We start from the raw sequence: 55685 nt of genomic DNA, 5'->3' as shown, positions 1-55685 counted from the left end.
GAGTTCAGTTGACTTCGGCGGTTGAGCGGAGTCAGGCCGCGTGAGCGGTGTGGTGGAGTGTCTCGTATTCGATCGGGGTCAGCCGCCCGAGAGCGTTCTGGCGTCGGCGGCGGTGGTAGGTCTTTTCGATCCAGGTCACGATCGCCAGCCGGAGTTCTTGGCGGGTCGGCCAGCGGCACCGGTTGAGGACGTTCTTCTGCAGCAGCGCGAAGAACGATTCCATCGCGGCGTTGTCGGCGCAGGTCCCGACCCGGCCCATCGAACCGCGCGGCCCGGCGTCACGCAGGGCGTGCAGGTAGGCGTGGGACCGGAACTGGCTGCCTCGGTCCGAATGGACGATCGCCTCGGCCCGGCCGCGCAGGGCCAGAGCGTTGCGCAACGCGTTGACCGCCAGGTCAGAGGTCATGCGGGCGTCGATGGAGTAGCCCACGATCCGCCGTGAGCAGGCGTCTTTGACTGCGCAGAGATAGAGCTTGCCCTCGGCGGTCGGATGCTCGGTGATGTCGGTGAGCCAGAGCTGATTCGGTTCGGCCGCGGTGAACTCGCGTCGGACCAGGTCGTCATGGACCGGCGGTCCGGGCCGTCGGCTGCGGCCGCGTTTGCGGGCGTGAGCTGACCAGAGGCGCTGCTGGGTGCAGAGCCGGTTGACCCGGTTGCCGCTCGCGACGATGCCCTGATCAGCGAGTTCGTCGGCGATGAATCGATAGCCGAATTCCGGGTCGTCGTGGTGGATGTCGATGGCGGCATTGATCAAATGGGCGTCGTCCCAGTCCCGGTCGGTGATCGGTCGGGTCTTCCACTGGTAGAAGGCTTGTTTGGAGAAACCCAGCGTCCGGCAGGTCACCGCAACGCCGAACACCATCAGCGGCAAGGTCGAGGACCAGCGGATACGTCTGTGAGGCTTCGGGGCGGCAGATCCGGACGGGTGCTGCCAGGGTCGGGTCCGGCGGCGCGAGGTGACTCACGATATATCTGGCCGAGCGCTGACACCTCTGCTGGCGCGCGTACCGCAGTGTCGTCGTTGCGCCCGCACGGACCAGCTCACCGTCTGGGAGCTGCCGCCCGGCGGACCTGCTCGACCGCGACACCGTCGTCGGGGCCGCCGCCGTCCGGGCCCGACGGCTGCTGACCACGCCCGATCGGCCACGGCGTAGGAACGGCGCCATCCACCTCGACGGTGCGCGCTCTGGCGAATGCACGCGCTGTCCGCTCGCGCCGGCTCGTGAGGCGATCCGGGGCTCGTCGTGTATTTGGCGGGCTGTGGTCGGCGCTTCTGCTCGGGCGGTCGCCTGTCGGTCGGCGTCTCGGCCGGGCGCCCGCCGTCTCTCAGCGGAGAGTGAGGCCGGTGGCTGCGGCCAATGCGATGAGCGTGACCACCAGAACCTGCACGAGGTCGCACAAGGCATCGCCCCGGAGGCTCGGGTGGTCTATGTCGACCACGACCCCCTGGTCCTCGTCCACGCGCGAGCTCTACTGGTCAGCAGCGCCGAAGGGCAGACCGCCTACCTTCAGGCCGACCTGTCCGACCCGGACAACATTCTGCGCAGTGACGAGGTCACCCGGACTCTCGACCTGACCCGGCCGGTGGGGCTGAGCTTGATCGCGGTCCTGCACTTCTTCAAAGACGCCCAGAACCCCTACGGGCTGGTGCGGCAGCTGGTCGACGCGCTGCCGCCGGGGTCGTACCTGGCGATGAGCCACAACAGCTGGGACTACTACGACCCTGACCAGCGCCGGCTGCTGGAGCCGGCGGTCAGCGCCGAGGGCCAGCCCCGCACCCGCGAGGAGTTCGCGCGGTTTTTCGACGGCCTGGAGCTGGTCGAGCCGGGCGTGTCACTAATCCACCGGTGGCGTCGCGAAGACTCGTCGGACTTGCCGATGCCCGAGGACCACGAGACCTCCGCCTACGGCGCCGTCGCCCGTATACCGTAGGCGCCGGTCCCTGCGGTAACACGCGTGTCGGCTGAGCGCGCCCTCTCCGTGGAGACCTCTGCCGCGGACACGTCGACCTGCCACGTGCTGGCCTCAGCAAACGGCGGCCCACTACCAAGACACGCCGGGCGCGACAACCCGTTCTCACTCCCAGTCGCCACTCACCGCCTCACGACGGGGCACCCGCGAGAAATCGCCGAGGTCGCCGGATGGCCGGTGGAGAGGGCCTCGCCTGCTCGCGACGAACCCGGCGGTGGCTGATCCAGCGCGTTCTCCGGTAGGCGAATCAAGGATCTGGGCTGAGGGTCCGCTGTGGGGCCGCGCCGTGTGTCAGCGGCGCGGCCCCGCTTCGCGTCGGCTCGCGGGTTTCGGGCGCGCACGCCGATACGATGCGGTGATTCTCCTGCGATACGACCGTTTCGGGGCGTCGTCCGGTCGCGTTAGGCACACGGCCCGTCTCTCGGCAAGGTTCACGACCCGCGCGGTGGTCGACGTCAAGGCCTCGACGCCGGCGCGCCGCAGATCGCTGATCCGAGGTGTCCGGGCTAGGTCGTGGGCGCGAGCCGGCGGTGCCGGGTGAGGCTATGCAGCTGTCGGGTGGTGGCTGCGGACAGGTCGCTGAGCAGGACGGCGGGAAAGCCCGAGTGACGAAGCGCGGTCACGGCGTCGGGTTCGTCGTCGATGAATGCGCCCAGCCCGTCCCGGTCATGGACGAAGGCGCAGTGCGCGGCTTTGATCGTGGCGGCGGGACCGAGCGTGGGGAACTGACTGTGGACGTAGCCGGTCTTGCCGTTGCTGGGCGACCGGGAGTACAGATACCCGGCGGGTAGGCCGCGGGCGGCCAGCCAGTCACGTGTGGCGCGGGCAGCCCAGTACGGGCGGGTGGTGGAGTACTGCGCGCGCGCACCGATCGCGGTCAGTGCGTGGACCAGCTCGGCGCCGGCTTCGATGAGCCCGGCCTCGGGGATGTGGGCGAAGAACGCCGTCCACCGTTTCCGCGCGCCGGTCTCGCTGCCGGGAGACAGCTCGTGTTCGAACGGGCGCAGGTCCGCCAGTACTCCTTCGACGTCGACCAGCACCGCCGGTGACCGGTAGTCGCCGGGGTTGGCGGGCGAGCAGGCTCGGGCTCTCGACACGCGCCGTGCGCCGCCTCTCTCGGCGGTCCTGGAGGTCAGCTGCAGCGGCGCCAGTAGCCGTTCACGTAGGTGCCGTCTTTGCGGTACTAGCCGTTGACGTAACACTGCCCGGGACGAGGGTCTGGGAGATGACGCCGACGAGGGGGTCATGTGCAGCCTCTGCCCCATCACGCCGACACGCTCGGGATTTTCGGTCTTTGACAGGCCGCGAGCTCACCCGAGGCTGCGCCGTAGCGCGGAGACGGCGGTCTTCACGTAGGCGGTGAGCGGACGGTCGCGCCCGTCTAGGTGCCACTGCTCCAGCGCGCCGAAGTAGATGCCGAAGAAGTAGCTCCGTGCGGTGACGCGGGCCTGGATGGGATCCACGCCCTGGGCGTGAAGCAGGGTGACCAGGCGTTCGCTGATCGCGTCGCCGGAGGCGTATACCGCGGCGCGGACTGTCGGTTCTTCCAGGACGTAGCGCATGCCGCGCCAGGCGCTGCCGCTGGAGTGGGTCGCGATGCGCGCGATGATCCGCCCGATCGAGCCGGGCAGGTCATCGGGATCGACTTCCTCCTCAAGCAAGTCGACGCCGGCGACGGCGTAGGTGTCGGTTGCGAACAGGCCCTCCTTCGTGCCGAAGTACCGGTAAAAGGTGCTCGGCGAGACGCCGGCAGCAGCGGCGATTTCCTCGATGGTGACCTGCGCGTAGCCGCGTTCGTCGAACAGGTCGAGCGCCGTGACGATGACCCGTTCGATCGTGGCCAGCCGGTTCTGCTCGCGGAGGGTGAGCGGCATCCGTACAGATTACGTCCGCCCACATTTTGGTAGTGACAGTCAAGTTGACAGTTACTTTCATAGTCTCGATGATCGGGGAACGAAATCGCCGAACGCCGAGGAGTTCGTGGCTGATGACGCCTACCACCGTCCCTGCTATCGAGGCCGTGGGCCTCCTCAAGACCTTCGGACGCACGCGGGCCCTGGATGGGCTCGACCTGACCGTGGAGCAGGGGGAGGTGCATGGTTTCCTCGGCCCGAACGGAGCGGGGAAGTCCACGACGATCAGGGCGCTGCTGGGCCAGCTACGGCTGACCGGCGGCGCGGCCCGGGTGTTCGGTCTGGACTGCTGGCGCGAGGCCGCCGCTGCCCACCGGCGCGTCGCGTACGTCCCCGGCGACGTGGCGCTGTGGCCAGGACTCACCGGCGGTGAATGCATTGACATCCTGGCGCGAGCGCAGGGACGCCCGAACGAGAAGCGGCGAACCGAGCTGATCGCCCGGTTCCAGCTGGATCCGACGAAGCGGACCCGGACCTACTCCAAAGGCAACCGGCAGAAGGTCGCGCTGTGCGCAGCACTGTCGACCGATGCCGACCTCCTGCTCCTCGACGAACCGACCTCGGGCCTGGATCCGCTGATGGAGGCGGTCTTTCAGCAGTGCATCCGGGAGGCGACGGAGGAGGGCCGCACGGTACTGCTCTCCAGTCACATCCTGGCCGAGGTCGAGGCGTTGTGTGACCGGGTGAGCATCGTGCGCAACGGCCAGGTGATTACCCGCGGCAGCCTGGAGGAGCTGCGCGCCCACACCCTCACCCAGGTCACGGCCGTCACGGACAACCCGATCCCGGGCCTGGACAACGTCGCGGGTGTGACCGCCCTGGTGACCGAGGATGCCCGGGAGGTCGTCCGGACCTCGTTCAAGACCGTCGCGGAAGCTCTCGGAGAATCCCTGGCGCTGGTCGCGGCCTGTCATCCCACGTCGCTGACGGTGGAACCGCCGAGCCTCGATGAGCTCTTCCTGGCCTGGCACGGGGCCGTGTCATGACCGGGTACCGAAGCTGTGTGTGGTTGCTCCTCCGCACGGGCTGGGCGTCACTACTGGTTGTCCCGGCGGTGCTCGTGGTGCTGGTGGCGGCGGTCGCGGTGCAGATGGTGAATCGGTACCCCACGCCGGCCAGCCGTGAGGTCTACGCCGCCGCCTACGCGGGAGTCAGCGGAATCTCCGCCTTTCAGGGTCGGGGGTATGAGCTGACGGACCTGGGCGGAATGCTCGCCAACGAGATGGGCTTCCTCTCCCTCGTCCTTTTTCCGGTCGCCGGGCTCCTGCTGGCCATCCGCCACACCCGGGCGGTGGAGGACACCGGCCACCTCGACATCCTGACCGCCGGCCGCACCGGCCGGCTGGCGCCGCTGACGGCGGGCGCGACCGTAGTCGCGATCTCGGCGACGCTCATGGCGACCGGTGCCAGTGCGGTTCTCCTCGGGCTGGGCTATCCGGCTCGGGGTTCGCTGCTGTACCCGGCCGCGCTGGCCCTCTTGCTGCTGACGTTCGCCGCGATCGGGTTGGTCGCCGCTCAACTCGCGCAGACCGCACCCCAAGCCTACGGCCTCGCGCTGGCCGTCTTCCTACTCACCTACCTCCTCCGCGCCGTAATCGATGTCCGCCACGCCAGCGCAACCTGGAGCAGCCCCGGGTCGTGGCTGGCCGAGACGCGGCCGTTCGCTGATCGGCTGATCAGCTGGCCCTGGGTCGCCTACCTCCTTGTGATCGTGGCCTTCACCGGTCTGGCGCTGCGGATCTCCCAGCGGCGCGACCTGGGAGCCGGGGTCCTCACCCCACGCCCCGGCCCGGCGCGCGCGCCGCACTGGACGGCGTCACCGGCAGGGCTCATCCTCCGGTTGACCCGGGGCAGCGCGCTGGCCTGGCTGATCGGCTCCGGCATCTTCGCGTTCGCCTTCGGCTCTCTCGGAAACGACATGCAGATCCTGATGAGCCGAACCCGGCCCGAGAACGCCGGCGTGGCCCTCGACACGCTGGTCGCCCTCTACGCACAGATCAACGCCCTGTTTGCCGGTGCCGTCGCGGTGCAGACAGTCACGGCCTGGTCGAGGGAAGAACGACTCGGCCGGCTGGGATGGATTCTCTCCACGGCAGTCGGCCGCCGGCAGGCCTGGCTTTCCGCGACCGCGATCACCGGGGGTTGGTCGTTGCTGACTCTGGCCTCGACCGGCCTGCTGATCGGTCTCGGTCTGGCCCTCGGCCTCCGAGAGGGCTCCGCCTTCACCGACGGACTGACCGCCACGCTCGCCTACGCCCCCGCGGTGTTATTCGTCGCGGCGGCGGCCCTGTTGCTCGCCGCGGCCGTTCCGGCCGCGACGGCTGCCAGCTGGACGCTGGTCGGGTGGGGCTTGGTGGTCACGTTCCTGGGCGATCCCCTCGACCTCGGTCAAGGTCTGCGTAACCTGTCGCCGTTCGAATGGAGCGGCCAGGTCCCGCTGGATCCTTGGCGGCAGGCGCAGGCGGTGACCACCACGGTGTGCGCCGGGATCGGTGTGCTGCTGTCGGTGGCGCTGTTCAGGCGTCGGGGACTCATGAAGGGCTAGCCCCTAACCAAGGGCCCTGGGTTCGGTCACCGGGCTACCCACCCGCTGGCCTGTTTGCTCCCTCGCAACGACGCGCAATCAGTCACCGAACGCGGTGAAGTCCGCTCGCGCGCCGGCCGGCTCCCGGGCCAGATCCTCGGCGCGCCGGCGGGCCAGGAACTGCCCGACTTGGACGGCGACCGCGATCAGCAGCCCGGTGGGCAGGACGTCGTCGGTCTCCGTGCCGGCGAAACCTGACAGCATCCCGGATACCTCGTCGCCGTCCCGGATGGGCGCGCAAAGCAATTCCCGCAATGCCGGTCGAGGTATGCCCAGGCGAGCGCCGGCTCACCGTGGCCGCCCGGTGCGGCGCTGACCATCGCGGCAAGACCCGATACGCCGAGGCAGGGTGAGGTTCAGTCGAGACTTGACGACCACCGAAACGGGGACTTCCGACTCTGACCGGTTCCTTGTGAGCCGCGATACTAGGCAGATGGCGCATTCGCTTGCAGACCCTCCGTCGCGCAGACTCGTGGCGCTCAGCCGCGAGGAGTGCCTGACGCTGCTGGGCAGCGTCCCGGTGGGACAGGTCGTGTTCACGCATCACGCTCTGCCTGAGGTGCTTCCGGTCAACTTCCGCCTCGACGGGGACGCGGTGATGATTCGGGTCGCGATCGGCTCCGTGCTCGCACACGCCGCAGAGGGAGCGGTGCTGGCCTTCCACGCCGACCGCATCGACGCGGCGACCCGGACAGGCTGGAGCGTCACCGTGGTCGGGAGGGCGACCGAGATCACGGATGCCGCCGAGCGGCAACGGGTCGCAGATTTGCCGCTGGAGACCTGGGTCGGCGACGGCCGCGATCACTTCGTCTGCATCCCTGCCGAACGGATCACCGGCCGCCGCCTTGTCTGACTAGACAGGGTCGCTAGAACGGCGCGGTCCAGACCAGACGCGCGCCGCCACCCGCCGCCGCGTCGAGCGCGCACGTGCCGCGCAGTCGCCGGGCTCGCGCGGCCATGTTCACCGCGCCGTGGCCAGGAACATCATCAGGGTTGGGGCCGATGCCGTCGTCGGTGATCACGAGCGTGACCCGCCGGGAGTCGGGCTCCACCGCGACGGTCACTTCCGCGCTGCTTGCCCGGGCGTGCCGCGCGACGTTGGTCAGCGCCTCGCCGAGCACCGCAAGCAGGTCGGGGCGGATGCCGTCGGGCACGGCTGAGTCGAGAGGGCCGTCGAGGCGCAGCCGGGGCTCGAAGCCGAGCGTGGCTGCGGCATCGGTGACGATGCGCAGCACCTCGCCACGCAGGCCGCTGGGCCGGTCGACCGGCTCCTGCAGCGAGAAGATCGTCTTGCGGACGTCGCGGATCGTCTCGTCCAGGTCGTCGACGAATGCGGTGATTTTATCCGCGACGTCGGGGCGCCCGACCATCGCGGTGACGCCCTGCAACCCAAGCCCGACGGCGAAGAGCCGCTGGATGATCAAGTCGTGCAGATCGCGGGCGATCCGGTCACGGTCCTCGAAGACGGCCAGCCGCTGCCGGTCGGCAGTGGCCCGGCCGAACTCGACGGCGAGCGCGGCCTGCCCGGCGAACGAGTGGACCATCCGAATGCCGGCGTCGTCGAACGGCTTGCCGCCGGCAGCACGGGTCACGACGATCAGGCCGAGCATGCGACCGCTGGCCAGAAGGGGGACCAGAACGCCGGGACCGTCGACCGGGCGGGGCTGATCGATCGGGCTGAACGGGTCAGGGCCCGCGTCCAGTACGTACGGCACATGGGTGTCGTCCAAGGCCGCGGCAATGGGCTCGCGCAGCCGGTAGCGCCGGTGTACCAGCTCCGGTGCGCCGCCGCGTACGACGAAGTCGCCAGAGGTGTCGTCGCGAAGCAGCAGCAGTGCGGCGTCGGCGTGGGCAATCTGGGTCGCCTTCGCCGCGATCAGTTCGGCGGCTTCGGTGACGTCTGCGCCGCGCAGCAGCGCGGCGGTCACCTCGATGGATGCGGCGAGCCACTGCTCGCGGCGACGGGTGTCTTCGAACAGGCGGGCGTTCTCGATCGCGATCGCGGCCGCAGCGGCCAGCGCGACGACGACGTCTTCGTCTTCTTCGCTGAAGTCACCTCCGCCACGTTTCTCGGTGAGATACAGATTTCCGAATACTGTGCCGCGGACGCGGATCGGAACACCGAGGAATGAGGTCATCGGCGGGTGGTTGGGCGGGAATCCGTAGGAGCCCGGATGCTGCGCCAAGTCGTGCACCGGATCGGCTTCGGGTTGTTGATCAGCAGACCCAAGATGCCCTTCCCGTGCGGTGAGTCACCGGTCGCGAGCCTAGTTTCGGTGTCGACCCCGACGGTGATGAACGCGCTGAGGGTCTGGTCGGTGCCGATCACGCCGAGCGCTGCGTATCGCGCGTCGGCCAGCTCCGCGGAGAGCTCGGCGATGCGGCGCAGCGTGTCGGGCAGGCTCAGGTCACTGGCGATCGACACCACGGCGTCGAGCAGCCGGTGCAGCCGGGACTGGGTGTCGAGCAGGTCCTCGGCCCGGACGATCAGCTCGCGCAGCAGGGCGTCCAGACGCAGCCGATCCAGGGAGGGAGCCGGTCGATCGTGTCCGTCGACGACTGCCTCTGACGGGTCCTCGGTGCTCACCGCGGGCTCCTCCGGGCTGGGATCGGCGCGCCGCGATCAGTGTAGACATGCACGCCGACGCGACCTTCGGGACTTCGGCCTCTGTCGCGCGCTGAGAACGCTCACGACGATCGGACACGGCGCCGACCATCGGCGATCGATGTGCGCAAGACGCGGCGGAACGGAGCGTAGACGATGCAGCACCGAACAGTGCGGGATGTCATGACCACTCGGGTCGTCACCGTGGAACTCGACGCGACCGCGAAGGCGGTCGCCGAGACGCTGGACCGCCACCGGGTCAGCGGTGTACCGGTCACGGACGCCGCCGGCCGTGTTGTCGGCGTGGTAACAGCCACGGATCTGCTGCATCAGCTCATCCATCACGACGGCGACGACGAGGGGCCGCGGCTGCTGCGCCGTCACCGTGTCGACCGCGACACAGCGCATGGCGTCCGGGCAGCGGACCTGATGTCGGCGCCGGCGGACACCATCGCGCCGGAGGCGTCTGTCGTGCAGGCCGCGGCGCAGCTCGAGCGCCGGGGCGTCAAGCGGTTGCCGGTGGTGGACGCGGCGGGGGAGCTGGTGGGCATCGTGAGCCGCGCGGACCTGGTCACGGTCTTCACCCGGCCGGACCGGCAGATCCGCGACGAGGTCGTGGGTGACATCGTGGGGAGCGCGCTGATGCTGCCGCCGGAACAGGTTTCCGTGGATGTCGCCGAGGGGGTCGTGACCCTTCGCGGCCGGCTGCTGCGTCGCAGCGAGGCCGTCCTCGCCGCCGCGCTGACCCAGCGGGTGGACGGCGTCGTGCGGGTGATCGATGAGCTGACCTACCGCGACGACGACACACACTACGTCTACGCGTGACCGGATTTCGCTTCCACTGGCACTGGACGCACGACCAGCGGGCCCGGCCGTCACGGCCGGGCCCGCTGGACTGGACGTCGGTTGTTCAGGCGAGCCAAGGGAGCTTCTGGACCAGGGGGGTGCATCGCCACCAGGAACCCAGGCCGTAGTAGTTGCCGGCGCCCAGCAGGGCCAGCACGACGACGATGAGCGCGCCGAGAATGTGGTCGTCGGTGATCGGGTTTGTTTCCAGCGGGAGCGCGGCCGCCCACATCAACACGTACAGCAGCGCGCCGCTGATGCCGGCGATGCGCATGCCGATGCCGAGTAACATCGCCGCGCCGATGCCGAGCAGGCCGAGCATGAAGGCCCAGTTGGCGAATGCGGTACCGGCCAGGTCGTGGTAGATGCCGGAGAAGGGACCCTCGGCTCCGCTGAGGAAGCCTTTGGTCGGGGACCCGCCGTCGATCCAGCCCTTACCGGCCGGAGTGGCGTAGCCCAGGCCGAACACCTTGTCGACGAAGGCCCAGAGGAAGGTCCAGCCGACGACGATGCGCGTTGCCCCCAGTGCGATCCTGGCGGCATGCGCCGTTAGCGAAGGCTGCTCGCCGATCCGCTCCGGGGCGCCCGGGGACCTGTCATCGAGCCCTACGGAGCTCTCGGAGCGCGGTGCCTGACGAGTCGGCTCCGGGCCCTGGGCCGTGGCCATCTGCATCACCTCATTCGATGGGGGATTCGCTCGCTGCACTTTCAGCGTGGGCGTCAACGTCGCGGGGGAGTAGGGCCGGAAGTCCTTAGTGCTCAGTGACTTCTACGCGGTGGGAGCCGGTCGGGTCATCCGGCGCAGAGCAGCGTCGTGCGCCCGCCGACCACCGGATCAGTTCTGGGATAGGCCGTCGGAGTCATCGATACCGACGACGTCACCGCCGCGCATGGGTGATCGACGTCGCCTCGCCGCAGCAGACTGCTCCGGACGGAACTGGCGGTGCGTGCGCGCCCCGGTCAGAGGAACGGGCCGGACGGGTAACCGATCTGCGCGCGCATCGCCCGGTAGGAGGTGTCGTCTTCGGCATATGCGAGGGCATTCACCACGTCGACAACGCCGTCGACGCGCCGCGAGAGTTCGAGCGCGATCTCGGCGGCGCTGCGCCGCTGGACCGGTCCCGCGAGCGTAACGATGCCGTCGGCGACGACGACGGTGACGCCGGGCGGCGACAGCAGCACACGCCCGACCACCTCATGAGCCACCTCTTCCTGGATGGCCGCGTCGGAGCGGACGAACAGCCGGATGAGGTCGCCGCGGCTGACGATGCCGACGAGTTCGCCGGTGTCGTTGACGACCGGCATCCGCTTGACCTTGTACTTCTCCATCCGCTGTGCGGCCTCGACTACCGAGTTGTCCGGCCCGATGGTGACCGCAGGACTGGTCATCAGATCCCCCGCGAGGAGGCCCTCGGCTTTGGCGCGGTCGGTCCGGTGCCGCCGCAGGAAGCGCGGCCATTCGTCGGTGTCGTCCTGATACGTGATCTTGTGCAGCAAATCAGTCTCGGACACGACCCCGACGACGTTGGTCTCGTCGTCGAGAACCGGCACCGCGGTGATGCCTGTGCCGTCGAGTCGCTCGGCGATGCTCTTGACCGAGGAACCGACGTGGACGCTGTGAACGTTGGCGGTCATGACCTCTTTGACCGTGCGGTGGGTCATCGGGTGCTCCTTCCGCTCTCTGCTGTGCTGGCTCCGATCGTCCGCGCGCGAGCAGAGAGCGAATAGGGCACATGGTCCCGAGTGATCGCCGCAGTCCGGCGACGAACGCCTGGGACGTTCGCCTCTGGCCCGCCGGCCGGGTCCTCGCGACGCTTGAGCGCACAAGGAGGCCAACGATGACTCTTTCCGCTGAGGCGCCCACCCGTGACGTCGCCGACCTCGAGGTGGCCGACATCGAGGTGGCCGACCTCGAGGTGGCCGACCTCGAGGTGGGGGTGCAGCTCGTCGGGCAGTTCGCGCCCCGATGTGGCGACCTACGCCCGGCAGAAGCTCAGGGCCGCAGTGAAATACCGCAAGGATCGGATCCTGCGGGCATCGGTGCACATCGTCCGTCATCCCGGTCCTGCGGTGGCCAGGCCCGTGGCGACCTCCGCGACGGTGAACAGCGATGGGCGACTCGTGCGGGTTCACACTCTCGCGCGTTCGGCGAGGAAAGGCCTGGACGAGCTGTTCCACAAGTTGCGCGCGGGGATCGAGCGGCTCGATCGGCACCACGCCCACCACGCCCACCGCGCCGCCGGTCAGTGGCACATGGTCGGCGGGCGTGCCGCCGAGGACCGGGCGATTCATCACCGCGGCACGTACGCCCCGATGTGCTGCAGTGTGGATGAGGCGGTGTTCGACCTCGACGCGCTGGGCCGCGAGTTCCACCTGTTCCACGACGTGGAAGCGGAGCAGGACTCGGTCGTTTACCGGATCGGTGACAACGGCTACCGGCTGGCGCGCGTGCAGGCCGGCCGGCCTGGTCACGCCGTCCGCGTATGCGGTCTCGGTTGCGATCGACCCGGCGCCCGAGCTGACCGTGGCAGCGCCGCGCAACGACTGGCGTGCAGCAACCAGCGGTTCGTGTTCTTCGTCGACCGGGCGACCGGTTGCGGTGCCGTACTGCACACGCATGCCGACGGTGACTACGGTCTGATCGCACTCGACTGAGCGCAGGCGCGTCGAAAACGCTGTCCCGGTGCCGTGCGACGGCGCCGGGACAGCGTCGTTGTGCGAGCTCAGGACTCAAGGCTCCGTGGGCTGGGACCTCGGACTCTGCCCGCGCGATCACCCGCGATCGACCATTGCATCGAGGGCCCACCGCAGCGGAATCGGTGCGGCGGACCACCTGCGGGAGACGCAGCGGTCTCCGGGCCGCGGCGAGAACGGAGCCCACGATGAGGCACCGGACGGTCAGCGACATCATGACCACCAAGGTTCACACGGTGGATGTGACGGCACCGGCGAAGACCGTAGCGAAGGTCCTGGACGCCAATGGCATGACGGGATTGCCCGTTCTGAACCAGATCGGCGAAGTCGTCGGAGTCGTCACCCTGACCGACCTGCTCCACAAGATCACCTACCAGGACGAGCAGGACGACTGGCCGCGTCTGCTGCGCCGGCATCACGTCGACCGGGCCAAGGCCCGGGCCGCGACGGCCGGAGAGCTCATGACCGCGCCCGCGATCACCATCGGGCCGGACGCTTCGATCGTCGAAGCCGCGGCCCGGTTGGAACGGCACGCAATCAGGCGGCTACCGGTCGTCGACAGCATCGGTGACCTGGTCGGCGTCCTCAGCCGCGGCGATGTCATCAAGGTGCTCACCCGCCCGGACGCGGCGATCTACGTGGAGGTGCTCAGCGACGTCGTCGAGCGCGTCCTGCTTCTGACCCCTGAAGCAGTCGAGGTGCAGGTCACCGACGGAGTGGTCACGCTGCGAGGCCGTCTCGCGCGGCGGAGCGAGGCGGTACTGGTGGCCGCTCTGGTCCGCCGGATCGACGGTGTCATCCGGGTCATCGACGAGCTGACCTTCGACGACGACGACACCCAGTTCGTCTACCTGTGAGGAGCGGATCAGCGCCATGACAGACCACGTGGGCCAAGCAGCCGTCGCCGAGACGCACTGCGGCACGGTCTTCTTCACCGGCGACCGCGCCTCTAAGCGCAAGAAGCCACTCGACCTCGGCTTCATGGACTTCCGCAGCCCGGAGTCCCGCCGGCATGCCTGCCACCGCGAGGTGGAACTCAACCGGCGGTTCGCGCCCGACGTCTATCTCGGTGTCGCGGAAGTACGCGGTCCGGACGGACAGCCGTGCGACTGGCTGGTGATCATGCGCCGGATGCCCGCCGACCGGCGTCTGTCCGCACTGCTGGCGGCCGGAGACGACATCGGCGACCCGCTGCGCGCGCTGGCCCGGATGCCCGCCGCCCACCACGCCACCGCGCGGCGGTCACCGATCATCGACCTGGCTGGTTCGGCCGCTGCCCTCCGGCAGCGCTGGATGGACAACCTCGCCGGCTTGGCGCGCTTCCGCGACCGGATCGCTGACGCGACGGTGCTGGACGAGATCGCCGAGCGGGCACTGCACTACGTCGATGGCCGAGGTGACCTCTTCGCCGCCCGGATCGCGGCCGGCCGGGTGCGCGACGGCCACGGCGACCTGCTCGCCGACGACATCTTCTGCCTGAACGACGGCCCCCGAGCTTTGGACTGCCTGGAGTTCGACGACGATCTGCGGGCGCTCGATGGAATCGACGACGCCGCCTGCCTGGCGATGGATCTGGAACGCCTCGGTGCCCCGGCGGACGCCGCCCGGTTCCTGAACTGGTTCGCTGAGTTCGTCGGTGGACCGCGGATCACCTCCCTCGAGGAGCATTACGTGGCCTATCGCGCGGTCATGCGGGCCAAAGTTGCGGCACTGCGATGGGAGCAGGGCGACGCCCCTAGCGCCGGGGAGGTCCGCCGGCTACTCGGTATCGGTCTGACGCATCTGCGTGCGGGTGAGCCCCGGCTGGTACTAGTCGGTGGGCTGCCCGGCGTCGGTAAATCGCCGGTGGCCGGTGGCCGGTGGCCGGTGGCCTGGCCGACGCGCTCGGTGCTGTGCTGCTGCGCTCGGACCGGGTACGGCAGGAGCTTCCCGGCGCGGGGCCGGGCTCGGGCGGTCCGGTGCCGTGGCGGACCGGGCGCTATTCACCCGGCCGGGTGGCCGCGGTCTACGACGCCCTGCGCGGCCGTGCCGTCGACGCGCTGCGCCACGGCGAGTCCGTGGTGCTGGACACGAGCTGGGCGGACGCCGGTCAGCGTGACGCCGCCCGCGTGATCGCTTCGCGGGCGGGCGCGACGCTCGTCGAGCTGCACTGCGCCGCGCCGGCCGAGGTCGCGGCTGAGCGCCTCGCCCAGCGGACCGACGATCCGTCGGAGGCCACGCCGCAAATCGCCGCCCTGCTGGCACAGCAGTTCGCGTGCTGGCCGGAGGCGTCCACGGTCGACACCTCGCGGTCAGTCGCCGAAGCGGTCGCCGCGGCGCTGCACCGAATTGAACAGCGCGGGCCGCGCCCGGCCGGTGAACGGACGGGGACCTTGGGCTCTGCCGAACCGGCCGTGCCGGCGGTTGAGTGAAGGCGGCCGCGGTGGACCGGCTGAATGCCGCTGACGTCGGCGACGGCCGGCGCCCACAGTGTGGTCGCTGCGGTCGCCAGTAAGGGTGCCATGTCACGGGTGTCATGTCACGGGTGCCATGTCATGGCGCTCGTCGCCGTGATCACTTGGTGGATCGGGCATCGCGTCCCGTCCGGGCCCTGCGCAGATCAGGACCAAAGTCACCAGCTGTCGGTCCGCCGACCCTGACTTCCGGGAGCTTTCGGCGCCCAGGCTAGTGCCTGGGTGCTGTGGCGGCGCCCGGCCGGGACCCGACGACATGCCGCGAAGGAGAAGCCATGACCGACGCATCGGACTCGTCCGGACCTCCGCAGGACCGGCCGGTGAGCGCCGTCCTCGATCAGGCCGCCGCCGCGGCCCTGCGCGCGCCGTCGATCCTCAACACTCAGCCGTGGCGCTGGATAGTCCACGAACGATCGATGGAATTGCGGGCCGCTGCGGAGCGGCACCTCGCTGCGCTGGATCCGCAGAGCCGGATGTTGGTCACCAGTTGCGGGGCGGCGCTCGACCATGCCCTGATCAGCTTGCGCGCTCAGGGCTATTCGGCGCGGGTCGAACTGCTCCCCGAACCGGACGATCCGGAGCTGCTCGCGATGATCTTCCCGATCGGTCCCCAACCGATCCGGCCGGAAGATATTCGCCATTTTCAATCCACGCTCCGGCGCCACACCGATCGGCGGCCTTTCGCCGCCGACCCGGTCCCGTTGGCGGCACTCGTCGGTCTCACCGAGGCGGCGCTCACTCACGGTGTCTACGTTCACGTCGTTCGCACCGACCAAGTGCCACTCCTGGCTTCGGCAGCGCTCACCGCGGCCCGCACCGAGCAGGCCGATCCAGCCGCGCAAGCGGAACTGGCCCGGTGGTCGCACCGGCTACTGGGCGCCACCGACGGCGTGCCGGGCGACGTCACGGTGCCGTATGCAGCCCGCCCGGTGCCGCTGCGGCCACTCTCCGAGGACGCCCGGGGCGCGCTCAGTCCGGGCCCGGGCGATGACAGCGGAGCCCGCTACCTGATCCTGTGGGGCGACCAGGACGGGCGGCGCGCGTGGCTGCGCGCCGGAAGGGCATTGTCCGCAGTGTGGCTGGTCGCCGCCGAGCTCGGGCTGGCTGTCTCCCCGATGACCGACCTGGTGGAGGTGGCCGGCACCCGGCTGACGCTGCGCAGGATGCTGTCGTGGCAGGGACACCCCTACGTGGTGCTGCGCGTCGGTGTGGCCGCAGCGGACAGCGCGATCCCGGCGACCGCCCGGCACTCGCACGACGAGGACATCGACATCGTGGGGAGAACCTCGTGAGCGCACTGCTGGACACCGACCAGTTTGCGGTGCTCGTCGGATTGGCGATCCGGGCACCCTCCCTGCACAACACCCAACCCTGGTTGTTCGGTCGGGACGGTGACTGCGTCGAGATTTACGCCGACCCGACCCGGACGCTGCCGGTCACCGACCCCTCCGGATGGGGGATGCGCCTCGCGCTGGGGGCTGCGGCGTACAACGTGCGCCTCGGGTACGCCCTGCTCGGCTGCACAGCAGTTACGCAGCCGTTTCCTGACTCCGATGCTGATGACCTCGTCGTTCGGGTCCGTCCGGCGGCGGCTCGCCCGGCTACCCCGGTGGAACGGGAGCTGGCGGCCGCGGTTGCGCGGCGCCACACGAACCGCCGGCCGTACCTCGACAACCCGGTGCCGGCACCGGTGCTGGCGCTGCTGGTCGAGGCGGCCACCGCCGAGTCCTGCCGGCTGACGGTGCTCGACCCGCGCGGGGTCGGTGAGGTGTCCGAGCTGGTTCAGCGCGCCGACGACGAGCTCGAGCGTCGTCCGGGATACGCCGATGAGCGCGGCCAGTGGCTACGGGACCGCTCAGGCGGGAGGGACGGGGTCCGCTGGGACCAGCTGACGGGTCGCCCGCATCCGGACGAGCGGCTGCGACGCCGGAACTTCGGCGCTCCGGTCGACAGTCAGGACCGGCGGTATGAGAGCGACCCCTGTCTGGCCGTGCTGAGCAGCGTGGCGGGCAGCCGCTACGACGATCTCCGCGCTGGGCAGGCGCTGCAGCACCTCCTGTTGCGGGCGACCGCCGCGGGCTTGACCTCGTCGCTGTATTCCCAGCCCATCGAGTCCAGCGCCGCGAGGGCCCGGCTCAGCGCGTTCTGTGGTGGCGGTGTGCCCCAGATGGTGCTTCGCGTCGGCTACGGCGTGGCGCACGCCCCTACCGCCCGACGACCGGTCGAAGAGGTCATGTTGCCCGGCCGCGCACGGTAAGCGGTTCGCATGCTGGGTCATTTCGGGACTTCCGACTCTGCTCACGGCCAGAGCGAAGCCGGATCCTCGTGGGGTGTAACAGTACCGAGCCGAGGGGACCGGCACGATGTCCGACCGCACGTCCACGACCGAGGAAACCCTGCGCAGCGCCGTCGCGGCCGCGCGGCTGGCGCCGTCGATTTTCAACACCCAGCCCTGGCGCTGGCAGATACGCGATAACACGCTGGAGCTGCGCGCTGACCGCTCCCGGCAGCTCGCGGCCACCGATCCGGACGGTCGGATGCTCATGATCAGCTGCGGCGTCGCGCTACATCACGTTCGCGTTGCCCTGGCGGCAGAGGGACATCAGGCCCTCGTCGACACTCTGCCGGACGCTGAGGACCCAGACCTCGTCGCCCGTATCACCCTTGCCGGCGCCGCGGCTCCTGCCGGCGCACGGTTGCGGGAGGCGATTGCGCGCCGCCACACCGACCGCCGTCCCTTCGCCGACACACCGGTGTCCGAAGCATTCGTCGACCAGCTACGTACCTCGTCGGAAACCTACGGTGTTTACGTCGCCGAGCTGGCCCGCGATTCGATGGTGCGGTTCCAGGTGACGGCCGCCCGCGCCGGCGAACTGGACGAAGGGGATCCAGCCCGCCAGGCAGAGCTGCTCGAGTGGACGCATCGTCCGACGGGAAGCGGCGACGGAGTGCCGCCGGCGACTGCTGTGCCGGCCACGCCCCGGAAGATTCCGCTGCGCACATTCTTCCCCGACGGTGCGGAGGGACTGCTGCCCGGGCCGGGCCACGACGGCGGTGCCCGTTACCTCGTTCTCTGGACCACCGACGACGAGCCTTCCGATTGGTTGGCCACCGGCCAGGCGATGAGCCTCGCGCTGCTGGAGACGACCGCGTCTGGACTGGCTGCCTCGCCGATGACCGATGTGATCGAGGTACCCGCGTCCCGGATGCTGCTGCACCGGCTGCTGGACAACCTCGGGCACGCTCAAGTGGCCCTCCGCGTCGGAGTTCCCGTGGCCGGCGAAGCGGCGCCTGAGACACCACGCCGGGCGGTGGCCGAAATGATTACTGAAAAGTGAGTCCGACGTCCGGTGAGGAGGGCATCATCCCTGCGCACCGACGCCTTTCCGAGGAACTTCAGGCGCTGCGCCGCGCCTCCGGTCCGACTTGTCGCCGGATGGCTCAGCAGCTCGGCTGGTCGTCGTCGAGAGTCAGCCGAGCCGAGACCGGGCACAGCCTGCTAACGCCTCATGACACGTCTGCCTGGCTCAGAGTCGGCGCGACCGACGAGCCGCAGCTCAGTCGCGTCATGATCCTCGCTGACGAGGTCTGGCAGGAACGCGCGGCGGTTCGCAACCGCGCGGTGCACGAGCGCCACCAGAACTGAACGAGGCGCGGAACGAACGGGAACAACGCAACCCAGGGCAACCCTCCGTCGCTGCGATCCGTGCTGCCGGGCGGGATGCCGGGATCGAGCTCCCGCGGCCCATGGGGTGCACCAGCGAGTGAGACGGTAGCTTTTCGTTGCGGTCGGAACAGCGCTGACCATGCCCGAAATTCGAGTGCCTTGCCCGGGAGAGCGATCGATGATCAGGGTGTACCTCCTCGACGATCACGAGGTCGTGCGTCGCGGCCTCATCGCGCTTCTGGAGTCCAGCGGCGACATCGAGGTCATTGGGGAGTCCGGCTCGGCGCCCGAGGCGGCGCGGCGGATCCCGGCCCTGCGTCCGGACGTTGCCGTGCTCGACGCCTGTCTGCCCGACGGCAACGGTATACGACGTCTGCCGGGACATCCGATCCGCTGACCCGTCGATCAGAGCGCTGATCCTGACGTCGTACCAGGACGACGAGCCCTGTTCAGCGCGATCATGGCCGGTGCGGCCGGCTACGTGCTCAAACAGATCCGCGGCACCGACCTGGTCGACGGGATCCGCCGGGTCGCGGCCGGGCAGAGCCTGCTCGACCCAGCAGTCACCCAGCAGGTTCTCACCCGCATCCGGGAAGGCAGCGATCATTCGCCACCGGAGCTGGCGCAGTTGACCGGTCAGGAACGCCGGATCCTTGAGTTGATCGCGCAGGGGATGACCAACCGCCAGATCGGCGAGGAAATGTTCTTGGCTGAGAAGACCGTCAAGAACTACGTGTCCCACCTACTCAGCAAGCTCGGCCTGGAACGCCGCACCCAGGCCGCGATCCTCGCCACCAAGCTGCTGGGTCCGCCGGTGTCAGGAGAACAGTCCGGCACGTAGACCGCGAACTGCCCGACAGGGACGTTCGACCCTGCTCATCGACGTTGACGCCGCAGATGCTGAAACCTCACAACATGAGGAGGCGTCGATGACCACCGCAGTGGACCACGTTCTCAATCGAGCCGTCGATCCGGTGGTGGCGAGACTGCTGCGCTCGCGGTTCCAAGGCCTGGGCGGGCCCATGGCATTGCTGATCCTTCGGGGCCGCAAGTCCGGACGGATGATTGAAGTACCGGTCAGCTATCGACCGGAGGGCGACACTCTCCTCATCCGGAGTAATCGACGGCGTGCCTGGTGGCGCAATCTCGAGGGCGGCGCCGATTTGGGCGTTGTCGTCGGTGGGCACGAGCGCCCTGCCTACGGGCGCGTCAGCCGCCCGTCGCGTAGTTCGGCCGACTCGGACGAGGTGGTCATCGAACTCCGTCCTTGAGCGGCTCCGGATCCTAAACCAGTGGAGTGCCGCTGGAGCTCGTCGAGCCGGCGCCGACTCAGGTCGCGTAGCGATACCGGGCCAGCGTCGGGCGACCCCATAGCCACGTCACGACGATCGCGGTCAGCACGAGGAGCGGCCGGGTCGTAGCGCGAGCCTTTCGTCGGGAACAGGGCAGTGGAGACGTTGATCATCGTGTGGAAGACGCAGGCGATGAAGACGCTGCGTCCGGTGTTGTTGTGCAGCCACACGATCAGGACGCGCAGCGCGACGGGGGCGACACACTGCCAAGCGATCCACAGCACAGAGTGACCCGCCTGGACGTACGGGATGATGTGCCAGGCCGCCCACACCGATCCGATGACAAGCCCCGTGGCAACCGCCGAATAACGCTCCTGCAGGGCATCCGTCGCGTAGCCGGTCCATCCCTCCTCTTCACAGGCGGCAGCGACGAAGAAGGCGGCGACCATCACCGGAAGGAGTAGCAGGTCGACGCCCCGCGGGGTTCATGTGTGCCGTCGAGGAGCATGACCCCATACGAGAGCAGCATCACCCCCGGCATGAGCAGCAACGCGGGCAGGTACCACCGTTTGTGGTCGATGCCGGCCGCGGTGACCGTGCGCCGCGCCAGCTGGCCGGTAGCGCCCCGTTGGTGGCTTCCGCGAAGAAGAAGCGCAGCGGCGAGGGCGGGACAGACGAACATGAGCGCGCTGGCCGGCAGGTGCAGCGGTACCTTCTCGGGGATCTCGTCACCGATCGCGCCGAGCACCCAGAAGGGCGGGGAGAGCGCGAAGACGAAGACAAAGAATAGCCAGACTCGGACGGATACCGCCGGGCGCGAGGAACCGGTTCCGGTCATCGCCCGCGATCCTACCGACGGGTAAGAAGCGGCGGGGTGACCATCTCGTTGCATCGAAGTGCGGACTCAGCGGCAGCGGCGATCACCGATAGCGGTGGCGCAGAGAGCTGACGCCTCCGGCAGTGACCAAGGGCCCTGGTCGGTAACGCGCGTAGCTCACAGACTGAATGTGTTCCGGCTACGCAGGCTCGCGGGTTGCGAAGGAGAGATGTCCGATGTCCGCAGCATCATCCCGTTATCCGCGTGACCACACCGGGTCAGTTGTACTCGACCTCCCGGAATGCCGCCGGTATCTGCGTTGCGCCCAGCTGGGCCGGGTCGGCTTCATCCGCGCGGGCGCGATAGAAATTTTGCCGGTCAACTACGTGGTCGCCGATCCAGGGGTGGCGTTCAAGACCGGGCACGGATCGAAGCTGGGCGCGGCCATGGACTGCGCACCGATCACCTTCGAGGTCGACGGCACCGGATTGCCGTCGACGGGTGTCGCCGCGTGGAGCGTGGTGGTCAAAGGCGTGGCGGGTCTCGTCACCGACGACGAACTGCTCGAACGGCTAGGCCGGGAAGAGTCCCTGCCGCTGGTGCCCTCGGCTGCCCGATCGGGCCGGTGGGTGATGATTCGTCCGGATGAAATCAGCGGCCGAGCGATCACCGTCGACCCGGTTGCACGGGGGGACGATTGATGAGCGTTCTCGTCGTCGAATCTGGTTTCGGTAACACCACGCGGATCGCCGAGAACGTCGCCGCCGGGCTGCGAGCACCCGGTGGGTTGATTGGCCAACGCCGCGCCCGCGCCGGCCGCCATGAGTGGGAGGAACTGGTGGATGCTGGCCCCGGCAGCCAGGAAGCGGACGGCGCGGCGCATGAACATGCGGTTCCCCCGCACGACGATCCCCGGGAGAACTGCGGCTGGTGTCACATCTATCCTATTTGCGGCGCTCGCGGCAGTCGTGCACCGGTTTCTCGGACTGTAGGGAGCGCCGAAGTTGGAGTGTCCAGCACGTGTCGGGATGGGTCGGCCCGTGAACGGTCGAGAGGCTTTCCCCAGCTGCGCCGGAGGTGCCTACGCGCGGCCTCCTGATCGCCGGGTCAGGACGCGGGAGACGATGCGGGAGGGCCGGTGGATGACCACCTCGGTGCCGGTCGCGGTGAGGGCGGCCAGAATGCCTGCGGCAGTGGCGCTGAAGAAGCTGCGAATCATCGACGACCGCCTGGCCGATGGTTACGGGAGTCCTCCATCGCTGAACGAACTTGCCCAGCTTTGCGGTCTTTCGAGTCGGCACCTCACGCGTGGATTCCGCGTCAGCCGGGGCTGTTCGCTCGGCCACTACGCCGCACGGTTATGCATGGAGAAGGCGATGGGCCTGCTGTCGAAAGACGAGAAGGTCTACAAGGTCGCGGCAGCTCTCGGCTACACGACCGCGTCAGGCTTCTCCGACGCGTTCCGCAAACAGTGCGGGTGCACCCCCGGCGAGTTCCGGCGCGCAGCGCTGTGAGTGAGCCAGTCCGCGTAAGTGCTCGTCGCGGTGTCCAGGCCTAGGTGCCGACGAGATCAGCAGCCTGCGGGGCTACTTCGATCTCGGCGCCACGCTGACGGCCCAGCGTCTGGGCGACGCGGCCGCGGTGGGTCCGCGGCTCCTGGTACGGGTATCCGCCCCAGGCCCTATCCGCTGAGTCGCAGGGCGTTGAAGTACAGCCGGGTGAACTGCTGCACCCCGGTGTCGAAATCCAGATCCGGTTCCCCGTAGACGAACCACTGCTCGGCGAATCGCCACGTCATCGCACCCAGTGCCGCGGCGGCGATCTCCACGTCGAGGTCGGCGTCCACCAGACCGTGGCGCTGCAGCTGCGCGATCCCCTCAACGACGTCACGGCCGGAAGGTTCGAGCAGCTCCGCCCAGAAACGCCGGATCTCCGGATCGGCGCGAGCCGCCTGGTCGATGACGCTGAGCATCCGCGCTTCCCGGCGGAACGCCTCGAAGTGCACCCGGATCCCCGCGCTGAGCCGCGCTCGAGGCGTACTGGCCGATTCCCGGTCCTGGATCGTGGCCATGCCCGCCGTCAGCGCCTCCGCGACGGACGCCGCGACCTCGCGGAACACAGCGTCCTTCGAGTCGAAGTAGTGATAGAAGGACCCGTACGAGAGCCCCGCGAGCTCGGAGATCTGCGCGACGCGCGCCTCCGCCACACCCCTCGCCTCGAAGACCGCTCGCGCCGCACTGACCAGCTTCGCCCGCGTTTCGACGCTCCGACGGCTCCGTTCGGCGGTGGGTGCCTGCGGGCTGTCGATCACCATCTCCACGCACTCCAGTTCAGCGACTTGGGCGACATCGTCGTTGTAGCGGCCCAAGTATCCCAGGGCTGGCGACCGCCCGGCACGCGTCGACGCGACCTAGCTCATTGACAAACCTGTCAATTTTGACATAGATGTCAATGGAACGATTTTCCAGCGCGAGCCGACAGCCGAAACGCGGTTAGGGCGTGGTCGCCGGAGCAGCGAGATCACCCCAGCGAGTGAGGGAGCGCGAATCGATGGATCGTCCAATGACGGGCGTACGGATCGTCGAACTCGCCCAGTTCACCTTCGTGCCCGCCTCCGGCGCGGTGCTCGCCGACTGGGGCGCCGACGTCATCAAGATCGAACACGCCGAGACCGGCGACGCCCAACGTGGGCTGGTCAGCATCCTCGGCATGGACCAGGACCGCGAATCCAGCAGTTTTTTCCCGATCATGGAAGGCCCCAACCGCGGTAAGCGCAGCATCGGGCTCAACCTCGAGACCCCCGGCGGCCGCGCGGTCTTCGAGGATCTGGTGCGGTCCGCGGACGTCTTCGTGACCAATTTCCGGGAACCGACCCGGAAAAAGCTACGCGTCGACGTCGACGACGTCCGGTCAATCAACCCACAGGTCATCTACATGCGTGGCACCGGCATGGGTCCCAAGGGCGACGAGGGGCCGAGCGGCGGCTACGACCAGACCGCGTTCTGGGCCCGGTCCGGCCACGCCGAAGCGGTCACCCCGGCCGAGCACGACCGGCTGCTCTCGATGCCGACCGGCGCCTACGGCGACAACATCGGCGGTATGACGATCGCCGGCGGCATCGCTGCGGCGCTCTTCCGCCGGGCCTCGACCGGCGAGACGTCGGTCATCGACGTGTCGCTGCTCGGCGTCGGCATGTGGACCGCGTCTTTCGGAATAAACGCCGCCCTGCTGACCGGTGGCCCGTTACCGCACCACCGGCCCTCCCAGCACGGTTCCCCGCGCAACCCACTCTCCGGCAGTCCTTACCGGACGTCCGACGGACGCTGGATCAACCTCGGCATGCTGCAACCGGGCCGCTACTGGCCGGAGATCTGCGAACGGCTCGGCCGCGCCGAACTGATCACCGACGAGCGGTTCGCGACCGGCGACCAGATCATCGCCAATGCAGCCGTGGCCGCCGGGTACGTCGCCGAGATGATCGGCGCGCTGACGCTCGCGGAGTTCCGCAAGCGCATGGAGGGCGCACGTGGCCAGTGGGCCGTCGTCCAGAACTTCTTCGAGGCGGGCAACGACCCGCAGGCCCGCGCCAACGGTTACGTCGCGAAAGTCGTCGACGCCGACGGGGCCGACAGGGAACTCGTCGTCGCCCCGGTCCAGTTCGACGAGACCCCACCGGTGATCACCCGCGCGCCGCAGTTCGCCGAGCACACCGACGAGATCCTGCGAGAACTCGGCCGTGACGACAACGAGCTCTTGCAGCTCAAGATCGACGGGGCCGTCACGTGAACCCCGTCCTCCCCGAGGTCACCCCTTGGAACGAGTACTACTGGACCTCCGGCCGCGACGGTGTCCTCCGCGTCAAGCGATGCACGGCGTGCGACGCGCTCCTGCACCCGCCCGGCCCGGCCTGCCCGCACTGCCGGAGCACCGCCCTGGAGATCGTCCCGGTCTCCGGCTTGGCCCGCCTGATCGGGTTCAGCGTCAACACCCGTTTCGGGCTGCCGGGCATTCCCCGCCGTACACGGTGGCGCACGTCGCCCTCGAAGACGACGACCGCGTGAAGCTCTTCACCCGGATCGTCGACGCCGATCCGGCCGCGCTGCGGCTGGGTCAGCAGGTGAAAGTCGTGTTCGAGCAGGTCTGGGACGTCTGGTTCCCGCTGTTCACACCGACCGACGGCACCGATCTCACCCCGCTGCCTGCTGACGAGATCCCACCCGACGACTATCCGGCCCGCGTCCGCCGGTCCCCCGGCGTCACGCGGCACAAGTACGAGCAGGACTCCGCGATCACCGGTGTCGGCGCCTCCCGGATCGGCCGGCGACTGCTGCGTGATCCGCTGTCGCTGACCGTCGACGCGTGCCTGGCCGCCATCGAGGACGCCGGGCTCACCCCCGAGGACATCGACGGCCTGTCCACGTATCCGGGCTCGGCGGCCGTCGGCATGGGCGAAGGCGGGGTCTCCGCGCTCGAAGGCGTGCTCCGGATCCGCCCGACCTGGTACAACGGCGGCGGTGACACGTTCGGACCGGGTGGATCGGTGATCGCTGCGATGGTGGCGGTCTCCGCCGGCCTCGCCGACCACGTGCTCTGCTTCCGGACGCTCTGGCAGTCCACCTACGACACACTGGTCCGCCAGGGCCGCTTCCGGCCGGTCGGCAGCCGGATCGGCGGTATGACCGAACACGTCACGCCGTACGGGTTGACCACCGCCGCCCACGTTCTCGGCATGACCGCGCAGCGGCACATGCACACGTACGGCACCACCAGGGAAACCCTCGGCTGGATCGCACTCAACCAGCGCCGCAATGCCGGGCTGAACCCGACCGCGATCTATCGCGACCCGCTGACCATGGACGACTACCTGAGCGCGACGCCGATCACCACCCCGTTCGGCCTCTACGACTGTGACGTGCCGTGCGACGCGGCCATCGCCGTCATCGTGTCCCGGGCCGAGTTTGCCGGCGATCTGCGGCACCGGCCGATCCGCTTCGAAGCGGCCGGAACCCAGATGATCGAACGGGTCGAGTGGGATCAGTCGACCCTCACCCACGAGCCTCAGGTCCTCGGACCGGCCGCGCATCTCTGGTCACGGTCGTCGCTGCGGCCCGCGGACGTCGACGTCGCCTTGCTCTACGACGGGTTCACGTTCAACTGCCTGTCCTGGCTGGAAGGCCTCGGCTTCTGCGGCATCGGCGAGGCCAGGGACTTCCTCGACGGCGGCAAGAACATCGCGCTGGACGGTGTCCTGCCGCTCAACCCGCACGGCGGGCAGCTTTCCCACGGCCGCACCCATGGCATGGGCTTGGTACACGAGGCGGTCACGCAGCTCCGGGGTGATGCCGGCGACCGGCAGGTGTCCGGTGCGCAGGTCGCCGTCGTCACCAGCGGCGGCCTCACCCCGGCCGGGGCGCTTCTACTCACCGTCGACAGCTGAGCGAGTCCCTCTCGGATGAAAGGACCTCACATGACGACCTCCGATCTACTCGCCGGCGATCCACGCATGCTTATCGACGGAGAACTCCTGGCCACTGCCGGTGGAGCGACGTTCGACGTGATCCACCCGGCCACCGAAGAGGTCGCCGGCCAGGCCACCGACGGAACCACCGACGACATGGCCCGCGCGGTGGCCGCCGCCCGCCGCGCCTTCGACAGCACCGGCTGGTCGCGGGACGTCGAGTTCCGTTACCACTGCCTCACTCAGCTGCACACCGCCCTGGAACGCAACAAGGAGCGGCTCCGCCGGATCGTGGTGACCGAGGTCGGTGTCCCGGTCGGTATCACCCAGAGCCAGATCGACGCGCCGGTCGAGGAGGTCGCGCACTGGGCGGAGTTCGGGAAGTCCTTCGAGTACCTGCGGGACACCGGGGTCCACGACTCGATGGGCGGCCCGTCCCGGCGGATGATCCACTACGACCCGATCGGTGTCGTCGGCGCGATCACACCCTGGAACGCGCCGTTCTACCTGAACGTCGCCGAGACCACACCAGCGCTGATGGCCGGCAACACCGTGATCCTCAAACCCGCGCAGCTCACCCCGTGGTCCGGTAGCGAGCTCGGCCGCATCGTCGCCGAGGAGACCGACTTCCCGGCCGGGGTGTTCAACGTCGTTACGTCCGACGCCAACGAGGTCGGTGCGGCGCTCTCGGCCGACCCGCGAGTCGACATGATCACCTTCACCGGGTCCACGGCCACCGGCCGGGCGGTCCTCGCCGCCGGCGCGTCGACGGTCAAACGCACGATGCTCGAACTCGGCGGCAAGTCCGCACACATCGTGCTCGACGACGCCGACCTCACCAAAGCCCTCCCGATGGCCGCGACACTGGCCTGCATCGCGTCCGGGCAGAGCTGCGTGTTGCCTAGCCGGATCCTGTTGCCGCGCTCCCGTTACGACGAGGGTCTCGCGATCCTCAAGGCCACCATGGATGCCTTCCCGGTCGGCGACCCCTGGGATCCGACTGTCATGCAAGGACCCCAGATCAGCGCCGGTCAGCGGGACAAGGTCCTCGGCTTGATCGCCTCCGGCATCGCCTCCGGTGCGCGGCTGATCACCGGCGGCGGCACTCCCGAGAAACTCAACAGGGGCTACTACGTGCAGGCCACTCTGCTCGCCGACGTCGACCCCGACAGCCGGATCGCCCAGGAAGAGGTCTTCGGACCGGTGCTGTGCGTGCTCCCGTTCGACACCGAGGACGAGGCGATCGCGATCGCCAACAACTCGATCTACGGCCTGTCCGGCGAGGTCAGCAGCGCCGACGAAGACCGTGCCCTCCGGGTCGCTCAGCGGTTGCGGACCGGCAGCGTCGGCATCAACGGCGGCATGTATTTCGGCCTGACCAGTCCCTTCGGCGGCACCAAGCAGAGCGGCCTCGGCCGCCGCAACGGCACCCACGGGTTCGAGGAATACCTCGAGATCAAAACCGTCGGCCTGCCTCTCTGACCAGCCGCCGCGAAACTCCCTCATCGAGGTCGATCGATCATGGCTACACATCCGGGCGTTACTCTCGCGCTCACTCCGAACAGCCGGTGGGCCTTACCCTTCGCGGAGGTCGTCGAGGCGACCGGGGCGGCTGGGTTCTCCGCGCTAGGTGTGCCCCGCGCGCAAGCGGACCGTGCGATGGCGGACGCCTTCGCACGATCCGGGCTCGAGTGCCACGAAATAGTGGCGCTCGTGATGACCGCGGACAGCGAGGCGACCGTTGCGTTCGCCGAGCGCCTCGCGACGGCGGCGGAAACCATGGGAGCCCGCTGGGTCAACACGGTCTTCCCACCCGGACCGGCGGTGGACATCGGCACGCTACGGCGCTGCGCGGCAATCTTCGCCGAGGTCGGCGCCGGGATGGCCGTCGAGTTCAGTCCCCTCGGCACGGTGACGTCCATCGCCATGGCGCGAGAGCTGGTGGCGACTATCGGTCATGACCGGGCAGCGGTCCAAATCGACAACTGGCACTTCTCGTTCGGCGACAGCACCTGGGCGGATCTGGCCGACCTTCCCTTAGATCAGATCGCCTACGTCCAATTCACCGACGCCGCAGCACCTCGCTCCGACGATCTGATGACCGAGACCCTGACCCGGCGGCTGCTTCCTGGCGATGGGAGCTTGGAACTCGAGCGATTCGCAACGACGCTGCTCGATCGCGGCTGGCAGGGCTTCGTCAGCGTGGAGGTGCTCAACGACGAGCTCGCCGCGCCGTCGGTGCCGGCATTCGTCGATCGCGCCTATGCCTCATCCGCGCGCTACTGGCGGTGACTCACCTACAGAGAAGTCGCAGCAGACGTTCTGCAAAATCCGTCGGCCCACCCTCCGAGGAGTGCAAGCCGCGGCGTCGCCAGTCGCACAAGAAGCGACACGACAACTGCTGGGACTCCTACTCCTTCTGCAGCCGACATTCGAGACATGCGTCGGGCCGGGCGGCACCTGCTTCCCGGCCCGACGCCTGTCCGAGCGGCTTCGCCGCGCGACTGCTGGTCAACGGTGAGCAGATCGTGGACGTTCCCCGAAACTTCCGGCACGGGCCCGGCGTTCGGCACCTACTAGCCACCAGATACGCAAAGGTTACAAATCAAACGCCCTCTGAGGCGAGCCGAGGATTAACCCTTTTGCGGCCAGTACGCCGTTCAGCAGCCACTCTTCGGGGGCCGACCGACACGGCACCTTTAGTGAACGCCGTTGGGCATTCACAGGCCGCAGCCACCGCGCCGTCTGGCGACAGCACCAGTGAGACCGCATGACTTGGGGCATTCAACGCACGTAGCGCCATCGTCGGGGCGAAGAAAGGTGAGTGCATGCACCATGACGCGAAGTCCATCGCACACCACGCGACGCTGTCTCTGCCGAAGATGTCGTTCACGATCAGCGCGGTGATGTCGCAATGTCCCCACGCCGGGTTCTCGGGCTGCCATCCGGCGCGTTCGAGGTCGTTGGGCGAGCAGGTATCGGCGGCCCAGCTGGCGCGAAGGGCACTATCGAGGGTCAACAGATTCCAGGGGACCACGCCATGCAGCGTCTCAGGTTCCACCGACAGTTCCACTTTCCTCTTACTCACATAGCCGCGGATAACGCGCTCGCCGGCGGAGGCCGACAACGGCCTGCTCGCCGTTGGAGCCGGTGGTTGATCGGTGGTTGCTCGGATGTAATGCAGCGTCGTGTGCCGAGGTGGTTTGCGGTGGCGTGATGGTCGTCGATCGGCTGCTTGGGGTCGCGGGCCCCGACTTCGTAGCCGGTGTCATCAGGTAGTTCGTGGTAGCGCGGGGCGAGTCGTGGTGGTACAAATAGTCTAAGCGACTCACTAAGCCTCCCTTTCGGACTCATAATCCGCGGGTTCTGGGTTCGATCCCCAGGCGGCCCACCCGCTGACCTGCATTTATGTACGATCCAACTACTTTTGGTCGCCCTAGATTGGGCCCTGGTTGCTCGGATGTCGAAGGCGTGTCGTTTCGGCTGGCAGGGTAGGCAGTCCGTTACTGCGAGTCAGCTCGTGGCTGAAGGCGCAGCGTGACCTAGTAAGAGCTCCGTGTGTGGTGGAGAACGCTGGGGGGAGCGGATCGCCGCGTTTGGCGCGCACCGGCGATGTTGCCCCAGCCCGTCGGCATGGGGAGCAGTGTCGCTGCCGGCTAGGGCAAACGTCCGTGGGCGGCTCCAGAGCTGGCTCGGCGCCCCGCGGGCAGCACCCGGTCTAAGAAGGAGGCGCCTACCGCCGCCGGTCCTGCCTGACTGGAGAAGCCCGCCGCAAGATCACGCCGGGGTCGACGCACACGGCAGATCAGTTGCCGAGCAGTCGGGAGCGCGGTGCCGGCGAACGAGAGTTGGCCTCGGACCCCCTCGTCGACTTAGGTCGACCTCGTCGACGTACACCACGTCCGTGGCAGGAACTGCGCCGCGGCAGTCAATCCCGTACACGCTGCCGAGGTCAAGCGGCCGGTTCTGGATCCGAGCCCAAACGTAGAGCACGGCGGCTTCGACTAACTGCTGCTTTACCTCGTGGTGGCGGAACTTGACGATGCAGCTTCGCGCAGTGGCTTCGAATCTCTCTTGAAGGTCGAAGTCCACGCAGCGTGCGATATCTTCGACGATCTCTGGAGATTTTACATAGTCGTGCTGTCCCTCGATGGGATCGATCGTGTGATCCCGGATCAGAGACGCATACGGTCCGTGGTGGAAGTCGTTGGCGAACTTCATGCGGTAGAGATACGCGCCGTGCCTGGAGTGCAGCGGTGTCGGGATCCCCCCTTCGAGTTGCTGGCGGAAGGCCATCCACGAGGCGTTCGTGACGTCGCCATCGCACAGGTCATGCAGATCGGACCAGAGCCGGTCGAGCGCAGCGCCTAACGGCAATATTCCCTCGTGGAGGAATGCGTGCGGACGCAGTGTGCGGGTGCCGTGAAAGTAGTAGGCACCGTCGAAGCGGACCTCACCGATCTCGACGCCGAGATCAGCCAATAGCACTCTGGGAATCGCTACCCACGGATCCTCGTCGCCAGTCCAAACGGTCCGGTCAGGATTACGCGCGAGCAATGCTGCCCGGAAATCCGCGTCGTCGACGCCGCTCGCGTGAGCAAGCGACCGCAAGGCCGTTTCTGCGTCCTCGCAATCAAGGAGCATCATCGAGACTCCGATCTGAAGGCAATCGACGGCGTCGCCGGCTCTGCCGGGATCGGTTAGAGGCCAGCGCGGCATCGCAGTGGATGGGGCCGTCGTGCCCTCGCCCCTCCTTGCAGAAATGCAACCGACGGCGAGCACCGGCCAGGGTGGACTGCAGCCTACTGACGGCCGAGCCGCGGAGACGACACCAGGTCAGCGAAAATCGGCGGCGTTGGTGAGGCTAGTGCGCAAGGATGGAACTGATTCGGGGGCGGATCAGGGGCGTGCCTGGGTGACTGAGGCAGCCCCGGGCCAGTGCGTTCGTGCGTGCGTGGCCGGTGCAGCTGGTTTGCTGAGTTTGCTTGAGGGGCGGGACGCATTGTGCGCGGTATCAGGGTCCGATTGCGGCGCTTTCGGGGTTTTGTCGACGCGGTGCTGCGGCCGGAGGGGCATGTGGTCGCGGTCGGTGAACCGCGGGCCGGTCGGACCGATCTGATCAGCGGTCTGCGCCGGGTCCTCGATCCGCGCAGCACCAGCGCCCGGCCCGACCCGTTGGACGTGCATCGGCCGCTTCCGGCGCCGGACGCCGACGACGGTGATGAGCTCACCGAGGTCGAGGTCACGCTCATCGAGCTCGACGACGCCGTCGCGCAGGAGCTCGACGATCGGCTGGAGCTGATCGATCCGGCCACCGGGCTACCAGCCGACGAGACGCGAGCCGATGACGCGGTCATGGGTCTGCGACTGTGCTATCGACTTCGGTTCGACCCGGCGAGCGAGACCGCCGAGCACTGGGTGGAGTACCCGAAGACCGGTCTGCGGGCACCCCGCGCCGCTGCAGCTGCGTCCCGACGGAGTGTTCCGGCGCTTGATCTCCGAACTGGACGACAATGATTTGCTGGCGGCGCTGGCGACGCTGAACAGCGAGGCGGTCGCGGCGGCCGATCGGCTGACTGCCAGCAACAGCATCCGCAAGACCCTCGAAGATGTCCTCAGCGCCGGCGCGGCACAGCTGCTGGAGATGACCGATGGTGCTCCTGCCGATGTTTTCGGCTTCGCTGCCGACGATGGGTCTGTCTCGGCGATCCTGCGGGCACTGCAGCCGACCGTCGCCCTCGACGCCGCTGGTGCTCTGCCCCTGTCCGCGCACGGCTCGACCGCCGCTGGCGTGCTTGCCGCCGCCGAAGCGGTGGTATCAGCAGCGGCGCCAGGCGCGATCGTGCTCGCCGACGACTTCGGAGATGACCTGGACGCGGCGTCGGCCGAGTACCTCGCCTGCCTGCTGCGGCGCAACAGCGGCCAGGTCTGGTTGTCCACGCGGCGTCCGGACGTGGTCAGGGCGTTCCCTGCTGAGGAGATGATCCGACTCACTCGCAGCCATGGCCACCGGCAGGCCCATCAGTTGGCGCCCACGACTGACCGTAAAGAACGCGCCGCTCGTCGGCACCTGCACCCGCTGTTGCTGCCGGCGATGACCGCACGCACCGTGGCGCTGTTGGAAGGCCCGCACGACCTGGACGGCTACACCGCCGTCGCCGACCGGCGCCTGCGCAGCGGAGGCGTAGCACCGCCCGCCGCGGCCGGTGTCCGGATGGTTGCCCCCGCCAATGGCACCGGAGGCAAAGACGAACTGCCGAAGCTGGCCCGCCTCGCTCGCGCGCTCGGGTTCCACGTCCGGGTGGTACTCGACAACGACAAGCCCGGGACGGACGCGGACCTCGTCTCGGAGCTCACCGGCATCGCCGAGCAGGTGATCCGGCTGCCAGAACGCAGCTCGATCGAGCGGGCGCTCACCCACGGCATCAGCCCCGTCCGTCTGCGCACCACGCTGCGTCAACTCGTCGCCGACCACGGCCTGACCGACATCGCCGTCGACACGATCGCCGAGGAGAGCCTCAAGGAAAAGACCATCAAGGCCCTCAAGCAGAAGGGCGGCCTGCACCAGCCCTTCGTTGAGGCTCTGTCCCACGGCCCGACACCGCCGCTGGCCGGTACGGTCCTCGACACGCTCTGTCAGCCGGTCGCCGACACGGTGCTGGTCGAGATCGAGTTGCCGTGACCTACCAGCCCGACGAGACACAACAAGCGGTCATCGACGCTCAAGATCCCGTACTGCTCGTGTGTGGGGGCGCAGGTACCGGCAAGACCACGACGGCCGCAGCAGCCGTACGCACGCACCTGCAACGCGTTGACGACCTACGCGTCGTGGCCGGATTCCAACCGCGTGCCAGGCAGTCGGTGGCTCGCGCATTGTTCCTGTCCTTCTCCCGGTCATCCGTGGCGCAGATTCTCGACCGCACCGCCGGCGTCCTCGGCCCCTATCAGGGCCGGGTGGAGATCACTACCTTTCACGCTTTCGCGTGGCGGCTTCTCACCCGCTGGGGCGCCGCGGTCGGACTGGCCCAGCCCGCGATGCTCAGCGCGACCGAAGCCAAGCTGTTCGACGTCGCTGATGCATTGCTCTACCGGGACCTGCTGCCCCGCGCGCTGGAACTGTGCGAGGTGCCCGCTGTGGGTCGGCACCTGCAGGCGCGTTGGTCGATCATCGTCTGTGATGAGTTTCAAGACACCGACGACCGGCAGTACGAGCTGTTGACCCGCATCCGCAGGGATGCCCGGTTGCTGCTGCTGGGTGATCCCCATCAGTGCATCTACAGCGACCTGCCTGACGCCGTCGGTGTCGGACCGGAACGGCTCGACACCGTGCTCACCTTGCCCGGGGCGCGACGTATCGACCTGCCGGATGTGTCGCACCGTGACCCCAGCAACATTCTTCCCGCTGCCGCGACCGCGATTCGCCGCCGCCAATTCGGCCACCCGGCCGTCGCCGCCGCCCTGGATACCGGCCGGCTACACATCCGGGCCGGGCTGCCGACCGAGCAGGAGGCGGAGATCGTCGCGGACGTGGTGCAGAAACTGCGCGCCGACGGTCACACCGTCGGGGTGTTCAGCCACCACGTCGACGCGACCACCGGCCTGTCCGACGAGCTCACCCAGCTCGACATCACCCATGAGGTGATCGGGCTGCCCGAGTGCCTCGGCGCGGGTCTCGATGCCCAACACGCGATGATTCAGTTCGCTGGCGGCGCGGTCAGCTGGACAAGTGTGCTGCAGCGGTTGGCGGTCTTCGTGACCAGCGCAGTCCGGGGCAAGCAGGTCCCCGAGCTGGCTCGGATGCTGCTCGGCCAGACTCCCCAGCCGGCCGCCGTTAACGGGCGACTGCGAGAACTGCAGCAAGCTCTCCTTGGCGCCGTGCCCGTCGAAGCCACGGCCACGGCCGCGGCCGCGCACGATCGGCTCGGACTGCACAGGGGTGTCCGTCACTGGCGAAACGCCGCCCAACTACTGCAGCCCCAGGTGGCTCGCCACGTCCGTCGTCACCGCGACCCGAGCGACGTACTCGAAGCGCTCGACACGGCGATCACCGCCTATCGCACGGACCTCCTCACCTCGGCAACCGGCGAGCCGGACGCGCCGGTGCAGCTCATGGGCCTCTACCAGACCAAGGGTCGTGAGGCAGACGCCACCGTCGTCGTCCTGCGCAGCAACGACTTCTACGGACCGGAACGCCGCGAGCCGTTCGAAACCGGATCCCGACTGCTGTACGTCGTACTCACCCGCGCCCGCCACAAGACCACGGTGCTGTTGTTCGGTGACGCACCCCAAGCGCTCGTGGCGCCGCTCGCTGCGCTGACGTCGGACAATGAGCGGGGGACCGTACGGTAGCTCTTAGGTCAGCCCTGCGAGGTGTCGCCGGGGTCTGGACCATCCGTGTCGAACCAGTCCGCACTCAGTTCGACACCTGAAGCGTCGCTCGGCTCCCCGACGACCGGCGGCAGAGAATCGCTGACCTCCTGATACATCTCGACTGCAGCCGTTGTCGCGCGTTGCTGAAGAGCAAGAAAGCCTTGCAGGTCACTCTCGTCGGTCTCTTCGTCGCCCATCACCGACAGAACCGACATCCAGCCGGTGCCGCCGAGGGGATGATCTCGCGCGTAGTGGATCTGGACGGTGGAGTGCACCGCCCGGTTCCGCACCGCGGTTGCGCTCTCGATCAGGGCGAGCCGTTCGGCGTGCTGAACGAGTTGTTCTGCGGTGAGGAGTTTCGTCAGCGCGATCCGAAGTGCACCGGCCATGAGTGGCCGCTTCGGTGGCGAGGGCTCCAGCAGTCGGTAGAGCTGACCCAGGACGGCTTCGGTCTCTGCGTGCTGGATGATCACCAGGCCGCGCAGCCGTTGCATCTCCGCGGCTTCTTCATCGCCGTGCGGCGGGCCATAGTCGTACTCGCCGGGTGGCAACGGATAGAGCAGGTCGTGGATGGCGGGCCAACTGATCGTCCTCACCCCGTAAGGCGGATCCTCGTGCTCGGCCATGACCAGAGTATGACCCCACCCAGAAGTGCATCACCGGGTTCGCGCGCTGACGCATCAAGGTTGGGACACACAATCGGATTAAGTCTCGGAACTCTTCGACCTAGTTATGCGATGGAACGATCAGGATGCGGCTGCGGCAGTGCTGGCACTGTTCCGACGGCGGGGGCCGCTGGCGCCAGAAGCCGGTGCAGTCGTGCCGGCCGTGCTGGCGAGATTCCATTCCACCGGGGCGTCGTCGGCTCTGTTCCCCGCAGTAGGGCGAAGAAGAAGCTGCTCGCAGAGCTGGTCCGCTGGCGGAAAGAGGCTGGGCTGACCCAGGAGGAGGCGGCTGCGGTCAAGTTCTACGACAAGAGCCCAGCGACGCTGTCCAACCTGGAGGCCGGCAAGACCAGGATCCGTTCCGGCGACGTTCACAACCTGCTCAACGGCTACCGCCAGACTGGTCGCGCGCCTGAGCTGACGCCCGAAGTGATCGACGATCTGGTCCAACTCGCTCACGAGATTGCCAAGGCGCCCCGCGGGTGGTTTGAGCCGCTACTCGGTCCGGGCACTGCGCCGGTGTTTCGCGAACTGCTGGCATACGAGGCCGAAGCAGCCGTGATGCAGTCCTGGCAGCCGACGCTGGTGCCAGGGCTGTTGCAGACAGAGGCATACGCGCGAGCGCTCATGAAGGCCTCGCCTCTGCTTCACGAGCCGGAGGAAATCGAGCGGCAGGTCAAGATCCGGATCGAGCGGCAGAGCGTACTCGACCGCAAACGAGGCGCTCCCCAGCTTCGTGTCGTGCTGTGGGAAGCGGCGCTTCGTCCGGTGATCGGCGGTCCCGCGGTGATGCGAGACCAGCTCGAGCGACTGCGTGAGGCGTCCGAGCGATACAACGTGACGGTCCAGCTGCTGCCGTTCAGCGCAGGGGCTCACCCCGTGCTCAACGGCGGCGAGTTCCAGGTGTTCACATTCGCCGACCCGACCGATCAGGTCGTTTACAGCGAGAACCACACTGAGGCTGTGCACCGCGAGATGCGGGACGAGGTCGAGCAGTTCACTCGCCTCATCGAAGACGTGCGGTCGCTGGCCGAATCGGTGTCAGCGACGCGCGACAGGATCGCGGAATTCGCCGCCGTTCTGTAAGCAGTACAGCTCAACCCCGCAGATGGGAGACCGTATGACCAGGATCGATTGGGACCAACAGCTGTTCAAGAAGTCGACGCGGAGCGGCGGCGGCACGGACTCGAACTGCCTGGAGATTGCCACCTGCGCGGGTCGCGTCGGCATCCGGGACACGAAGGACCCGGTCCGCGCCGTGACGCTGGACGTTCCGGCTGGCGTCTGGACAACCTTTGTGACAGCCGCGAAGAGCGGCGAGTTCGCGCACTGAGGCTTGTTCGAGCATTCGGTAGACGGCGCAGAGGCCGGCACCCATCGGTGGGGGGTGCCGGCCTCTGGGCTCTACTCGCGGATCCGTGGCCAGGCGTTCATGCCACAACCGAGGTCAGGGTAGGGATGTGGCGCGTTGGCCTGGTAGCGCCGCGGAAGTCCATGGCTAGGGTTCAGTATGGATCACGACGCTTGCAGCTGAGCTGAACACTCGGACTTTGCGTGTGTTGCTTTCGCCTAGGTGATCGCTACCCGATCCCCCACGGACTGGTTGGGGCGCTGGATGGCGTCGTCATCGGTCATCCCTTGCTAGGCGTCGCCCAAGCGGGATGACACGAGCTTGGCCATCCCGCCAATGGTGGTAAAGCCGGGGTCGAAGAGGTCGTGTTCGTCGACGGGTACGTTGAACGTTTCCTCGATGAAGACGGAGAGCGCGACCAGCGTGACGGAGTCGACGTATCCAGCGTCGAACAGGTGCGTGGTTCTCGTCAGAGACGCGTCGTCAATGGCTACTGCGCCGGCGTTCCGAACGAAGTTCTCAATGGCTAGGGCGATGCTGTCGGGGTCCATTAAGTAGGCCTCTACTCGTTGCGTGGGTGTGGCTGGTGAACGCCTGCGCGAACCGTGCGCCGCAGGTCGGTGGGATCGTCGATCTCGAACGCTCGACAGAAGGCACCCTCGAGGGACTGCTGATCGAGACCTGCGCCGAGCAGGCACGGAAGGATTCCGCGCTCGACGGTAGGATCGCCGATCTGCGCGCGGATCTTGGGCCGTCGGACGATCGCGTCAGGCAGTGTGCCGCGCGCCAGGGCAGCGATGATGACGTGCTTCGCGTCCGTCTCGGGCAGCTCAAGGAGGGCGTGAAAGGCCCAGCCGTATGGCTGGATGACGTCGAGGCCGTGGGCGTGGAAGATGCCGACTTCGCGATCTCCTGTTTGGACGCCACGGACGAGGGTCTGGCGGAGTCTGGCTTGCGGGATTTGGGGCAGCGGGTAGTAGGTGCTGCCGCCGTAGTGGATGGGGCTGTAGTCGGCGAGGAGTTCGTTCATGAGGTCGCCGGTCAGCACGACAGGTCGGGGACCGACCTGGTGGTCCTGTGCGATGGCGCGGGCTAGCTGGTCGTTGACGATCCCGGCGTGGACGTTGAAGTCGCGCCAGTCCTGGCCTCGGATGAGGGCAGAGTTGACGGATTCGAGGATCGCGTCATCGTCGACGTCGACGAGCCGTGTGCGGAATCCGAGGTGCTGCGCGACCGTGCTGGCGGCTTCGACATCGGCGCTGGTGGGCTCGCCGGCGGCGTGGAAATAGGTGTATGCGGTGATCGGGCCCGGAAGGTATTGAGCCGCGTAGGCGGCGATCAGTGAGCTGTCGGCTCCGCCGGACAGACAGACAACGATTGGTGCGTCTGGACGGGTCGTTGCCAGGTGGGTCATGCCGAGCCGCAGGGTGGCCTCGATCGAGGAGAGGGTCGCTGCTGCGGTTCGAGTACTGCGACCGATGTTCCACGCGGGGTCGTACCTATGGATGCGGGATGTTCGTCGCTCGAGGTCGATGGTGACGCGCTCGCCGGCGGGGACGGCGTAGGTGTCGCGGAAAGGGATCCCGGCCTCAACCAGATCGATGAGGTAGCTGGCCGCGATCAGACCGCGCGTGGGGTGAAAGCCGAAGTACAGCTTGTTCAGGCCGAGTGGGTCGCGGGTCAGGACGATCTTGTTCCCGTTCTGCTGGGCGGTGGCGAACCGACCGAGAAGTTGGTCGGGGCCGTTCGGCAGAGTTCCGGCTGGTGAGCCGGAGAGTTGGCTGGGCCAGCACATGTTGGGGACCGTCAGCTGGTTCTCAAACATCAGTGGCTTCCTCGGCGATGATGTCGATGGCTCGATCCAGTTCTGGCTGAGCAATGTTGAGTGCGAGGCGGAACCAGCCGGGTTCGTGGAAGATGCTGGACGGCATGGTCAGCACGCCGCGGTCTGCGAGACGGGCGACGAAGGTGCGGTCATCGGGGATGGGACAGCGCGCGTAGAGGAACCTGGTGGCAGCGGCATCAACCACTTCGACGCCTCGTTGCGCTAACGCGCAGCGGGCGTGGCGTTGGAGCTCGCCGAGGCCGGTGACGTCCGGGTGAGTGTCGCTGAGGGCAGCGGCGAGGTGCTGCATGAGCGCGGTGGGGGCGCAGTGTCCGCTCGCGCGCATGTAATGCTCGAGTAACTGGCTGACCGGCGCTTGGGATCTGAAGTGCGGTGATACGGCGAGGTAGCCGGTGCGCTGGCCTTGCATGTCCCAGCCTTTGGTGACTGAGCGAACGGTGACGGTGTTCGCGTAGTGGCTCGCCGGAGCGGGGCAGGGGGAGCGCGCCCAGGCCTGCTGGCAGTGGGCCTCGTCGGCGATCAGGAGCGGGAGGTTTCCGTGTTGTGCGCCGACGCGGTGCAGGAGAGCAGCCAGTTGGGCTAGTTCGTGGTTGTTGTGAACGACGCCGGTGGGGCTTACCGGTTGGCTGATCACGAGGCCGCGCGTGCGAGGGGTCCATGCCGCTTCGATGGCGGCAAGGTCGAGCCGCTTGTCGATCGTGCCGGGAGCCAGATCGCAGCCGATGCCGGCGTGTGCCAGGTACAGCGGGTAGTCCATCCAACAGGGCGTCGGTACGACGATCCGGTCCGAATGGGGAAACAGCGCGCCGAACACGACCGCCAAGGCTGCTGAGGCGCCCGGGGTCATGATGATGTCGCCTCGTTGGTAAGGCAGTTGATGCTGACGCGAGAGCGCAGCGGCGATACGTCGGCGGACGGGGGTGAAGCCGCCGAAAGGGCTGTAGCGCAGATCGACGGGCCCAGATCGTGCGGCGAGGTCAGCGAGCGTGCGGTACGGCCGGGGATCGCTCAGGAACCGCGGGTTAGGAAATGAGAGATCGATAGCGCGGTGGCCGAAGCGCCGCAGCGTGGCGGCGTGCAGCCGGGTGAACTCTTCGAGCGGCGCGAGGAGGCCGGCCCACGGTGGCACGATCATCGCCGAGCTCCCGCCGCGGTGTCGTGGACGACCAGACTGGTAGCGGCTCGGTCGAGCTTGCCATGGAGGGTCTGAGGTATCTGGGCGACGACGGTGAACTGGTGCGGACGCATGTGCGGAGGAAGCTCGGACTGGCAGAACGCTTTCATCTGGGGCAATGAGAAGTCCGCACTGCTCGGTTGCACTGCGGCGTGGAGAAGCGGCCCATCGGGATTATCGGGGCGGGGCGTGACGACGATGACCACGGCGGCGACCAGGCCGCTGGCCATGATTTCGGCCTCGATTTCGGTCGGGGTCACCCGTACGCCGAGGACTTTGACCTGTTCGTCGTGGCGGCCGGTGAGGTAGAGGTCGCCGTCAGCGTCGGTGTAGCCGAGGTCGCCGGAGTACACTACGATTTCGGCCCAGGCCGCGTCCTCGCCGGGGCGGGGGCGGAACACGGCGGCGGTGGCTGCGGGGTCGCGCCAGTACCCCAACGCGACGGTCGGGCCGCGGTGAATGACCTCGCCGGGGACGCCTGGAGGACAGGGGCGGCCGGTGTCGTCGACGGCGAGGACTTGGCTGTTGGGTATGGCGCGGCCGACGGAATCCGGCTTGGTGTCGATGAGCGCCGGGTCGAGGAACGTCGAGCGGAACGCCTCGGTCAACCCGTACATCGAGTAGACGGCGACGTGAGGCTGCGCTGCACGAAGGGCCGCGGACACGGAGGGATGGAGCGGTCCCCCGGAATTGGTGAGATAACGCAGGCTCGGGTAGCGCTGCTGGGTGAACGGGGAGTGCGGGTTCGTAAGGCTGGCCCACAGGGTGGGCACGCCGGCCATGCCCGTGACCTCGGTGGTTGCGAGGGTACGGCAGATGTCCGGTGGGAAGGTGGAGCGCTGGATCACGATCGTGCCGCCTGCGGCGAAGGTGGCCAGCAGCTGGTTGAGGCCGTAGTCGAAGGACCAGGGCAGGAGCGCCAGGATCCGGTCGCTGCTGGTCAGCCGGAGATAGTCGGCGACGATGGTCGCGCCGGCGACCAGGTTGTCGTGGCTGAGCATGACGGCTTTGGGGGAGCCGGTCGAGCCGGAGGTGTAGGCGAGGGCGGCCAGGTCGCGTCCGATGACCGGCGTTGTAGAACGCGACTCTGGTCCCAGGAGATCGGCGGGCTCCAGGATGCGCTCGGCCGGGATGCTTGTATCTCGGAGCAGGGGGCGGAGCCGGCCGTCGGTGATGACCAATCCGGCTTCGGCGTGTGCGATGAGGTGGGCCACCTGCCGGGGCCGCAGCTGGTCGTGGACCACGACAGGTACGAGGCCCGCCAGGTGCGCACCGAAGTACACGGCGATCGCCGCGGAGCTGCGCGGGAGCAGCAGGGCGACGCGGGCGCCGGGCGGCAGCTGCCGGGCGAGGGCGCCAGCGTGTGCGTGGGCACGCTCGGTGAGTTGCTGGTAGGACGCGGCCTCGGTGTTGTCTCTGACCGCTACCGCGTCGGGAAAGTGTCGAGCGGCGTTCAGCAGGAGGTCGGGCACGGTGTAGGGCATGAGGTGCCTCCCGGCTACCGAAGTAGCACGTCGCTGGTGGTCGCGGTTTCGTGAAGTGGCCAGCCGGCCCAGCGGTCGGCGATGCCTTCCTCGACGCCGGCTGCGGCGAGCAGCTCCGGGTGGAAGCGGTAGAAGTTGTCGTACGGCGTCGCGGTCGCGCCGAACTGCTCGCCAGCGGTCGCGATGACGTGCGGATTGCTGGTCTCCCAGGTCACCGTGCCGATGCCACGGCGCTGGGCGAACGCGAGAACTGCCTGGATGAGAGGCTCAGTGGCGTCCTCGATGCTGAGGTGGAAGTCGGCGATCGCGACGGCACCGGGGCGGTGGAGCACGACGGCTACCGCTGCGAGGAGCCGACCGGTGTAGAGCGCCAGGTAGGTGACGGCCGCCAGGGGATAGCTGTCGTGGCGCCAGCGGTGGTAGACGCTGTCGCGGGCGACGGTGAACCCGGCTGCTCGGGCGGATGCGATGCAGAGGCCGGTGATGTCCTCGGGGTAAGTGCTGTGTTCCTCGGTGCGGTAGGTGATGGGCAACGGCTTACTGCCGGTGGCTGCGACAGGAATGGAAAGGTCGTGGACGCGGGCCCGGCACCAGCCCGTGAACGCCGCGACGATTTCGGGGTTGGGACGGTAGACCCCGACGACTGGTTCGCGGTCGAGCATGGTGCGCAGCAGCAGTGCCGCGGCACCGGGGCGGGCGTGGGGGAGCTTTCTCCAGCTGGAGAGGTAGACCCCGGGAACGTGTTGGCCTTCCAGAACGAACGAGGTGTGGAAGTTGTAGGCGATCGCCTCGATACGCCCGGCGTGCTCCACCGCGTGAAAGTCGGGGCGTTCACCGCGATACGGGTTGTCGGTGAATTGGTAGCGGTAGAACGCCGGGTCGGAGGCATAGTCCTTGCCCTGGCGCAGCACCATCTCGACCCGCATGGGGCTGCGCGGGTCGCGATGGCCGGTGATCTCCACCCGATCGTGATGAGGTTGAGCGGGAACCTGCCAGATCAGCGCTCGGGTCGCTGTCCTGCTGGCGGCTCGCACCTGGTCGGCGAAGCCGCCGAGGGTGGTGCTGGCGTGCAGCCGAGGTAGGTGCAGGATCCGATGGCGGTAGGGCCCGTGCACGCGGAGTCCGGCCTGTCCGACCCAGAGGATCCCGCGGTAGTCCAGGTCAGCGAGGATGTCCACGCAGTCAAGGGCGAGTTCTTGGGTGAATCGCCCGAAGGGCACGGTGAAGTAGGTGGCGGCCTGCCCCAAGCGGTCGGCGAACAAGGCGTGCGAGCCCTGAATTTCCTCGCGTAATGCGCCACGCGAAAGTGCCGCGAGATTGTCGTGCCGGTAGGTGTGGTTGGCGACGGTGACCAAGGGATCGTCGGTGAGCTGGGCGATCTGCTGCCAGGACAGGTAGCCGCGGCGGGTCAGCCAGTCGCGGGCAGGAGCATCGAGACGCGCAAGCAGCGGCTCGATCAGTGCTGAGCGCACCAGCTGCGGGTCGAGGCCGTCGCTCTTGGTGAGGTGGTAGAAGGAGGCTTCTCGGCCGGGCGGTGCGGGCAGCTGCGTGTGGACGTGGTCGGCGAGGTCTTCGGCGGGTAGGAACTTTTCGAGTGCGTACACGGCGTCGCGGGTGCCGGTGCCGTGCTCGGCGAGCTGGCCGCACGGCGAGAGGGTCAGCGGCAGGCCGCGGCGCTGCATCTCGGTGATGCCGGTTAGCGCGGAGATCGGGACGTCGTCGAAGCAGACGACGAAGTTGAGGTCACCCAGGCCATCGCATCCGCGCACTTGGTTCGGCGAGACGACCTGGCCGTGCTCCTGCATCCAGTCCAGTTGCTGGCCGAAGACCTCGGGCGACACCGTGTGGAGCCGGTGTAGCGGGTTGGCCGGATCGATGCTGCCGATGCGGTGGTAGTTCACCGCCACGACGATGGCCGCGTCGGTCATCGGGGCGCACCGTCCTATGCCGGCTGATGGCTGGCCGAGCGGAACCGGCTGTTGCTGGCCAGGACTTCGGCGAGCAGGTGCGGTTGGTAGCCGGCCCCGCGTGCTGCGGCGACGATCGCGGCGAGGTCTTTGGGCAGGCATTTGCCGTCGAACCCCGGAGCGGTGGCGAACACTGCGGTGTGCGAGGGCTCGACGCGTTCGTCGAGGAGCCAGCCTTCGCGCACGGTGTGCCAATCGGCGCCCACGGCGTCGCAGATGCGCCGGAATTCGTTGACGAAGGTGATCTTGGTGGCGAAGAACGCATTCTCCATGTACTTGACGACTTCGGCGTCGATGGCGGCGCACGGGAAGTACGTCTTCGTCGGGCCCAGGATCGGCAGCAGCGCGTCGACGAACCAGCCGCGCACGGCGGGGTGGCCGCCCAGGATGATGAAGGGCACCGAGTCCGGCTGCGCGTACACCGGGTTGTAGTACGTGCTCTCGCCGACGTACTCGGGGCTGAAGCAGATGTCCTTGCCGGTATCGGTGATCAGCTGGTCGGTGGTGCCGGGCGTCACGGTGGACTTGATCAGGATCCGGGCGGTGGGCAGTTGTTTGATGGCCTCAACCACCCGGGAGGTGTCGCAGGTGCCGTCGGGGCCCGGTGGGGTGTTGACGCAGATGATCGCGAAGTCGCAGGTGGAGAGTTCGTCGTGCGGGTAAGGCGTGGCGTCGGCCTGGTCGTAGGTGATGAGCTCGGCGTGGGCGCCGAACAGGTCACGCATGCTGGAGCCGACGTGTCCCATGCCGATGATTCCGATCTTCACGAGTTCACGCTCCGGGTGTTCGAGGAGAGGGCGGCGAAGGCCTGCAGACGGCAGGCGACCGCCGTGGTGGTGAGCTGGACGGCATTGGGGCACGCCACCGCGGAAGCCTGGAAAACGCGCGCCCGGTCCATCGGTGCGTAGCGGTAGCGCAGGGTGTCGATCTCCACGTCGCCTTCGGCGGTCAGCGCGGTGGTCATGCGAAGGGCCTCTACGGGTTCCTCGCACAGCGCTACGAGGCCGTAACCGCCGTGCCGCTCGACGTCGGCGGATTGATTGGCTTCGACCCAGCGGACGCCGGTGGCATCGAAGGCGCGCCGAGCGACCTCGCGGAGCTGCTGATGCTGGTGATGGATGGCACCGAGGTTGTCCAGTTGCGCGAGGCACCAGGCGGCGCCGAGCGCGTTGATCTTGAGGTTGATCCCGAAGTGATGTCCGAAGGGACCGGTCGGATCGAGGCGGTGTCCGGTGAATTGCGTCTGCTGGCCGCAGTTGCGCAGCGCCAGGAGCTTTTCCGCCACGCGGCCGTTCTGGGTCAGGCAGACGCCGCCTTCGCCGGCCCGCAGCGGCTTGCGGCTGTGGAGGCTGAGGCAGACGACGTCGACGACGTCGGCAAGCCCCTGGCGGAGGCGAAGAAACGGTGCTTGTGCGGCATCGACCACGATCGGAATGCCCGCCGCTCGGAGGTCAGTCAGGACGCTCAGGTCTTCGTCCCAGTAACCCCACATGGGAACCGCGATTGCTGCGGACAGGCCGTCGCGGCTCGCACGGCGGGCCGCGGAGGCGGCCAGGCCGAAGGAGGTGGGTGACGCGCAGTCTAGGAAGACCGGGGTCGCGCCGACGGCCGCGACGGCCAGTCCAGTGATCGCTGGGCCGAGGGACGAGACTCCGACGCGATCGCCGGGGCGAACCCCGAGGGCTCGCAGGGCGCTGATGAGCGCGGTGGTTCCGCTGGAGACGCACAGCGCGTACGGAGCTCCGACCAGCTCGGCGAGGCGCTGCTCCAGTACCCGCACGACCTCGGCGTTGCCGCTGCCGCCGTCGTCGATGGCCTGCTCGAGGTAGCTCCTCGTCAAGCTGTCCACGGCAGACCCTCCGCGTCCAGGAGGGCGCCGAAGGCGTCGTAGACGGGAAGGAGATCCTCGAGAGTCGCCAGTCGTGGGGCTTGCCCGCCGCCGACCGTGCTCCGGAACGCGTCCAGCTCGGGGCCGTAGCCGGCCGAGGCGTAGCCGACCGTGGTGGGTGAGCTGCGCCAGAGCACGCGCGCGCCGGGGTACTCGGAGACGTGCGGGTCGGCGCCGTTGGGCAGGTGGACCAGTTCCGCGAGGTTGCGCAGTTGCAGGATGTCGCCGTGGGAGGTGATGACCTCGACGTGGTGAGAGAACGCAGCGGCACAGGATCCGAACTGGACTTCCAGGCGCGTCGGGGAGTCCTGGCCTTCGGCGACCATCGCGCACAGCCGACCCCGGCGGACCTCGACCATCTGACCGGAGACAGTTGCTTTGTCGGGGAGGAGCAGTTGCCCGAGGTCGATGGCGTGGATGCCCTGAGCGGCGAACAGGCTGGCTTCCAGGGACAGATCGGATCCGAACGGCTCGATCGGCTTGCGGGCGATGTGCTCGACCCGGGCGTAGCTCACCGTGCCGTAGTGACCGCACTCCAGAGCAGCGAGGAGCCGCAGGACTCCCTCGGCCCATCGGTAGTTCATTCCGACGCAGCACACGACGCTGGCAGCCCGGGACTGCTCCACCAGCTCGTGCAGCCTGGCCGGGTGGGGCGCGGGAGGCTTCTCCACGAAGGTGTGCAGGTGATGCGAGAGCGCCCAGCTGGTGTGAGCGGCCTGTTCGGTGACGGGTAAGGCGAGGATCGCCGCGTCGAAGGTACGCGGATCCAGATTCTCGACCGATCCGTAGACCTGGGGAATCATCCAGAGCTCGGCAAGCTGGCGGGCTCGATCGAGATTCTGGTCGACGAGAGCAGCGATACTGATTCCAGCGGAGCAGGCCGCGGGGAGCAGCGTCTCCCCGCCGTGATTTCCGCAGCCCACAACTACTGTGCGCATTGCACTCCGTTCCCGCGCAAGTGTGACGAAGAAAGGGATGACGTGACAGCGGGCCAGACGCGAATGGCACGGCTCCGCCGGGAAACGAATTACAGGTGCCGATTTAAGTCACAAATCACAGCGAAAGCACTAGCATCAGATAAATAATGCGTCAGAGAAATGTGAGCTGTTCTGGCGTAGTAGTGGCTCGGGGGTCCGGAGACGCGGTGGCCGTACGGATGCCGAGCGGATCACTGGGATTGCGGCGGCGCCGGTTACTCCACCAGCCGCCTACCGCGTCGGCCTGCGCGCGGTACCCAGCGACGTCGTAGACGTGACCCAGGCGGGCGATCTCCTCGTTGAGGATGACCGCGAAGCCTTCGATCGCGGCGATCTCTGCGTCGGTGAGGGGCCGGATGCTCTGGTATCCACCGAGTAGTTCAATGGCGTGCGTGCGCTGGAAACGCACTGAACCGGTCTCTCCGACAACCCGGAAAAATCCAGTGGCGAGCAGCTTCGCGAGGTCGAACACCGGTGGGGCGAACATGAGTTTGTCGAAGTCGATGAAGCCGAATGCTGCTCCGCCGCTTCCGGTGACCACATTATCGAAATGCAAATCGCCGTGGATCGGCTGCATCCGCAGGGCCGACGAATCCGCATCGACGAACCGCGGCAAAATACGGTCACGCCACAGATGCCGGGCTACGAACCATGCCGGCAGTTCCTGATCAGCGGCGGGTATCGGACCGCGTTCAAAACTCAACCGTCGGTCCGCGAACTCGGTGCCGCCGCGGGCCATCTCGTCGTGAAGCCGGGCGATCGCCTGTCCCAGACCATGAGGATCGCGGCGGTTCGCCGAGCCTGCGCCGATCCAGGTGCAGACGTGCACGGTGCCGCGACGGCCTGTGGTGGACTCGAGCGACGCGACTGCGAGAGTTTCGGGGCGCTCCAGACTATCGATGGCGTTCACCAGCCCGGCGATGCGGCCGATCAGTTCGGCAGGCTTGGGCGTCAACCGGACCGCGACCTCGGGCGCATCGGGCCGGGTGGGATGCCCACGCCAGACGTTGGCCTGGGTGCCGCCACCGATGGCACTGAACCGGTAGGGCGCGCTGGACCATCCTTGACCTGCCACGGTCGCCAGCGCCTCGCGCAGCAGCTGGTCCTGGTCGTCGGCCGGCACGCCTACCTCCTACCGCGGAGTCTTCGCTGGGGCCTGCTGATCGCGCGCCAGGTGGCTACGCAGCGCGGGCCAGAACGCCAGTCCCTCGATCGACCACGAGGCACATGCTCCCAGAACCCGTCGGCCCGCCGCGATCCCGTACGGGTGCTCGCGAAAGGGGACCAGCGCGGGAATCATCGGATATGCCGCTAACGCTGTCACCACCGCCAGATGGTACGCAGCAGTCCGCCCCCGCCTCATCCGACACGCGGCCGATGTGAGGGCTGTCGCAACGGCCAGGGTACTCAGCCCCCACCCGACCGGAATCGCCAGATGCTGCGCGTGGAGCAGCCGCACTTCTCCGTCAGGCAGTCGCAGGATGCCCTGCTGGCGGCACCACTCGGCGGTGGCATCGAAGTTCAGCAGCCCCCGCAGCCACGCCGTCTGCTGAAGGACCAGATCAGCGGCTGACCTGGGTACTTCGGCGACGTCCCGGCTGGCAAGCAACCCAATGGGTTCGGCCGCGAGTCGGCAGATCCAACCCAGCAGCAACCCGTCGGCGTACGCGAAGTCGGGAAATCCGCCGATATGGTCGAGGAAGTCCAGACGGGCGAATTCTCCGTGCCCGAACGTCGAGTAGGGCGACGTCCGGGACCAGACCGTGCGGCCCGAATGCCCCCGCGCATTGCGGGCGGCGTAGTGCGACCGGGTCCACCACGTTTGCAGCTGCGCGTTGCCGATCGCGACCAGTCCGGTGGGTCCGCGCGAGGGAACGATGTAATCGACCAGTTGCTGGAAGAGCCGGGTATCCGGCTCGGCGGTGGTCCTTTGGCGCAGCTCAGTGAACGTGCGGGGATCCGGACGGGAGTCGGCGTTGTAGACCCCGACCCACACGCTGTCAGCCGAGGCCGGCGTGAGGCGTTCCCGCGCGTGTTCGACGGCCATGTTGAGCTGCGCCGCGCGGTACTGCGCGGGCTGTTCACAGTGCAGAACCTCGAACCGGTCAGGAATTTGTCCGAGCTGTGCCAGCTCGGCGCCGACCAAGTCGCGGGTCGCAAGCTGCCCTGCGTCCGCGGATTCCTTCGCCGTCGTGACCAGGAAAATCCGGTCGACGACTTCCAGCTGTGCGATCCCATGCCAGAACCGCACCGTGTCGGCCGCGAGATCCTGCTCCAAGTAGAGAGGTACGACGCAAACCACGTGGCACCTACCCGCGGCCGAAGCCGCCGACTGGGACGGCGACGCAGTTGGTCGTCTTGCATTACGGCGTATCTGCCGCCATTCCACGCCCCGACGTATGAGCAGCGCTCCGGCGAGCAATCCGGCGGCGAGCGACGCTACCGACAAGCGCGTAGATGTAGCCGGCTCCATGCACGACCTCCTGGCAGGTAAGCACCGCCACTACGTACAGCGGCGGAGCAGCGATTCGAGGACGCCGCCGAGCGGCGTTAGCCCAGACGAGGTTGATCACGATCGTTCTCAGGACCGCACGCGGACGGTCCTGGCGGTAGCCGCGGTGAGCCCACAGCAGCGCCCGTGCCCGGCCGCTGCGCCAGCAGCGCAGCTGGTACTGCCGGAAGTCGCTCGGATGGTCGTGATGGATCGCCATTCCCGGCGAGAGCACGGCACGTTCGGCTAGGTTCATGCGTCGCCCGAGCTCGACGTCGCTGTAGGCGGGCAGCAATTCGTCGAACCCGCCAGCGCTGAGCAGCGCCTCACGGCGGTAGGCGCTGTTTCCGCCATTGACATAAGGCGCGCCGAGGACGTCGGTAGTGGCGCTCGAGTCGGTGTACCAGGGCCCGAATGTCTCGTAGTAGTAGACCGCGTCGCGCAATTGTGAGTAGAGGTTCCGCGGCGCGGTGCCGATGACTCTCCCGCCGAACGCCACGGACGTGGGGTGCTCACGACTGAGCCGAAGCAGCTCGGTGAGCCACATCTCGGCTGGCACACAATCATCGTCAAGGAACGCCAGCAACTGCCCTCGAGCCGCCCGCACTCCTACCGTCCGGGCTCGGGCGATGCCGACTCGCTCCGGTAATACGATGGCAGTGATCCGGCGGTCCGCCGGGTCCAGCCACCGGTACGGCGGGCAGCCGTCCAGCACGAGAATGATCTCGTAGGCCGTGTGGCCTACGGCTTGGAGCTGTCGCTCGACGGCGCGGACCAGCCGCTCACAGCCGTATTCACGGCCGGTGGCGATTACCAGGCTGATCTCGGTGTCGGCCGGCTCATCGCGCCGGGTCGAGGAGCCGCTCATGACAGCAGGCCGCAGGCGAGAAGACAGTCCCGGAGTGTCTGCGCCGAACTGAACACGTGACCGTGCAGGCCGACAGCGACGCCCGCCGATACCCACGAGGGCGTGTCGTCGACATAGAGAGCGCGTTCGAGTGCGAAGCCCGCTGTGGCGGCGGCGTACCGATAGCACGACGGGTCGGGTTTGACCTGGCGGATCGTCGCCGAACACAGCACCTCGTCGGCGAGCCCGTTCAGACCGTGGAAGGCCAGATCGTCCCACAGACGAGTGCTCGCGTTCGAGAGCAGTATGACGCGGAAGCCTTGATTCTTCAGCGCCTTGAGCTGATCAACGACGGCGGCGTCGACGTCGCCGTGGTAGTCCAGCCACTCCTGAACGGGCTGATCACCGACCTTCGTGGCCACAATCTGCCGCCACTCGTCCAGGCTGATCGCGCCTGCAGTGGCCCGGCGGGCCGGCTCGGACTTCAGTAGTTGCGGAAGCAGCGTGCCGGCCTCAAGGCCGTGCCGCGCCTCGATCGCGGTGGCTACGGCGGGATCGAAGCCGATGATCACTCCGCCCACATCGCACAGGATCGTATCGATCAGTGCACTAGCGATGGTTTCGGACATGACTGCGCACCGTCCCTCCATTCAGCGGAAGGTGACTGCTCCTCACCACCATGACCGAGCAGGCTGCGTCGTAGCTGGGATCGCTGTCGCATCGGCTACCGGTGAGGGGTTGCGTTCGCACATTGAGCACACCGCAGGATCCTGTGGCGGCACCAGAGGAATCGGCGTGGCGAAATTCGCGCCACACTCGCGACGACCGTGGCGCACGCGCCACGGTGCTGTGGCGGATGGACTTACCTACTTCACGGTATGAATTCGAGACCTTACGGTAGGTCAGTCAGCTCCCGGCTCGCGCTGTACGTGGCGCGGAAATGGGACACCCGTGGGCAGTCGATCGGTGCGTCACCCTCCGAACGACAAACTCCGCTATTGGATCCGCCAAACCCACCTGAGCTACGCAGAGTTCGCGCAGGAGCTCTGGAAAACCGCTCGGGACGCCGGCCGACCCGACCTCCGCCCGGACCGCACCCGCATCGGGCATTGGGTGAACTCCGGCGAGCGACCCTACCCGCCGATGCCGGGCCTGATCGCGGCCACCGTAAGCCGCCTGTGCGGCTGCGAGCTGACCGCCACAGACCTGGGCCTCGACCGGTCCCCTCCCGACGTCACCGCCTCTGCGCTCGTCCAGGTCGACCCGTCCAGCGCGACGCTCAACCCGGCAGGTGATCACACGAAACGACGAGAAGCCCTCAGCATCATCGGCGCGGCCTCACTGGCCCCACTGTTCGCGACATCGCACGGTGCGGCCGCCGATGCTGCGGCCGCCTATGCCCGGCAGACGATGGCCTCCGAGCTGTCCCCTGACGCACTCGCTGATCTCGACCTTGCCGTGGAGCAGTTGGGCGCGGTGTACTCCAGCCGCTCTCCTCGGCAGTTGTGGCCCGTCGCCGCAGAACATCGCCACCGGGCATTCGAGCTGCTGCATCATCGCCGCCACACATTGCGCGAAGGCCGGGAGCTGGCCCGCCACGCGGGCATGCTGTCAGTGATTCTGGCGTGGCTCGCCCACGACCTCGGTGACCGCGCCGCGGTCCGGGCGTTCGCCGCTGACGCCAATGCACATGGCCGACAGGCCGACGCACGCGAGGTGAGCGCCTACGCCGAGGATGTCCTCGCCACCCATGCGCTCTACGACGGCCGACCTCTCGACGCTTTGGCGGGAGCTACCCGAGGGCTGGCGCTAGCACCCCGGGGCAGTGCGGCTGCTGTCCGGATGGCGGCGCAGATTGCTCGGGCGCACGCCTTCCTGGGCAACGCTGAGGGTTACGCCGCCGCTGCGGCCGCCGTGTGCAATCTCCAGGATGGACTGCCTATCGCCAGCGCAGGCCTTTTTGCAGTCGACTCGGCGCGAATCATCGCTTACAACGCCTCGTCCTACGTCCGGCTGGGCGACGCGGCCCGGGCCCGCGCTGCAGCGGACGAGGCGATCGGCCATTACCGGACGACGGCGGCTCCGACGCGCCTTTCCATCGCGCTGCTGGACCTCGCGTTTGCGCATACCGCCCTGGGGGAGCCGCTCGTCGCCATCGACGCCGGCCGCGATGCTCTGGCGGGCGGACGGCTCGTCAAGGCCGTTACTGGTAAGGCGCGGCAACTCGACCAAGCGCTTCGCCGCCGCTACCCGACGCTGCCGGACGCGGCCGCCTTCCATGATCAGATTCGGGCATTGCGGGACAGTGCATGATGCAACCGGGAGTTATCCATCTGACTGCATCGGTCTACCTCTTTACCGAAATTGATCGGACCGTGTTCATCGGCCTGGTCTGGCATCCGCGGCTCACGTGCTGGATGATCCCCGGCGGCCATGTCGAGGCCGAACCACCTTCGGACGCGGCTCTCCGCGAAACGCGCGAGGAGACCGGCATGGCGGCACGACTGTTACCGCCGCCCGGCCCGGATTTGCCCGCCGCCTATCCGCATCCGCAGATGGCCAGGCCGTGGTGGACCGTCCGCATCCCGGTAGCTGCCGACAACCATGCCCCGGAGCCCCATATTCACGAGGACCACCAGTATGTCGCCTGGATGGATCGGCCGGACGATCCTGCGGGCACAGCAGAACTCGTCTTCCGATGGGCCTCAAGAGAGAGCATGGGGAACCTCGCGATGCTTGCCGGCACCCGGATGACCGCCGCATACCTGATCTCGGTGGTGAGCGCGGACACCCTTGAGCAGGTCTCCCAGGGACATCAAGCCCAAGGCGTCGAGAACCTCCACGACGGCCGGATGCGCCTGCGGAATGACGGTCACCAGTGAACGTCCAGCGGCATCCGGGCAGCGCCGGTGTCGTATTCGACTGCGATGGCGTACTCGTCAACACGCAAGCGGCGTGGACCTGCGCCTTCACGGTGATGCTCGAGCGCTACGGTATTGCGGTCGTCCCCACCCGGATCCGCCTCCTCACCGGACTGCCCTTGGAACTGGTCGGGCTCCGATTGGCCGAGTTGCTCGATCATCGCGCCTCCGCCTCATCGTTGGCGGCGGAGGCCTACGGCATCGTCCAACAAATCCTGTGCGAGGAACTCGAGCCGATGCCCGGCGCGATCGACCTAGTTCGAGCTCTGTCCGGTGCCCGGCCTCTCGCTGTCGCCTCGAATGCGCCTGCGGCCACGGTCCGCGGGTACCTCCGCCGGTTCTTTGAGCTGTCGGTCTTCGATGCGATCTTGGGCAGCGACGATGTCGTCCTGGCTAAGCCCGCCCCCGATATCTATCTCGCGGCTTGTTCAAGCATCGGCGTCGATCCGCGGCAAGCGGTCGCGTTAGAAGACTCACCCGCTGGTGGTGCTGCGGCGGCAGCCGCCGGGCTATACGTCGTCGGCATGCCGCCGAATGATGCCCTGGCCTTTCCCTGCGACCTGGTGGTGGCTGGGCTACGGGATGTCCGCCTGTGGCACTCGCTCGATCTAGGCATTCCTCCCATCACGGAGCAACTGCAGGACTGATCAGTCAGGAATGGCTATCTCCGACGACCGGTAACGGAAGCCGCAGCACAGCACGCCGGATGACGCCTGTGCTGCGGCGGCCCCCGCTGCTGTCAGCTCGTGAACGCGGGAACCAGCCATGCGGCCTTGAACCGTTCGGCGCTGTCACAGACAGTGGCCCGGAAGCCGCACAGCCGACTCGCAAAACACTCGCAAAATCGTCTTTCGCGCCGGCGGCCAGTTCCAGGAAAACGGTCACCCAGCCATGCTTGGGTGGTAGGCCGTCGGAGATGGGCCTCGCACGGGTCCAGATGAATGGAGACCGCGATGGACGACGACGATCGGGTGGGCGCGCAGGTCAAGGTGATCCGAACGCTCTACGGCCTGACGCAGGAAGCTCTCGCTCGGCGAGCCAACGTGTCAACGAGTTTGCTGTCGCAGGTGGAACGCGGTGTGGTCCCGGCCTCGCCGGGTTTCCTGGCTGCGGTGGCGCGGGCTCTCGATGTCCCGCAGTCACGGCTGACCGGCCAGCCCTATCGCGACGAGGCCGCCGACGTGCTCAGCCACCAGTCTCTCGCACCCTTGCGCCGAGAACTGGCCGCCTACCGGCTGCCTCCCGCGGCCGACGATCCTCGGCCGCGCCCTTTGCGCCAACTGCGGGCCTCGGTAGCCATGCTTTCTACGGCCCGCCACCAATCGGACCTGACCACTCTCGGCGAAGTCGCACCGGGGCTCCTCGCTGAGCTTCGCTCAGCCGCGCATCATCTCGCTCCAGGGCCCGACCGCAATGCCGCTTACGGCCTTCTCGCCGAGACCTATGCCGCGGCTGGACAACTGGTGTGGAGGCTCGGCCATGGTGACCTCTCGCAGGTAACTACCGATCGGTATATGTGGGCAACCGAGCAGAGCGGCGACAGACTCGCGCAACGCGTCGGAGACTACTTGCTCGCCGGCGAGCTGGCCGCTGTTGGGGAATGGACGGGCGCACGCCGCACCGTGAACGCGGCGATCGCCGACGTCGAATCGATGGTGAGCCGTAAAGATCCCGGCCCGGTGGTTTGGGCGGTCTGGGGCAATCTGCATCTCAAAGCCGGCTTGATCGCGGCTCGCGCCGGAGACGCAGCCACCGCGTGGACGCATCATCGGGAAGCCGTTGACGCGGTGAGCCGACTCGACATTCCCGAACGGGACGACTACAGGCTCGTGTTCGGGCAAACCAACGTGGCGATCTGGCGCGTCGGGCTCGCAGTCGAACTTCAGGATGGGGCAGCAGCGCTTCAGGCGGCCGACGATGTGCGCCCGCCGGCCGACTACACCGCCCCGGAACGCATCGGTCATCACCATATCGATACTGCCCGTGCTGCCGTCTACCACGGCGACCGTGCGCGAGCCTTGGAGGAACTCCTGCTCGCCCGAAGGGCAACTCCGCAGCAGACCCGAAATCACCCTATGGTGCGCGAGACCCTGCACGCTCTCGCACACGCTGAACGGCACGCATCCGGAACGTTGCGGGAGATGGCCACCTGGGTCGGCGTCGACGATTAGACCGACGACGAAGACCCATGGCGCCCGGAGCGCTGACACGACGACGGGCCGATCGACTTGCGGAGGAAACTTGGCGGAGTACCTGCCCTGGTATGCCGAACCGCTGGCCGCCGTCGATCTGGAGGGGACTGGAGCCCAGGACGGCGCGGGTGAGGCGATCCTGGAGATCGCCGTCGTGCCCTTCGTCGGCCCGGCGCCGAACGTGAACGAGGCCTACAGCACGTTGGTCAACCTCGACCGGCCGGTGCCCCGACGTCCCTGGATCTCTCCGGGGCTCACCGATACCACGCTGGCGACCGCGCCCCGCTGGAACTCGATCGCCGGCATCGTCGCTGGCATGCTCGAGGGCCGGTGGATCGTCGGGCACAACGTCGGTGTCGACTGGATTCTGCTCTCGCGGCGCATCCCGGGTCTGCGCGCTGCCGGCCTGATCGACACTTTGCGCCTGTCCCGCGCCGCGGGCCTGCCTGGACCGGTGGGGCTGGAGCACGTCGTCAACGCGCTCGGCCTCGGACAGGCAGTCCGGGAAGTGGTGCCGGTCGGACAGCCGCATCGGGCGCTGTGGGACGCGACGGCCGCGGCGCTGCTGCTCCCAGCTTTGGTCACAAGGGTGTGCCCGAACCAGTCCCCAACGATCGCCCAGTTGGTCGCTCGCAGCGATGCAGGACGGCCGCAGGAAGCGCCGGTCCAGGATGCACTGTTTTAACCATCGCCGGCCGACGAGCGCGTGGTGAGCCTGCGAACCGCCCGCAGCGCACAGACCACCAGCAGGTCCGCTGGCCGGGGACTCGGGCGTTCGTTCACTCGGTTCTGGCAGTCTTACACGGTCAGCGCGGCCGGTTCGGCGCTGAGTGCGGGTGCTCTTCCGCTCGTCGCGATCGTCGTCCTGCATGCCGGTCCGTGGCAGGTGTCGCTGCTGGCGGTGGTCGGTTCGGTCGCCAGCGCGCTGCTGTCGCTGCCGCTGGGGGCGGTGATCGAGCGCGGCGAGAAACGCAGGTCGCTCATCGTCGCCGACGTCGCGCAGTTCATCGCGTTGTCTTCGGTGCCGCTCGTAGCGGTGGTCGGCCGGCTCACGTTTCTGCATTTGTGCGTGGTGGCGGCGACGGTGACGACCTGCGCGATCGCGTCGGCCGCGGCAGGGTCGGCCTTCGTCAAGTCGGCGGTGGTCGCTGAGTCGCGGGTGGTGGCGAACGCGCGGCTGGATTCGGTGAACTGGACGACCTCGGCGGTCGG

53 protein-coding genes and 4 pseudogenes are annotated in these 55685 nt (G+C 67.9%); 30 read left to right on the top strand and 27 right to left on the bottom strand.

The genetic code is table 11. The annotated features are described in order from the left end of the window. Window positions 1–31: 31 nt before the first annotated feature. Window positions 32–890 (bottom strand): annotated as a pseudogene (locus ACGFY5_RS44090) (IS3 family transposase); the annotation flags it as partial. A 370-nt stretch (window positions 891–1260) separates the two neighbouring features. On the opposite strand from ACGFY5_RS44090, the gene ACGFY5_RS44085 reads away from it, so the two are divergent. Continuing rightward, window positions 1261–1932: an SAM-dependent methyltransferase gene (locus ACGFY5_RS44085; protein WP_392730963.1), complete on the top strand. Its 672-nt coding sequence runs from the start codon at window positions 1261–1263 to the stop codon at window positions 1930–1932. 545 nt (window positions 1933–2477) lie between these two features. Here the strand turns inward: ACGFY5_RS44085 and ACGFY5_RS44080 are convergent. Both ACGFY5_RS44080 and ACGFY5_RS44075 read right to left on the bottom strand, forming a co-directional pair. Next, window positions 2478–3068 (bottom strand): hypothetical protein, encoded by a 591-nt coding sequence (locus ACGFY5_RS44080; RefSeq protein WP_392730961.1) that lies wholly within the window; start codon window positions 3066–3068, stop codon window positions 2478–2480. Window positions 3069–3281: 213 nt separating this feature from the next. Beyond that, entirely contained in the window at window positions 3282–3845 is a 564-nt protein-coding gene (locus tag ACGFY5_RS44075; protein ID WP_392730959.1) for a TetR/AcrR family transcriptional regulator, read from the bottom strand. A gap of 113 nt (window positions 3846–3958) precedes the next feature. Here ACGFY5_RS44075 and ACGFY5_RS44070 point away from each other — a divergent pair, with 113 nt between their 5' ends. Then, window positions 3959–4870 (top strand): ATP-binding cassette domain-containing protein, encoded by a 912-nt coding sequence (locus ACGFY5_RS44070; protein WP_392730957.1) that lies wholly within the window; start codon window positions 3959–3961, stop codon window positions 4868–4870. 17 nt (window positions 4871–4887) lie between these two features. Then, on the top strand, window positions 4888–6429 hold the full coding sequence (locus tag ACGFY5_RS44065; protein ID WP_392730956.1) for a hypothetical protein: 1542 nt from the start codon (window positions 4888–4890) through the stop codon (window positions 6427–6429). Between the two features lie 78 nt (window positions 6430–6507). On the opposite strand, the gene ACGFY5_RS44060 is transcribed toward ACGFY5_RS44065, so the two are convergent. Then, a complete protein-coding gene (locus ACGFY5_RS44060; RefSeq protein WP_392730955.1) occupies window positions 6508–6672 on the bottom strand; it encodes a hypothetical protein in 165 nt (54 codons plus the stop codon). A 163-nt stretch (window positions 6673–6835) separates the two neighbouring features. Here ACGFY5_RS44060 and ACGFY5_RS44055 point away from each other — a divergent pair, with 163 nt between their 5' ends. After that, window positions 6836–7321, top strand: coding sequence for a pyridoxamine 5'-phosphate oxidase family protein (locus ACGFY5_RS44055; protein WP_392730953.1), 486 nt, complete (start codon window positions 6836–6838; stop codon window positions 7319–7321). Window positions 7322–7334: 13 nt separating this feature from the next. Here the strand turns inward: ACGFY5_RS44055 and ACGFY5_RS44050 are convergent, their stop codons facing one another. Further along, on the bottom strand, window positions 7335–8606 hold the full coding sequence (locus ACGFY5_RS44050) for a GAF domain-containing protein (RefSeq protein ID WP_392730951.1): 1272 nt from the start codon (window positions 8604–8606) through the stop codon (window positions 7335–7337). Further along, on the bottom strand, window positions 8603–9055 hold the full coding sequence (locus tag ACGFY5_RS44045; protein WP_392730949.1) for a hypothetical protein: 453 nt from the start codon (window positions 9053–9055) through the stop codon (window positions 8603–8605). Before ACGFY5_RS44045 ends, ACGFY5_RS44050 begins: the two co-directional genes overlap by 4 nt. Window positions 9056–9256: 201 nt before the next feature. Here ACGFY5_RS44045 and ACGFY5_RS44040 point away from each other — a divergent pair, with 201 nt between their 5' ends. Further along, window positions 9257–9898 (top strand): CBS domain-containing protein, encoded by a 642-nt coding sequence (locus ACGFY5_RS44040; RefSeq protein WP_392730948.1) that lies wholly within the window; start codon window positions 9257–9259, stop codon window positions 9896–9898. Between the two features lie 85 nt (window positions 9899–9983). Here the strand turns inward: ACGFY5_RS44040 and ACGFY5_RS44035 are convergent, their stop codons facing one another. Both ACGFY5_RS44035 and ACGFY5_RS44030 read right to left on the bottom strand, forming a co-directional pair. Continuing rightward, window positions 9984–10586, bottom strand: a complete 603-nt coding sequence (locus ACGFY5_RS44035) for a hypothetical protein (protein ID WP_392730946.1) — start codon at window positions 10584–10586, stop codon at window positions 9984–9986. 293 nt (window positions 10587–10879) lie between these two features. Continuing rightward, window positions 10880–11581, bottom strand: a complete 702-nt coding sequence (locus tag ACGFY5_RS44030) for a CBS domain-containing protein (RefSeq protein ID WP_392730944.1) — start codon at window positions 11579–11581, stop codon at window positions 10880–10882. Between the two features lie 459 nt (window positions 11582–12040). Between ACGFY5_RS44030 and ACGFY5_RS44025 the strand changes: the two genes are divergently transcribed. Together ACGFY5_RS44025 and ACGFY5_RS44020 are read left to right on the top strand one after the other, a co-directional pair. Beyond that, window positions 12041–12574 (top strand): sigma 54 modulation/S30EA ribosomal C-terminal domain-containing protein, encoded by a 534-nt coding sequence (locus ACGFY5_RS44025; protein WP_392730943.1) that lies wholly within the window; start codon window positions 12041–12043, stop codon window positions 12572–12574. A gap of 227 nt (window positions 12575–12801) precedes the next feature. Beyond that, a complete protein-coding gene (locus ACGFY5_RS44020; protein WP_392730942.1) occupies window positions 12802–13470 on the top strand; it encodes a CBS domain-containing protein in 669 nt (222 codons plus the stop codon). Window positions 13471–13855: 385 nt separating this feature from the next. Here the strand turns inward: ACGFY5_RS44020 and ACGFY5_RS44015 are convergent, their stop codons facing one another. After that, window positions 13856–14281, bottom strand: a complete 426-nt coding sequence (locus ACGFY5_RS44015; protein ID WP_392730941.1) for a hypothetical protein — start codon at window positions 14279–14281, stop codon at window positions 13856–13858. Window positions 14282–14472: 191 nt separating this feature from the next. Between ACGFY5_RS44015 and ACGFY5_RS44010 the strand changes: the two genes are divergently transcribed. The 6 genes and pseudogenes from ACGFY5_RS44010 (at window position 14473) to ACGFY5_RS43985 (ending at window position 19574) form a co-directional block, all read left to right on the top strand. Beyond that, complete coding sequence (locus ACGFY5_RS44010; protein ID WP_392730939.1) at window positions 14473–15024, top strand: AAA family ATPase; 552 nt, start codon at window positions 14473–14475, stop codon at window positions 15022–15024. A gap of 317 nt (window positions 15025–15341) precedes the next feature. Beyond that, complete coding sequence (locus tag ACGFY5_RS44005; RefSeq protein WP_392730938.1) at window positions 15342–16358, top strand: Acg family FMN-binding oxidoreductase; 1017 nt, start codon at window positions 15342–15344, stop codon at window positions 16356–16358. Next, entirely contained in the window at window positions 16355–17323 is a 969-nt protein-coding gene (locus ACGFY5_RS44000; RefSeq protein ID WP_392730936.1) for an Acg family FMN-binding oxidoreductase, read from the top strand. Before ACGFY5_RS44005 ends, ACGFY5_RS44000 begins: the two co-directional genes overlap by 4 nt. Window positions 17324–17429: 106 nt before the next feature. Continuing rightward, on the top strand, window positions 17430–18404 hold the full coding sequence (locus ACGFY5_RS43995; protein WP_392730934.1) for an Acg family FMN-binding oxidoreductase: 975 nt from the start codon (window positions 17430–17432) through the stop codon (window positions 18402–18404). Then, a complete protein-coding gene (locus ACGFY5_RS43990; protein ID WP_392730933.1) occupies window positions 18401–18712 on the top strand; it encodes a helix-turn-helix domain-containing protein in 312 nt (103 codons plus the stop codon). The genes ACGFY5_RS43995 and ACGFY5_RS43990 overlap by 4 nt, the downstream gene beginning before the upstream one ends. A gap of 199 nt (window positions 18713–18911) precedes the next feature. After that, window positions 18912–19574 (top strand): annotated as a pseudogene (locus ACGFY5_RS43985) (response regulator). A 357-nt stretch (window positions 19575–19931) separates the two neighbouring features. Here the strand turns inward: ACGFY5_RS43985 and ACGFY5_RS43980 are convergent. Both ACGFY5_RS43980 and ACGFY5_RS43975 read right to left on the bottom strand, forming a co-directional pair. Then, complete coding sequence (locus tag ACGFY5_RS43980) at window positions 19932–20474, bottom strand: CPBP family intramembrane glutamic endopeptidase (protein ID WP_392731026.1); 543 nt, start codon at window positions 20472–20474, stop codon at window positions 19932–19934. Beyond that, on the bottom strand, window positions 20474–20863 hold the full coding sequence (locus ACGFY5_RS43975; protein ID WP_392730932.1) for a hypothetical protein: 390 nt from the start codon (window positions 20861–20863) through the stop codon (window positions 20474–20476). Before ACGFY5_RS43975 ends, ACGFY5_RS43980 begins: the two co-directional genes overlap by 1 nt. A 215-nt stretch (window positions 20864–21078) precedes the next feature. Here ACGFY5_RS43975 and ACGFY5_RS43970 point away from each other — a divergent pair, with 215 nt between their 5' ends. Continuing rightward, window positions 21079–21543, top strand: coding sequence for a pyridoxamine 5'-phosphate oxidase family protein (locus ACGFY5_RS43970; RefSeq protein ID WP_392730930.1), 465 nt, complete (start codon window positions 21079–21081; stop codon window positions 21541–21543). A 441-nt stretch (window positions 21544–21984) separates the two neighbouring features. Beyond that, the gene (locus ACGFY5_RS43965) at window positions 21985–22356 is read left to right on the top strand and encodes a helix-turn-helix domain-containing protein (protein WP_392730929.1); all 372 of its coding nucleotides are present in this window, start codon (window positions 21985–21987) and stop codon (window positions 22354–22356) included. 167 nt (window positions 22357–22523) lie between these two features. On the opposite strand, the gene ACGFY5_RS43960 is transcribed toward ACGFY5_RS43965, so the two are convergent. After that, window positions 22524–23156, bottom strand: a complete 633-nt coding sequence (locus tag ACGFY5_RS43960) for a TetR/AcrR family transcriptional regulator (RefSeq protein ID WP_392731025.1) — start codon at window positions 23154–23156, stop codon at window positions 22524–22526. A 248-nt stretch (window positions 23157–23404) separates the two neighbouring features. On the opposite strand from ACGFY5_RS43960, the gene ACGFY5_RS43955 reads away from it, so the two are divergent. The 4 genes and pseudogenes from ACGFY5_RS43955 (at window position 23405) to ACGFY5_RS43940 (ending at window position 28592) form a co-directional block, all read left to right on the top strand. After that, complete coding sequence (locus ACGFY5_RS43955) at window positions 23405–24628, top strand: CaiB/BaiF CoA transferase family protein (protein WP_392730927.1); 1224 nt, start codon at window positions 23405–23407, stop codon at window positions 24626–24628. After that, a pseudogene (locus ACGFY5_RS43950) lies at window positions 24625–26279 on the top strand (zinc ribbon domain-containing protein). Before ACGFY5_RS43955 ends, ACGFY5_RS43950 begins: the two are co-directional and overlap by 4 nt. Window positions 26280–26309: 30 nt before the next feature. Next, window positions 26310–27782 carry an aldehyde dehydrogenase family protein gene (locus ACGFY5_RS43945; RefSeq protein ID WP_392730925.1) on the top strand — a complete coding sequence of 491 codons (1473 nt, stop codon included), beginning with the start codon at window positions 26310–26312 and terminating at the stop codon, window positions 27780–27782. Window positions 27783–27821: 39 nt separating this feature from the next. Then, entirely contained in the window at window positions 27822–28592 is a 771-nt protein-coding gene (locus ACGFY5_RS43940) for a sugar phosphate isomerase/epimerase family protein (protein ID WP_392730923.1), read from the top strand. 313 nt (window positions 28593–28905) lie between these two features. Here ACGFY5_RS43940 and ACGFY5_RS43935 read toward each other — a convergent pair whose 3' ends face one another. Together ACGFY5_RS43935 and ACGFY5_RS43930 are read right to left on the bottom strand one after the other, a co-directional pair. Continuing rightward, window positions 28906–29337: a hypothetical protein gene (locus ACGFY5_RS43935; RefSeq protein WP_392731023.1), complete on the bottom strand. Its 432-nt coding sequence runs from the start codon at window positions 29335–29337 to the stop codon at window positions 28906–28908. Window positions 29338–30077: 740 nt separating this feature from the next. Then, entirely contained in the window at window positions 30078–30947 is an 870-nt protein-coding gene (locus tag ACGFY5_RS43930; RefSeq protein WP_392730922.1) for a hypothetical protein, read from the bottom strand. Between the two features lie 378 nt (window positions 30948–31325). Here ACGFY5_RS43930 and ACGFY5_RS43925 point away from each other — a divergent pair, with 378 nt between their 5' ends. From ACGFY5_RS43925 to ACGFY5_RS43915, 3 genes are read left to right on the top strand one after another with little or no spacing between them, the layout of a single operon-like run. Then, window positions 31326–31817, top strand: coding sequence for a hypothetical protein (locus ACGFY5_RS43925; RefSeq protein WP_392730920.1), 492 nt, complete (start codon window positions 31326–31328; stop codon window positions 31815–31817). Then, window positions 31792–32982, top strand: a complete 1191-nt coding sequence (locus tag ACGFY5_RS43920; protein ID WP_392730918.1) for a hypothetical protein — start codon at window positions 31792–31794, stop codon at window positions 32980–32982. The genes ACGFY5_RS43925 and ACGFY5_RS43920 overlap by 26 nt, the downstream gene beginning before the upstream one ends. Beyond that, the gene (locus ACGFY5_RS43915) at window positions 32979–34649 is read left to right on the top strand and encodes a UvrD-helicase domain-containing protein (RefSeq protein WP_392730917.1); all 1671 of its coding nucleotides are present in this window, start codon (window positions 32979–32981) and stop codon (window positions 34647–34649) included. The genes ACGFY5_RS43920 and ACGFY5_RS43915 overlap by 4 nt, the downstream gene beginning before the upstream one ends. Window positions 34650–34657: 8 nt before the next feature. On the opposite strand, the gene ACGFY5_RS43910 is transcribed toward ACGFY5_RS43915, so the two are convergent. Further along, a complete protein-coding gene (locus tag ACGFY5_RS43910) occupies window positions 34658–35296 on the bottom strand; it encodes a hypothetical protein (protein WP_392730915.1) in 639 nt (212 codons plus the stop codon). A gap of 111 nt (window positions 35297–35407) precedes the next feature. Here ACGFY5_RS43910 and ACGFY5_RS43905 point away from each other — a divergent pair, with 111 nt between their 5' ends. Together ACGFY5_RS43905 and ACGFY5_RS43900 are read left to right on the top strand one after the other, a co-directional pair. Further along, window positions 35408–36421, top strand: coding sequence for a helix-turn-helix domain-containing protein (locus ACGFY5_RS43905; RefSeq protein ID WP_392730914.1), 1014 nt, complete (start codon window positions 35408–35410; stop codon window positions 36419–36421). 34 nt (window positions 36422–36455) lie between these two features. Then, the gene (locus ACGFY5_RS43900; RefSeq protein ID WP_392730912.1) at window positions 36456–36668 is read left to right on the top strand and encodes a DUF397 domain-containing protein; all 213 of its coding nucleotides are present in this window, start codon (window positions 36456–36458) and stop codon (window positions 36666–36668) included. Window positions 36669–36976: 308 nt separating this feature from the next. Here ACGFY5_RS43900 and ACGFY5_RS43895 read toward each other — a convergent pair whose 3' ends face one another. The 12 genes from ACGFY5_RS43895 to ACGFY5_RS43840 all read right to left on the bottom strand — a co-directional run bounded on the left by ACGFY5_RS43895 (window position 36977) and on the right by ACGFY5_RS43840 (window position 49989). Continuing rightward, window positions 36977–37237 carry an acyl carrier protein gene (locus tag ACGFY5_RS43895; RefSeq protein WP_392730911.1) on the bottom strand — a complete coding sequence of 87 codons (261 nt, stop codon included), beginning with the start codon at window positions 37235–37237 and terminating at the stop codon, window positions 36977–36979. Between the two features lie 11 nt (window positions 37238–37248). Continuing rightward, complete coding sequence (locus ACGFY5_RS43890; protein WP_392730910.1) at window positions 37249–38511, bottom strand: asparagine synthase-related protein; 1263 nt, start codon at window positions 38509–38511, stop codon at window positions 37249–37251. Next, window positions 38504–39667 (bottom strand): aminotransferase class I/II-fold pyridoxal phosphate-dependent enzyme, encoded by a 1164-nt coding sequence (locus ACGFY5_RS43885; RefSeq protein ID WP_392730908.1) that lies wholly within the window; start codon window positions 39665–39667, stop codon window positions 38504–38506. Before ACGFY5_RS43885 ends, ACGFY5_RS43890 begins: the two co-directional genes overlap by 8 nt. Beyond that, a complete protein-coding gene (locus tag ACGFY5_RS43880; RefSeq protein WP_392730906.1) occupies window positions 39664–41190 on the bottom strand; it encodes an AMP-binding protein in 1527 nt (508 codons plus the stop codon). The genes ACGFY5_RS43885 and ACGFY5_RS43880 overlap by 4 nt, the downstream gene beginning before the upstream one ends. Window positions 41191–41204: 14 nt before the next feature. After that, complete coding sequence (locus ACGFY5_RS43875; RefSeq protein ID WP_392730904.1) at window positions 41205–43118, bottom strand: polysaccharide deacetylase family protein; 1914 nt, start codon at window positions 43116–43118, stop codon at window positions 41205–41207. A 14-nt stretch (window positions 43119–43132) separates the two neighbouring features. After that, window positions 43133–43924, bottom strand: coding sequence for a hypothetical protein (locus tag ACGFY5_RS43870; protein ID WP_392730902.1), 792 nt, complete (start codon window positions 43922–43924; stop codon window positions 43133–43135). Next, window positions 43921–44997, bottom strand: coding sequence for an aminotransferase class I/II-fold pyridoxal phosphate-dependent enzyme (locus ACGFY5_RS43865; protein ID WP_392730901.1), 1077 nt, complete (start codon window positions 44995–44997; stop codon window positions 43921–43923). The genes ACGFY5_RS43870 and ACGFY5_RS43865 overlap by 4 nt, the downstream gene beginning before the upstream one ends. Continuing rightward, window positions 44994–45983, bottom strand: coding sequence for a Gfo/Idh/MocA family protein (locus ACGFY5_RS43860; protein WP_392730899.1), 990 nt, complete (start codon window positions 45981–45983; stop codon window positions 44994–44996). Before ACGFY5_RS43860 ends, ACGFY5_RS43865 begins: the two co-directional genes overlap by 4 nt. 151 nt (window positions 45984–46134) lie before the next feature. Continuing rightward, the gene (locus ACGFY5_RS43855; protein ID WP_392730897.1) at window positions 46135–47145 is read right to left on the bottom strand and encodes a phosphotransferase enzyme family protein; all 1011 of its coding nucleotides are present in this window, start codon (window positions 47143–47145) and stop codon (window positions 46135–46137) included. A gap of 9 nt (window positions 47146–47154) precedes the next feature. After that, window positions 47155–48300: a hypothetical protein gene (locus tag ACGFY5_RS43850; protein WP_392730895.1), complete on the bottom strand. Its 1146-nt coding sequence runs from the start codon at window positions 48298–48300 to the stop codon at window positions 47155–47157. 85 nt (window positions 48301–48385) lie between these two features. Continuing rightward, a complete protein-coding gene (locus tag ACGFY5_RS43845; RefSeq protein ID WP_392730893.1) occupies window positions 48386–49381 on the bottom strand; it encodes a glycosyltransferase in 996 nt (331 codons plus the stop codon). Continuing rightward, window positions 49378–49989 (bottom strand): HAD-IA family hydrolase, encoded by a 612-nt coding sequence (locus ACGFY5_RS43840; RefSeq protein ID WP_392730891.1) that lies wholly within the window; start codon window positions 49987–49989, stop codon window positions 49378–49380. The genes ACGFY5_RS43845 and ACGFY5_RS43840 overlap by 4 nt, the downstream gene beginning before the upstream one ends. A gap of 514 nt (window positions 49990–50503) precedes the next feature. Here ACGFY5_RS43840 and ACGFY5_RS43835 point away from each other — a divergent pair. The 6 genes and pseudogenes from ACGFY5_RS43835 to ACGFY5_RS43810 all read left to right on the top strand — a co-directional run. Continuing rightward, window positions 50504–51673 carry a hypothetical protein gene (locus ACGFY5_RS43835; protein WP_392730889.1) on the top strand — a complete coding sequence of 390 codons (1170 nt, stop codon included), beginning with the start codon at window positions 50504–50506 and terminating at the stop codon, window positions 51671–51673. Then, window positions 51670–52242: an NUDIX domain-containing protein gene (locus tag ACGFY5_RS43830; protein ID WP_392730887.1), complete on the top strand. Its 573-nt coding sequence runs from the start codon at window positions 51670–51672 to the stop codon at window positions 52240–52242. Before ACGFY5_RS43835 ends, ACGFY5_RS43830 begins: the two co-directional genes overlap by 4 nt. Beyond that, entirely contained in the window at window positions 52239–52928 is a 690-nt protein-coding gene (locus tag ACGFY5_RS43825; protein ID WP_392730885.1) for an HAD family hydrolase, read from the top strand. Before ACGFY5_RS43830 ends, ACGFY5_RS43825 begins: the two co-directional genes overlap by 4 nt. Before the next feature lie 306 nt (window positions 52929–53234). Next, the gene (locus ACGFY5_RS43820) at window positions 53235–54452 is read left to right on the top strand and encodes a helix-turn-helix domain-containing protein (RefSeq protein WP_392730883.1); all 1218 of its coding nucleotides are present in this window, start codon (window positions 53235–53237) and stop codon (window positions 54450–54452) included. A gap of 70 nt (window positions 54453–54522) precedes the next feature. Then, entirely contained in the window at window positions 54523–55158 is a 636-nt protein-coding gene (locus ACGFY5_RS43815; RefSeq protein ID WP_392730881.1) for a 3'-5' exonuclease, read from the top strand. A 24-nt stretch (window positions 55159–55182) separates the two neighbouring features. Further along, a pseudogene (locus ACGFY5_RS43810) lies at window positions 55183–55685 on the top strand (MFS transporter); the annotation flags it as partial.

Origin of the sequence: Cryptosporangium sp. NPDC048952 (genome assembly GCF_043197895.1) — a bacterium.
Taxonomy (GTDB): domain Bacteria; phylum Actinomycetota; class Actinomycetes; order Mycobacteriales; family Cryptosporangiaceae; genus Cryptosporangium.
Note: the sequence above shows the minus strand (reverse complement) of the source record. Positions and strands in the feature narration are given on the sequence as shown.

What these genes read in the sequence shown, in the direction of transcription:
- ACGFY5_RS43860 (WP_392730899.1), bottom strand. Translation starts at nt 45,983, where the DNA reads ATGCGCACAGTAGTTGTGGGCTGCGGAAATCACGGCGGGGAGACGCTG.
- ACGFY5_RS44060 (WP_392730955.1), bottom strand. Translation starts at nt 6,672, where the DNA reads ATGCTGTCAGGTTTCGCCGGCACGGAGACCGACGACGTCCTGCCCACC.
- ACGFY5_RS43955 (WP_392730927.1), top strand. Translation starts at nt 23,405, where the DNA reads ATGACGGGCGTACGGATCGTCGAACTCGCCCAGTTCACCTTCGTGCCC.
- ACGFY5_RS44005 (WP_392730938.1), top strand. Translation starts at nt 15,342, where the DNA reads ATGACCGACGCATCGGACTCGTCCGGACCTCCGCAGGACCGGCCGGTG.
- ACGFY5_RS43830 (WP_392730887.1), top strand. Translation starts at nt 51,670, where the DNA reads ATGATGCAACCGGGAGTTATCCATCTGACTGCATCGGTCTACCTCTTT.
- ACGFY5_RS43970 (WP_392730930.1), top strand. Translation starts at nt 21,079, where the DNA reads ATGTCCGCAGCATCATCCCGTTATCCGCGTGACCACACCGGGTCAGTT.
- ACGFY5_RS43975 (WP_392730932.1), bottom strand. Translation starts at nt 20,863, where the DNA reads ATGACCGGAACCGGTTCCTCGCGCCCGGCGGTATCCGTCCGAGTCTGG.
- ACGFY5_RS43905 (WP_392730914.1), top strand. Translation starts at nt 35,408, where the DNA reads ATGGAACGATCAGGATGCGGCTGCGGCAGTGCTGGCACTGTTCCGACG.
- ACGFY5_RS44050 (WP_392730951.1), bottom strand. Translation starts at nt 8,606, where the DNA reads ATGACCTCATTCCTCGGTGTTCCGATCCGCGTCCGCGGCACAGTATTC.
- ACGFY5_RS44075 (WP_392730959.1), bottom strand. Translation starts at nt 3,845, where the DNA reads ATGCCGCTCACCCTCCGCGAGCAGAACCGGCTGGCCACGATCGAACGG.
- ACGFY5_RS43995 (WP_392730934.1), top strand. Translation starts at nt 17,430, where the DNA reads ATGTCCGACCGCACGTCCACGACCGAGGAAACCCTGCGCAGCGCCGTC.
- ACGFY5_RS43930 (WP_392730922.1), bottom strand. Translation starts at nt 30,947, where the DNA reads ATGATGCTCCTTGATTGCGAGGACGCAGAAACGGCCTTGCGGTCGCTT.
- ACGFY5_RS44040 (WP_392730948.1), top strand. Translation starts at nt 9,257, where the DNA reads ATGACCACTCGGGTCGTCACCGTGGAACTCGACGCGACCGCGAAGGCG.
- ACGFY5_RS44015 (WP_392730941.1), bottom strand. Translation starts at nt 14,281, where the DNA reads ATGCTCCTCGAGGGAGGTGATCCGCGGTCCACCGACGAACTCAGCGAA.
- ACGFY5_RS43890 (WP_392730910.1), bottom strand. Translation starts at nt 38,511, where the DNA reads ATGTTTGAGAACCAGCTGACGGTCCCCAACATGTGCTGGCCCAGCCAA.
- ACGFY5_RS43895 (WP_392730911.1), bottom strand. Translation starts at nt 37,237, where the DNA reads ATGGACCCCGACAGCATCGCCCTAGCCATTGAGAACTTCGTTCGGAAC.
- ACGFY5_RS43880 (WP_392730906.1), bottom strand. Translation starts at nt 41,190, where the DNA reads ATGCCCTACACCGTGCCCGACCTCCTGCTGAACGCCGCTCGACACTTT.
- ACGFY5_RS43820 (WP_392730883.1), top strand. Translation starts at nt 53,235, where the DNA reads ATGGACGACGACGATCGGGTGGGCGCGCAGGTCAAGGTGATCCGAACG.
- ACGFY5_RS43900 (WP_392730912.1), top strand. Translation starts at nt 36,456, where the DNA reads ATGACCAGGATCGATTGGGACCAACAGCTGTTCAAGAAGTCGACGCGG.
- ACGFY5_RS43840 (WP_392730891.1), bottom strand. Translation starts at nt 49,989, where the DNA reads ATGTCCGAAACCATCGCTAGTGCACTGATCGATACGATCCTGTGCGAT.
- ACGFY5_RS44035 (WP_392730946.1), bottom strand. Translation starts at nt 10,586, where the DNA reads ATGGCCACGGCCCAGGGCCCGGAGCCGACTCGTCAGGCACCGCGCTCC.
- ACGFY5_RS44020 (WP_392730942.1), top strand. Translation starts at nt 12,802, where the DNA reads ATGAGGCACCGGACGGTCAGCGACATCATGACCACCAAGGTTCACACG.
- ACGFY5_RS43960 (WP_392731025.1), bottom strand. Translation starts at nt 23,156, where the DNA reads ATGGTGATCGACAGCCCGCAGGCACCCACCGCCGAACGGAGCCGTCGG.
- ACGFY5_RS43940 (WP_392730923.1), top strand. Translation starts at nt 27,822, where the DNA reads ATGGCTACACATCCGGGCGTTACTCTCGCGCTCACTCCGAACAGCCGG.
- ACGFY5_RS43910 (WP_392730915.1), bottom strand. Translation starts at nt 35,296, where the DNA reads ATGGCCGAGCACGAGGATCCGCCTTACGGGGTGAGGACGATCAGTTGG.
- ACGFY5_RS43980 (WP_392731026.1), bottom strand. Translation starts at nt 20,474, where the DNA reads ATGGTCGCCGCCTTCTTCGTCGCTGCCGCCTGTGAAGAGGAGGGATGG.
- ACGFY5_RS43965 (WP_392730929.1), top strand. Translation starts at nt 21,985, where the DNA reads ATGACCACCTCGGTGCCGGTCGCGGTGAGGGCGGCCAGAATGCCTGCG.
- ACGFY5_RS44070 (WP_392730957.1), top strand. Translation starts at nt 3,959, where the DNA reads ATGACGCCTACCACCGTCCCTGCTATCGAGGCCGTGGGCCTCCTCAAG.
- ACGFY5_RS43845 (WP_392730893.1), bottom strand. Translation starts at nt 49,381, where the DNA reads ATGAGCGGCTCCTCGACCCGGCGCGATGAGCCGGCCGACACCGAGATC.
- ACGFY5_RS43945 (WP_392730925.1), top strand. Translation starts at nt 26,310, where the DNA reads ATGACGACCTCCGATCTACTCGCCGGCGATCCACGCATGCTTATCGAC.
- ACGFY5_RS44030 (WP_392730944.1), bottom strand. Translation starts at nt 11,581, where the DNA reads ATGACCCACCGCACGGTCAAAGAGGTCATGACCGCCAACGTTCACAGC.
- ACGFY5_RS43835 (WP_392730889.1), top strand. Translation starts at nt 50,504, where the DNA reads ATGCCGGGCCTGATCGCGGCCACCGTAAGCCGCCTGTGCGGCTGCGAG.
- ACGFY5_RS43875 (WP_392730904.1), bottom strand. Translation starts at nt 43,118, where the DNA reads ATGACCGACGCGGCCATCGTCGTGGCGGTGAACTACCACCGCATCGGC.
- ACGFY5_RS43885 (WP_392730908.1), bottom strand. Translation starts at nt 39,667, where the DNA reads ATGATCGTGCCACCGTGGGCCGGCCTCCTCGCGCCGCTCGAAGAGTTC.